At 42.6% G+C, this 42,565-nt stretch carries 36 protein-coding genes, 2 pseudogenes and 1 riboswitch; of the genes and pseudogenes, 27 read left to right on the forward strand and 11 right to left on the reverse strand.

Features of this window, described 5'->3' with window-relative positions; translation table 11 throughout:
• Positions 1 to 205 precede the first annotated feature (205 nt).
• The 5 genes and pseudogenes from BM278_RS19500 to BM278_RS12130 all read left to right on the forward strand — a co-directional run.
• On the forward strand, positions 206 to 382 hold the full coding sequence (locus BM278_RS19500; RefSeq protein WP_167359633.1) for a hypothetical protein: 177 nt from the start codon (positions 206 to 208) through the stop codon (positions 380 to 382).
• Between the two features lie 23 nt (positions 383 to 405).
• Positions 406 to 1,308, forward strand: a complete 903-nt coding sequence (locus BM278_RS12115; protein WP_060788190.1) for a LysR family transcriptional regulator — start codon at positions 406 to 408, stop codon at positions 1,306 to 1,308.
• A gap of 339 nt (positions 1,309 to 1,647) precedes the next feature.
• Positions 1,648 to 2,163, forward strand: coding sequence for an acyl-CoA thioesterase (locus BM278_RS12120; RefSeq protein ID WP_060788188.1), 516 nt, complete (start codon positions 1,648 to 1,650; stop codon positions 2,161 to 2,163).
• A gap of 24 nt (positions 2,164 to 2,187) precedes the next feature.
• Entirely contained in the window at positions 2,188 to 2,559 is a 372-nt protein-coding gene (locus tag BM278_RS12125) for a hypothetical protein (RefSeq protein ID WP_060788187.1), read from the forward strand.
• Positions 2,560 to 2,579: 20 nt separating this feature from the next.
• Positions 2,580 to 3,494: pseudogene (locus BM278_RS12130) on the forward strand (type I restriction-modification enzyme R subunit C-terminal domain-containing protein); the annotation flags it as partial.
• Between the two features lie 626 nt (positions 3,495 to 4,120).
• Here the strand turns inward: BM278_RS12130 and BM278_RS12135 are convergent.
• Together BM278_RS12135 and BM278_RS12140 are read right to left on the reverse strand one after the other, a co-directional pair.
• Entirely contained in the window at positions 4,121 to 5,395 is a 1,275-nt protein-coding gene (locus BM278_RS12135) for an IS110 family RNA-guided transposase (RefSeq protein ID WP_279625766.1), read from the reverse strand.
• Between the two features lie 806 nt (positions 5,396 to 6,201).
• Positions 6,202 to 6,906, reverse strand: coding sequence for a hypothetical protein (locus tag BM278_RS12140; protein WP_090950058.1), 705 nt, complete (start codon positions 6,904 to 6,906; stop codon positions 6,202 to 6,204).
• A gap of 271 nt (positions 6,907 to 7,177) precedes the next feature.
• Here BM278_RS12140 and BM278_RS12145 point away from each other — a divergent pair.
• The 3 genes and pseudogenes from BM278_RS12145 to mutT form a co-directional block, all read left to right on the forward strand.
• A pseudogene (locus BM278_RS12145) lies at positions 7,178 to 8,581 on the forward strand (alkaline phosphatase); the annotation flags it as partial.
• A gap of 27 nt (positions 8,582 to 8,608) precedes the next feature.
• On the forward strand, positions 8,609 to 9,130 hold the full coding sequence (locus BM278_RS19280) for an S-layer homology domain-containing protein (protein ID WP_244151156.1): 522 nt from the start codon (positions 8,609 to 8,611) through the stop codon (positions 9,128 to 9,130).
• A gap of 302 nt (positions 9,131 to 9,432) precedes the next feature.
• Positions 9,433 to 9,843: an 8-oxo-dGTP diphosphatase MutT gene (gene mutT / locus BM278_RS12150; protein WP_013877484.1), complete on the forward strand. Its 411-nt coding sequence runs from the start codon at positions 9,433 to 9,435 to the stop codon at positions 9,841 to 9,843.
• A 33-nt stretch (positions 9,844 to 9,876) separates the two neighbouring features.
• On the opposite strand, the gene BM278_RS12155 is transcribed toward mutT, so the two are convergent.
• A complete protein-coding gene (locus BM278_RS12155) occupies positions 9,877 to 13,041 on the reverse strand; it encodes a DUF3427 domain-containing protein (protein ID WP_090950061.1) in 3,165 nt (1,054 codons plus the stop codon).
• A 621-nt stretch (positions 13,042 to 13,662) separates the two neighbouring features.
• Between BM278_RS12155 and BM278_RS12160 the strand changes: the two genes are divergently transcribed.
• The 16 genes from BM278_RS12160 (at position 13,663) to BM278_RS12235 (ending at position 32,730) form a co-directional block, all read left to right on the forward strand.
• Complete coding sequence (locus BM278_RS12160) at positions 13,663 to 14,757, forward strand: NAD(P)-dependent alcohol dehydrogenase (protein WP_090950063.1); 1,095 nt, start codon at positions 13,663 to 13,665, stop codon at positions 14,755 to 14,757.
• Between the two features lie 640 nt (positions 14,758 to 15,397).
• The gene (locus BM278_RS12165; RefSeq protein ID WP_090950064.1) at positions 15,398 to 15,745 is read left to right on the forward strand and encodes a DUF3147 family protein; all 348 of its coding nucleotides are present in this window, start codon (positions 15,398 to 15,400) and stop codon (positions 15,743 to 15,745) included.
• A gap of 22 nt (positions 15,746 to 15,767) precedes the next feature.
• Positions 15,768 to 16,154, forward strand: a complete 387-nt coding sequence (locus BM278_RS12170; protein ID WP_090950066.1) for a DUF3147 family protein — start codon at positions 15,768 to 15,770, stop codon at positions 16,152 to 16,154.
• Positions 16,155 to 16,323: 169 nt separating this feature from the next.
• Entirely contained in the window at positions 16,324 to 17,994 is a 1,671-nt protein-coding gene (locus tag BM278_RS12175) for a helix-turn-helix domain-containing protein (protein WP_090950067.1), read from the forward strand.
• A gap of 297 nt (positions 17,995 to 18,291) precedes the next feature.
• A complete protein-coding gene (locus tag BM278_RS12180; protein WP_090950069.1) occupies positions 18,292 to 18,693 on the forward strand; it encodes an ATP-binding protein in 402 nt (133 codons plus the stop codon).
• Between the two features lie 21 nt (positions 18,694 to 18,714).
• The gene (locus BM278_RS12185; protein ID WP_090950071.1) at positions 18,715 to 19,047 is read left to right on the forward strand and encodes an STAS domain-containing protein; all 333 of its coding nucleotides are present in this window, start codon (positions 18,715 to 18,717) and stop codon (positions 19,045 to 19,047) included.
• A 2-nt stretch (positions 19,048 to 19,049) separates the two neighbouring features.
• A complete protein-coding gene (locus BM278_RS12190; RefSeq protein WP_090950073.1) occupies positions 19,050 to 20,570 on the forward strand; it encodes a SpoIIE family protein phosphatase in 1,521 nt (506 codons plus the stop codon).
• 161 nt (positions 20,571 to 20,731) lie between these two features.
• Positions 20,732 to 21,139, forward strand: coding sequence for an RDD family protein (locus tag BM278_RS12195; RefSeq protein WP_090950075.1), 408 nt, complete (start codon positions 20,732 to 20,734; stop codon positions 21,137 to 21,139).
• A 301-nt stretch (positions 21,140 to 21,440) separates the two neighbouring features.
• Positions 21,441 to 22,694, forward strand: coding sequence for a methyl-accepting chemotaxis protein (locus BM278_RS12200; protein ID WP_090950077.1), 1,254 nt, complete (start codon positions 21,441 to 21,443; stop codon positions 22,692 to 22,694).
• A 137-nt stretch (positions 22,695 to 22,831) separates the two neighbouring features.
• A riboswitch (TPP riboswitch) is annotated at positions 22,832 to 22,946 on the forward strand.
• Between the two features lie 159 nt (positions 22,947 to 23,105).
• On the forward strand, positions 23,106 to 24,827 hold the full coding sequence (gene thiC / locus BM278_RS12205; protein ID WP_090950079.1) for a phosphomethylpyrimidine synthase ThiC: 1,722 nt from the start codon (positions 23,106 to 23,108) through the stop codon (positions 24,825 to 24,827).
• Positions 24,805 to 24,990, forward strand: coding sequence for a hypothetical protein (locus tag BM278_RS12210; protein ID WP_090950081.1), 186 nt, complete (start codon positions 24,805 to 24,807; stop codon positions 24,988 to 24,990). The genes thiC and BM278_RS12210 overlap by 23 nt, the downstream gene beginning before the upstream one ends.
• Positions 24,991 to 25,378: 388 nt before the next feature.
• On the forward strand, positions 25,379 to 26,836 hold the full coding sequence (locus tag BM278_RS12215; protein WP_090950083.1) for an NAD-dependent succinate-semialdehyde dehydrogenase: 1,458 nt from the start codon (positions 25,379 to 25,381) through the stop codon (positions 26,834 to 26,836).
• Between the two features lie 307 nt (positions 26,837 to 27,143).
• On the forward strand, positions 27,144 to 28,313 hold the full coding sequence (locus tag BM278_RS12220) for an LL-diaminopimelate aminotransferase (protein ID WP_090950085.1): 1,170 nt from the start codon (positions 27,144 to 27,146) through the stop codon (positions 28,311 to 28,313).
• A 5-nt stretch (positions 28,314 to 28,318) separates the two neighbouring features.
• Positions 28,319 to 29,977 (forward strand): thiamine pyrophosphate-binding protein, encoded by a 1,659-nt coding sequence (locus tag BM278_RS12225; RefSeq protein ID WP_090950087.1) that lies wholly within the window; start codon positions 28,319 to 28,321, stop codon positions 29,975 to 29,977.
• A 76-nt stretch (positions 29,978 to 30,053) separates the two neighbouring features.
• Positions 30,054 to 31,535: an aldehyde dehydrogenase family protein gene (locus BM278_RS19285; RefSeq protein WP_090950089.1), complete on the forward strand. Its 1,482-nt coding sequence runs from the start codon at positions 30,054 to 30,056 to the stop codon at positions 31,533 to 31,535.
• Positions 31,456 to 32,730: a saccharopine dehydrogenase family protein gene (locus BM278_RS12235; protein WP_279625765.1), complete on the forward strand. Its 1,275-nt coding sequence runs from the start codon at positions 31,456 to 31,458 to the stop codon at positions 32,728 to 32,730. The genes BM278_RS19285 and BM278_RS12235 overlap by 80 nt, the downstream gene beginning before the upstream one ends.
• Positions 32,731 to 32,775: 45 nt before the next feature.
• Here the strand turns inward: BM278_RS12235 and BM278_RS12240 are convergent, their stop codons facing one another.
• A complete protein-coding gene (locus tag BM278_RS12240; RefSeq protein ID WP_090950092.1) occupies positions 32,776 to 33,933 on the reverse strand; it encodes an MFS transporter in 1,158 nt (385 codons plus the stop codon).
• Between the two features lie 3 nt (positions 33,934 to 33,936).
• Complete coding sequence (locus BM278_RS12245) at positions 33,937 to 34,368, reverse strand: MerR family transcriptional regulator (RefSeq protein ID WP_090950094.1); 432 nt, start codon at positions 34,366 to 34,368, stop codon at positions 33,937 to 33,939.
• A 370-nt stretch (positions 34,369 to 34,738) separates the two neighbouring features.
• Here BM278_RS12245 and BM278_RS12250 point away from each other — a divergent pair, with 370 nt between their 5' ends.
• Complete coding sequence (locus BM278_RS12250) at positions 34,739 to 35,596, forward strand: BMQ_0737 family morphogenetic spore coat protein (protein ID WP_090950095.1); 858 nt, start codon at positions 34,739 to 34,741, stop codon at positions 35,594 to 35,596.
• Between the two features lie 123 nt (positions 35,597 to 35,719).
• On the opposite strand, the gene BM278_RS12255 is transcribed toward BM278_RS12250, so the two are convergent.
• Both BM278_RS12255 and BM278_RS12260 read right to left on the reverse strand, forming a co-directional pair.
• Positions 35,720 to 35,893, reverse strand: coding sequence for a type II toxin-antitoxin system antitoxin (locus BM278_RS12255; protein WP_090950097.1), 174 nt, complete (start codon positions 35,891 to 35,893; stop codon positions 35,720 to 35,722).
• 15 nt (positions 35,894 to 35,908) lie between these two features.
• Positions 35,909 to 36,754: an SPFH domain-containing protein gene (locus BM278_RS12260; RefSeq protein WP_090950099.1), complete on the reverse strand. Its 846-nt coding sequence runs from the start codon at positions 36,752 to 36,754 to the stop codon at positions 35,909 to 35,911.
• 413 nt (positions 36,755 to 37,167) lie between these two features.
• Between BM278_RS12260 and BM278_RS12265 the strand changes: the two genes are divergently transcribed.
• Together BM278_RS12265 and BM278_RS12270 are read left to right on the forward strand one after the other, a co-directional pair.
• Positions 37,168 to 37,854 carry a TerC family protein gene (locus BM278_RS12265; RefSeq protein WP_090950101.1) on the forward strand — a complete coding sequence of 229 codons (687 nt, stop codon included), beginning with the start codon at positions 37,168 to 37,170 and terminating at the stop codon, positions 37,852 to 37,854.
• Between the two features lie 84 nt (positions 37,855 to 37,938).
• Entirely contained in the window at positions 37,939 to 38,871 is a 933-nt protein-coding gene (locus tag BM278_RS12270) for a D-2-hydroxyacid dehydrogenase (RefSeq protein WP_090950103.1), read from the forward strand.
• A gap of 173 nt (positions 38,872 to 39,044) precedes the next feature.
• Here BM278_RS12270 and BM278_RS12275 read toward each other — a convergent pair whose 3' ends face one another.
• From BM278_RS12275 to BM278_RS12290, 4 genes are all read right to left on the reverse strand, one after another.
• The gene (locus BM278_RS12275) at positions 39,045 to 39,323 is read right to left on the reverse strand and encodes a SunI/YnzG family protein (RefSeq protein WP_090950105.1); all 279 of its coding nucleotides are present in this window, start codon (positions 39,321 to 39,323) and stop codon (positions 39,045 to 39,047) included.
• Positions 39,324 to 39,489: 166 nt separating this feature from the next.
• A complete protein-coding gene (locus tag BM278_RS12280; RefSeq protein ID WP_090950113.1) occupies positions 39,490 to 40,212 on the reverse strand; it encodes a LutC/YkgG family protein in 723 nt (240 codons plus the stop codon).
• Positions 40,212 to 41,639, reverse strand: coding sequence for a LutB/LldF family L-lactate oxidation iron-sulfur protein (locus BM278_RS12285; protein WP_090950107.1), 1,428 nt, complete (start codon positions 41,637 to 41,639; stop codon positions 40,212 to 40,214). Before BM278_RS12285 ends, BM278_RS12280 begins: the two co-directional genes overlap by 1 nt.
• Positions 41,640 to 41,655: 16 nt before the next feature.
• Complete coding sequence (locus BM278_RS12290; protein ID WP_090950109.1) at positions 41,656 to 42,372, reverse strand: (Fe-S)-binding protein; 717 nt, start codon at positions 42,370 to 42,372, stop codon at positions 41,656 to 41,658.
• Positions 42,373 to 42,565 lie beyond the last annotated feature (193 nt).

The following is a 42,565-nucleotide window of genomic DNA, read 5'->3' on the forward strand; positions in this document are numbered from 1 at the left end:
AAATGGCGGCAGTGTGAGTAAAATGTTTGTGGGAGAAATTCTTAGAATTCCCCGATGAGGGGGTTGGGAACGTAGGTTCGCAATCCCCCTCATCGGGGCCACCAAGCGAAGCGCGGTAGGATCCCAAGCAGGAAACATGAAAAAAGGACTCTCTCCCTGGTAAGATATTCATTGACCACACTATCAAACAGGAGGAGAGAGTCCCATGAATATTCAACAACATCTTACCACAAATTCGTTGACATGGAAAGAGATCGAACTTGATTTGTTTCGAGCCTTGCAAAACGTCTTCGCCGAACTGTTTACGGCTTTGTTGCGCTTATTTGACAAAACAAATGTGAAGTGCTACAGTCAAAAATATGGTAAACTTTATTATCATTAAAATGTCATAAGGTGTTTGATTTAATGGAAATTAAGCAATTGAAGTGTTTTCTTGAGGTTACACGTACTGGCAATTTTACCACTGCCTCTGAGAATCTGTTCATGACGCAGCCTGCTCTCAGTAGAATTATCAAGTCGTTGGAGGATGAAATTGGGGTACCGCTTTTCATCCGTACTAGAAAGAAGCTGATATTAACGGATGCAGGCCGTATTTTAAAAAAACATGCTTTAAAAATTGAAAATCAGCTGCAGCAATTGGATGCGGAACTCGATAAAATGTTTATGCTAAAAAAACGGCAAATTCGCATCGGTCTTCCTACGATTACCAATTCGATTTTCTTCTCAAAACTGATTGCTTCGTTCCATGAAGAATATCCAGAGGTGATATTCCTATTGGAAGAGGATGGTTCAAAGCCAGTAGAAGAGAAGGTTCTCAATAATTTATTGGATTTTGGGGTAGTGGTTCTTTCCGAAAAAAATGAACATCTCGACAGCTTTAAGTTTGTGAATGAAAAGTTAAAACTAGTCGTCTCCTCCTCTCATCGTCTTGCCGGAAAACAGGAAGTGTCATTGCAGGAATTGAAAGATGAGGACTTTATCATGTTCAACCGCGATTTTGAGTTAAGGAATCTTGTCATCAATTCTTGTAGAGAAGCTGGCTTTCAACCGAAAATTGTTTCGGAAACATCACAATTAGAGTTTATTCAAGAATTGGTTGCTTACAATATAGGTATTACTTTGCTGCCTGAAAGTACATGTTTAGAACTATCAGATGATTTTCAAACGATCACCGTCACCAATCCGGACATTGAATGGAATCTGGCAATGATTTGGAGAAAGGATGCAAATTTATCACAGATTGCGAAAGAATTTATCCGATTTGCAAAAATAAAGCTGTCGACAGCTAATCCCGGCCAGGATTCCTAATCCATATTGAGTCAACAATAAGAAGGCTTCCTCTTGTTAAGGGGAAGCTTTTTATTTTGTGTATATAGGTGCAACCAAAACGTTTAACATATCTTTGACAGAAAAGCCACTTATCGATTTTTCGACTGTCGATCCAATGCTCAGTAAAAGCTACCAATGTGAAAACTTCAAATTGCATCTATATAGGTTAAAGAGCGCTTCCATACTATTTTGTAATGAATTGTATATAGGATTGGCATTGTATCTTTGAAACCAGCTGTATTATAATTCTTTTTGTAAAAATTCTAATGCAGATGAAGCGTACGCTTCAAAAGTATTGTTATATATAAGGTGATCATAATGGAAGCAAAAAAAATGAAAGAGACACGTGTTGTTCAAACCGATCAAGTACTCATTAATGATTTGAACAATTATCATACATTATTTGGCGGAGTTTTAATGAAAAAGATGGATGCATGTGCGACGCTTTCCGCCCGCAGGCATACAAGGGTAAAGGAATGTGTTACGGCATCGGTTGACTCCGTTAATTTCCTTGAACCGATCCGGGTGAGTGATTCGGTTTGTATTGAATCGTTTGTTAGCTATACAGGGAAAAGATCCATGGAGATTTTCTGTAAAGTAATTGCAGAAGATCTGGAAACTGGAAAGCGAAGAATTGCAGCTACAGCATTTTTCACTTTTGTTCCCCTGGATGAAAATAAAAGACCGTTGGAAGTACCGCCAGTTATTCCAGAAACTGAGGAAGAAAAATATCTTTACGAAACAGGAAAAGAACGTGAAAAGATTCGCAAGCTAAAAAGACAAAAAAATAATGAACTCGTGGCCAGACTTTCACTGAATAAACCGTGGGATTAATACGGAACAAAGGAATGATATAGTGTGATAATAGACTCTAGTTACGATGAGTTGAAAAATGCACAAACCGCTATCGAAAACTTAAAGGCAACAACACCATCCATTTATCGGAAATTTTTAAATATCATCCATTTGACCCGTCAATTACAGTATGGATATCAATATATGGGCTCTTTACTAATGGATGAAGACCCAGGTAAATTCCAACCGAAATTCCAAGATGATTATGTATTGTCTATCTATCATCAGGAAATCGAAAAACTGAAAGCAGATAAAAGATTTCCGGAATTAAAACAATTGCTGCATTCATATAAACATATTAGCTATGCAAATATAAGCAAGCTGGCTTTAGGGGAAAAACCAGCAGCATTAATCGGCCCAGCTGTGGTCCATTAATTGCTCGAAGGGAACTGAAAAAATTTAAAAACCGGACTAAATGGGACTCCTTAACGGCGATAGATGTTAATGAAATCAAAGAACATATTTCGCCGCTGATTGTTCCGTTGAATGATGATGAATTTGCGAAACGTTTTGATTTACTCATGTACACGATTGAGTTGGCAAAACTGCAAACGAAAAATGCCACAAAGCCGATTCGGAGTGTGATTCGCACCGCAGAGGCGTTATCTAAGCTCGGTTCAATTCCTCAAGTGATGGAACAAAAATACATCATCGAAAAAGTACAAACGGAAGAATTTTGGAGCGAAGCCGATATTTTCGAATTGGAAGCCGTTCGCGAAGCGTTGCGTGATTTAGTGAAATTCCTTGAAAAAGAAACGCAAAAAATTTACTATACGAACTTTAAAGACCAAGTCTTAGAAGTCAAAGAAAACGGCCCGATGTTTAATGTCAATGATCTGAAAAATTATCGGAAAAAGGTGGAACATTATCTGCACGAACACCGCGACCAGATGGCCATTTACAAGTTGCGAAATAATAAAAAGCTAACCGTCCAAGACTTAAAAACGTTGGAGCATATTCTTTGGAATGAGCTTGGCACACAGGAAGATTATAAAAGAGAATTCGGAGACACACCGATTACAAAGCTCGTCCGCCAAATCGTCGGCCTTGACCCGCAGGCAGCCAACGAAGCGTTTTCCGAATTTTTATCAAGCGAACGGTTGAACATCCAACAAAGCCGTTTTATCAAATTGATCGTCGATTACTTTGTGAAAAACGGAGTCATGGACAAGCGGGTGCTGCAGGAAGAACCGTTTAAAACCGTCGGCAGCATTGTTGAACTCTTTAAAGACAACATGGACGACGCGCGGAGGATCATTAGCATTATCGATGAGATTAACAGAAATTCAGAAGATATTGTGGGGGCGTAGCAAAAGCGTTCCTTGTGGTAATCTAGTTAGCCGTTGGGGTTGTTGCTAATGCTTCAATATATTCTGTTTTTCTTCGGTGTTAAGGCATCTTTGAGGCTGGAAACGTCTTGAAGATGCCTTATATTTCTTATACATATGGAACAAGTACAAAAATTGTCTAGATAGCTTATATTGAGTCAAAATGGTCCGGCAACTATCCAAGAAAAGTTCAATCTTGGGCCAATGAGTTGGGTATCCTCCCTCTAGAAATGTTGATATATCAAGGTTTCTTGGCATCTTAGGGGTGCCAAAAAAATATTTTTCGACAAAACTCATCACATACTTTTGAATTTTTGTTGATATCTAACAGTCCATGGGTGCGCTTCGCGGCCACTGGATATTTTTGTATTTTTCACTCCAGTGGGGGGATGTGTATGCGACGCACCTTGGATCTCTGCACAACTGATGAGGACGAACCCTCCCATGTCTCTGGGCATCCTTGTGCCAACATTCCTTCGTTCGGTCTCTTCACCAGGCAGAGGCCGGCTAAGCTCCTTAAGGGACTCTAGGTCGAATGGATGAAATCGTGCCAGCTTCTCCGTGTCATCTGGTTGTTCAGACAGTTCTTTTTGCGAAAGGAGGCGACTCTAGGCTGCCTGCGCTTGGGATTGGGAAAAGATATCTTGAATCATTCGTTCCCCATCAAATGCTTGCTGTTTCACACAAACCGCGTATAGTACTTTCAATAGCTTGCCACATAACACGACGATCGATTGCTTCTTACGCAACGGGTTGATTGGGCGTGTCGTATAGTACTCGTGCAATTGACGGAAAGCCTCATTATGGCGAATCAATGGCATCATCACCCGAAATAGAAGGGCGCGTAGCCGTTTTCGTCCTCGCTTCGAGATTCGTTTTTGCCCCTTGTATTGCCCTGACGAGTTCTCCTTCAGTGTCAAGCCCGCTAATTTGATGAGTTGCCTCGGATCTTGATACTGGGCAAAGCTTCCGATTTCCGATAACAGTTCAATGATCGTCGCATCTCCTAGCCCTGGGATCGTTTGGAGCCATTCGTATTCGGCGGTTGTTTGAGCGAGTGCCGTCAACTCTTCTGTGAGGGTTGCGATCTCTTGTTCCAATTGGCGATATCGGCGGACAAGCGTGGCGATTTCGATACGGGCCATCTGTTGTCCTTCCGTTATCCCAATCGAATGGCGGGCTACCTCTAACAGCTTTTGCACTTTCGGCTTCTGTGGGCATTTTAGCGTCTCGCTTTGCCGATAACGCTCCATTAGCCCCTCTACCGTCTGATTCGCAATGTCCATCGGAAATGGCGTTTTCTCTAACACCACCAATGCCATTTTGCCAAACGACGGAAACACCTGCACAAACTCAGGAAAATAACGATCGAGCCAACGAATCATTTGATTTTGGACGGCATTCAACTCTTTTGTCAACGACTCTCGAAACGTACTTCCTGCCCGCAATTCCGCCTCCACCTCATGGAGAATACGTGGATAGCTAAAGCGTCCGTCTTTGACCAGTTTCGCAATGACCAGAGCATCTTTGGCATCATGCTTCGTTGGCAAGTTGTCGTCGAGCTCTTTTGACCGTTTGACATGCATCGGGTTGACCATCACCAACGGGATCCCTTTTTCCTCGAGGAAGTAGGCGAGGTTCAACCAGTAATGTCCGGTCGGCTCGATTCCGACGATGACTTCGGTTTTGCCAAATTCCTTCATCGCTTCTTGTATCGACGCATAGAACTGTTCAAATCCGGATCTCGATTGAATCACAGGAAACGGCTTCTTCAGCACCCGACCTCGTGCGTCAACCATTGACGCATAATGTTTTTGTTTGGCAATGTCGGTCAAGTCCAAATTATTGTGTAAAATTCCATTGCCAGTACAGTAGACTTGGATTACGGGAAAATAAAATCGCTTTTTACCGTTTTGTTTTTACACAATTTCGCGGACTTGATCAATATTCCTGAAAATGGCCATGGGGAAATTTGTTAACCAATTTTCGTGAGCTGAAAAAAGAATTTGTAAATAAAAGGGTTGCAGATGCAAATCAATTTATTGATAATGTACTGTACAGTAAGTTAAGGAATAAATATATTTTATGGCAAACACTGCTACATCCATATGTTGTCTGCGATCACCACTCAAGGCATGTTGAAAGTGTTGCAAAACTGGTATTGAAGGTGTAAGGCATAAATAAACTCTTGCGAAAATGAAAATAACGTTTTGCGAGAAACAAGGGGAAAGGGAAATCTTTATTTCTCAAGCCCTTTCTCCTTTTTCATGTCAAAAGTTTATTTTTCGGTTTTGATTCTGTTTAACAACACTTTTTCGAAACTAAAAAATATCACTGTTACAAAGAAAATTATCATAAATGCAAAACGGGCGAAAACTAGAACTATATAAGTAATGAGTTCTGCTGCTCAACAAACATTGATGGATTTTTCGAATGGAGTTATTCGCAATTTAAATGCAAAAAAGACAGAACATTTCATATTCCAATGTCACCGTTTTTTAGAAAAAGCCAGTTGTAGATGATCTATGCAAAAGAGGATGAGTAAGTCGGACAATCGAGAGGGGGAAGAGTCCTCTCTTGTCCGAAGCTGATTCATTCTGACGGAAAGATGACAGATTTTTTTGGCTAAATTACTATAACAAGTTTCAACTTTCAGGCTGATCAATGAACTTCACTGTTCTTTTCAAAGTTAAAATCTTATTTTTATTATTTTTTTGCCGGCAATTTCTTTATGTTCTTTATTTAGCACTTCACTTGTCATTAGTTTAATCCATTCTAAATGATTACTCTTAGCTTTGTCTTCTTGCCCATGAACATGGTTATTTAAAGGAAATCCCATGTTGCCTATCTTCTCTTCGTTGCCGCTATACATGCCGTTTAATTCTTCAAGATAAAAATCATTTTCCCAAGTCATCTTTTCCCCTGAGCTTGTTTCTAATAAAGCGATTGGTGCGAAGTATACTTCTTCATTTGTCGTATTTTTAATCTTCATCTGCACTCTTACAAAATCAAACTCTTCTGCTTCGTGTGTAAATCCATGGAAAAAGTCAATTAAGTTATATGCTGGAAGATAATGGAGTACTTTGATATCTAATATGGTTAACTCCATAGGACCGATGTTATACGTTTTGTTCACCTCTTTTATGTCTTCTAATATCAATTTTCCTTTTTCATCCCAAAATGAATCACCGACTTTTTGTAATGACGAATCGTCTGTAACTTGAGGATTACCGCTATATTCTGTCTTTGAATAATCGGTCTTATTTGCTTCGTTTTCTCTTATTTCGCTTTGATTAGCAGCTTTTGCCTGAGTTATTTCTTCTTTTTTATCTTGATTGGCTGAACATCCAAATAACAGCATAAAACTTAAAATCAATGGAACATATTTCACCATTCGTGTTCCTCCTAAAACGGAATTTTTCAGTAGCATAAGTTTATGATAATGAAGAAATGTGAATTTTCCTTTAATATAAATTAAATGAATGTAAATTAGTGTAAAATTGCATATCCTTTTTGAAACATTGCGTCTAGAATGAATAGTTTTCATACAGCTAGTTAAGTTTAATTTTTATAGGCTAGAACTAACTTAATTGTTTTATATTTATATTTTCATAAATTTTACAAATATTAATAAAGAATTCATAATCAATTAATACAATCGTTGTATGTTTATCATTGATATAAAACATTGTAAGGAGGTTTTGCATTTGGACAAGAAGAAGTTTTTTCGAGGGTTAACGGCGTTCACGTTAGCTTCTAGTTTAGGAGTAAGCAGCTTAGTAACGAATCATGATGTTGTCAAAGCTGAAACAAAACCGAAGCAAGTTAAAAATATCATTTTTATGATAGGGGACGGAATGGGTGTTCCTTACCTAACAGCACATCGTTATATGAAAGATAATCCTAATACATTTGTTGTCGAGAATACAACATTTGATGATTACTTAATTGGTATGCAATCTACATATCCAGAAGATGAACATCAAAATATCACGGATTCTGCTTCTGCGGCAACAGCGATGTCATCCGGTATTAAAACGTATAATGCGGCTATCGCGGTTGATAATGATAAGACGGAAGTAAAAACGGTATTGGAAGCAGCAAAAGAAAAAGGAATGTCGACAGGTCTTGTAGCGACATCAGAAATTACACACGCAACACCAGCTGCCTACGGTGCCCATGATGTAGACCGAAAGAACATGAATGCGATTGCGGATGACTACTATGACGAATTAATTAATGGCCGACATAAGATTGATGTCATGTTAGGCGGAGGGCTTAAGAACTTCATTCGTGAAGATCGGAATTTAGTCGAAGAATTTAAAAAAGATGGATACAGTTTTGTGACAAATAAAGATGAATTGTTAAAAGACAATAACGAACGTATTTTAGGATTGTTCGCTGAAGGCGGTCTTCCTAAACGCATTGACCGTACTGAAGAAACTCCGGATCTAGAAGAAATGACAAGAGAAGCGATTGAACGTTTAAGTAAAAACGAAAATGGTTTCTTCTTAATGGTTGAAGGAAGCCAAATTGACTGGGCTGGACATGATAATGACATTGTAGCGGCAATGTCTGAAATGGAAGATTTCGAACAAGCTTTTAAAGTAGCTCTTGATTTTGCGAAAAAAGACGGTGAAACCTTAGTCGTATTAACAGCAGACCATTCTACAGGGGGATTCTCATTAGGAGCTAATGGTATTTATAACTGGTTCCCAGAGCCAATCAAAGCAGCGAAAAGAACACCTGATTTTATGGCAGAAAAAATCGTCAATGGTGCAAATGTGAGAGAAACATTAAAGAAATATATTGCTCTTGATTTAACGGAAGAAGAAATTAAATCCGTAGAAGACGCTGCGCAAACGAAAGACCTTAGAACAATTGATGATGCGATTGAAGCAATTTTTAATACCCGTTCTGTTACTGGTTGGACAACAGGCGGTCATACTGGAGAAGATGTAGCGGTTTATGGATACGGACCGCAAATTGAACGTTTTGCTGGTAAAATTGACAACACTGATCATGCGAAAATTATTTTTGACATTTTAGAAAATAAAAAAGTGAATAAACCAAAAACAGGACAAACTCCTGCCGATATGAAAGAGGGTCAATTTGCTTATAATGAAATTCAACATTTAATCAGTCAAAATGTCATTTCTCTAGATGATAAAGGAAACTACTATCCAAACAAAGCGATTACACGCGCTGAGGCAGCTGTTATGTTGCAGCGTGCATTAAATCTTGAGATTCCAACTGATTTAAACGCTTTTAAAGATGTGAATGAAAATCATCCATATGCTAAAGAAATTGCTGCAACAAAAGCAAAAGGCATTTTTAAGGGAAAAGCAGATGGAACATTTGGTGTTAATGATGTATTAACCCGTGAACAAATGGCGACTATTTTAGTTCGTGCGTTTTCTTTAAAAGCTCAAAACCATGTTCAAGTAAAATTATCTGATTTAAAATCCGCTTCGCCTGCTCATCAAGAAAATATAAAAATCCTTTATCAAAATGGGGTAACAACTGGTAGAAAAGGTGGAATGTTTGATCCACGTTCTAAAACGACACGAGCTGAATTTGCAGTGTTCTTATATCGTGCGTTAAATTTAAATAATTAAGGTACATGATAGATTATAGAAGAAAGCCTGAAAACCTTAGTTCCACTACACATATAGGGAACTAAGGTTTTTATTTAGGTTATAGGTAAATTGAAAAGTACGGGATTTAGCGATTTTCTATGGTGTACTTGTTCGCAGTGGTGAAAAGCTATCGATGATTGAAAAGATGTGCCATTGATGCTCCTGTCACTGCACGGTTTTTGTTTAAAAGCATCCGGGTGTTGGCAGGCTTTTTTTCATTTTACATCATCCAATTGTTTGCTAAAATAAACTAGAATGCAACGGAAAAGGAGCGGATTGTCGTGAAGAAAACGGTTCGTGTAGTTGGTGCGGTCATTTATAATGAGCGGAATGAAATTTTGTGTGCGCTGCGCTCTCCGGAAATGTCGCTTCCGAATCTATGGGAGTTTCCAGGCGGAAAAATGGAAGAGGGAGAAAATCCGGAAGAGACGTTGGTGAGAGAAATTCAAGAAGAATTAGGATGTACGATTGAAGTGCATGAAAAAATCGAAGAAGTGCATCATGAATATCCGAGTGTGATTGTTAATTTGCTTACATACAAAGCGAAAATCGTTGAAGGGGAGCCGAAAGCAAAAGAGCATGCGGAATTAAAATGGATGCCGCTTCAAAAATTGCGCTCTCTTGAATGGGCGCCCGCCGATATTCCAACTGTAGAGGCGTTATTAAAAGAAATCTGTCCCTCATCGCTTTAATGTTTTAGCGCAAGCGGGGGACAGACCCTATGTTTAGCGGATCAGGTCGATGTATAAGTCTTCTGGTACGGGGTGGTGCAGCCGCCATTTAATGTTCATTGGTTTATCGCCATAACTGGATACATAGTCCACCTCGCCAAGATACATAAATGGCAAGGTCATCCCGTGCATTTGATCAAACTTGCGCACAAATAAATGAATATGGATGCCTCTTTCTTTATGATAAATATAATTTTGACCGACAGAAGACTCGTGGGACGTTTGATTTTGGCTTTGCCAGTGAAAATGGCGTTGATCGATAAAGTAATCTTTATATTGCAAGTGCTTTTCCACTTTTTCTGATTTGTTCAAGTTGACGAACAAGAAGTAATGATTGCCTGCCCGGCTTACCCCTTCTCTCCAAGAGCCTTCTTTTACCCCTGCTTCAAATAAGAAGATTAGGTCATTTCTCGTGTAATTTTGATAAAGAACAAGCTTTTCGCCTTTTGCGAGAAATCGTTCTGGATGATGTGTTCGTCTAAATTCGATAATTCCATAATCAATGCGATCTTTTAAATATTGATAAAACTCGGCGTCTTGCGTTACTTCAAGAATATCATCATTCAACACAAATTGGTCGCCAACGACTTTGCCAAACGACCATTTTTGTTTTTTATAAGGATTTGCTAGGCGGGCCATTGCCTGTCCGATAAGCGTTTTATGTTTTTCTAAATCAATTTTTGTCGCAAATCTCTTTTCTAACTGTTTGATGACATTTGTATACGAAACCTTTTTTTGTAAAAAAGCCAATTCTAAAATAATGAAATCGTAAGGCCACTTGATCGGCAACTGGTTTTCCAGCCGTTCTACTATTTCACTCATTAACGGATGGTCCAAAATTTTCCGATCTAGTTCATTTATATCATTCATTTTTTCTTTTGTTTTCACCCATGATTGATATTTGTGAATGAAAAACGTTAGGCTTGGCGATTGTTCATAATATAAGAAATCCAAGATTTCTGGCGCTCGTCCAAGTTCATTTTTAAATTGTTGATATAGGGACTTCAACATGTCTGTTGAATTCATTTTGATCGAATCGATACGATCTAAAATTTCTTTTTGTGTAATCGGATCTAAATCAACGTAAGAACCGGCCGGCAAATCGGCAAACTCATGTGTTATAGCGACTCGGAGCGAATCCTTGTCAAAAGCTTTATGATTGATTTGTCCTGACAAAGCGAGCGGCACGACGAACGACTTTTGGTAGTTGCCAATGAAATCTAGTATGGTGACAAACTCTTTCCCTTCTACTTTCCGCAATCCTCTTCCAAGCTGCTGAATAAAAACAGTAGAAGATTCCGTTGGTCTAAGGAAAAGAATTAGATTTAACTTTGGAATATCGATGCCTTCGTTAAAGATATTGACGGTAAAAATTAACTCTAGAGGGTCGTTTTCATCTTCTAGCTGTTTAATGACTTTTTCGCGGTAATCGATGCTGTGCTCACCGGTTAAATAAGTTGTATGATATCCGCGCTTGTTGAATTCCTCACTCATATATTTCGCGTGTTCAATGTTCGCGCAGAAGCCCAGTCCAATCATTCGGTCACCGTGGTAGCCGTATGTATTAATCATCTCAATAATAAAATCTGTTCGTTCATTTGTTTTTAATGCTTTTACAAGAGCATCTTCCTCAAAAAAGCCGTTTTTAAGAGGAATCTTGCTGTAGTCGACGGTATGATCTGATACACCGAAATAGTGAAACGGTGCGAGCAAATTAGCCTCTAGTGCTTCTCTTAAGCGAATTTCGTAGACGATGTTATGATCGCAAAGCGCTAAAACATCTCGTCCATCCATTCGTTCCGGTGTAGCGGTCAAGCCTAGTAAAAACTTTGGTTGAAAATAGTCAATCACTTTTCGATACGTCCGTGCTTCGGCATGATGGAATTCATCGACAATGATATAGTCAAATTCGTCCCTCTTAAATCGTTGCAAGATCTCGTCTTTATGCAGGGACTGGATCGTGCTGAAAAGGTAAGGTTTATCAAATTCTTTGACCGTTCCAGTAATTTTTCCGAAAATTTCTTGTTTCGGGATCACTTGCTGGAATGTTTTTATCGCATTATCTAAAAGCTCTTCCCGATGAGCGATAAAGAGAAGCTTTTTCGGATTAAATGCTTTCACATCAAATGCGGACAAATACGTTTTTCCCGTTCCAGTTGCTGCAATGATGACGCCTTTGTTATTGCCGTTTTTTCTTGTGTTTTGAAGGTTTCTTAATGCTTTTTCCTGCATGGCATTCGGTTTAATGTTATTATGTGTAATTTGATAATCTCTTTTTGTTTCGGCCGCTATCATTTCTTTGTTTCTGAAGTTTTCGAGGTTTCGTTTTGCCTCGATAAATTCACTGTAATAATGAACAAATTCGCTATCAAGCGCAACTGTTTCTTCACTGTTCCAGATTTGGTCGAATATCCGTTTTGTTTGTTCATAAATCGGGAGAAAGCTCGTATCAGGAAGTTTAACGTTTAACTCGTGCCCATTCATTAAAGCGGAATGAGAAAGATTGGAAGAGCCGATAATCACTGTATTCAAGCCTGAATTTCTATGAAACATATACGCTTTTGTATGAAACGATTCTTTTTGCGTATCGATGATTTTTACTTGAACGTTGGAAAATTCCATGAGTTTTTGGAGCGCTTTGACCTCTGTGATTCCTAAGTAAGTAGAGGTAATAATGCGAACCGGTATATTTCGCTTTTCCAGCTCTAATAGCGGCCGGATGATGAGTTGTAATCCCGACATGCGAATGAAACTGACCATAAAATCGACAGAATCGGCCGTCAACATTTCATATTTAAGCGCTTTAAAAAAGTTTTTCATCGAGTGTTTGTCATTATGCAGCAAGTTCAATCTTGATAAAAACAAATCTTCCATAACGGGCAATTTCCTATTGGAATAATTATATGTAATCATCGAAAGCGGCAGAGAAAATTTTTGTCGGTGGTCGGATACTAAATTGGAAATGTGTTCTGTCAGCTGGATAATCTCATCAAAACGGTTTTCCTCGGCGAGGCGCTTAAATTTATCACCAAGCTGCTTTGCTGCATGAAGAATAAGAACTTCTATATATTCTTTTGGGGAAAGACGCTGAATGATGTTTGCTTCGGGATATGTTTTATTTGCGAGATATAATTCTTCTAAGAAACCTTTCTTTTCCAATTTGCTCACCTAAACATTATTTTTTCTTAATTTTAACACATTAAATTAGTCATCCAATACTAAAAAATAAAAATAACCCGTGGTGCTAGTTGAGCGTTAGAACTCAACTAGCACCACGGGTTATCTATAATCTTCTTTATTTATGCACTAGGTACATTAATAGCAGGGCCAAATGATCACGTTACTTGGTTTAACACATTATATAGAGGCTTCTTAGGGATAATTTTTGGTGCTATTTTTTAGTAACGTTTAGAAGTAATTCGGACAAGAAAATAAAAATTTTTGGAAAAGTTGTGTGGTTAGGTATCGCCTTAGTGACTTTGTTTTTCTTATTTGTCGTTTTTATCTATCTAGTCTTCGTATTTGGTTAATGAATACAAATAAAAGCCCCTCTCGAAAATCGGGCACCTCTGCTTTCCTATTGCCTTTTTTGGCCATTTTTCGGTATATCCGGCCCGATCAGAGCGTATACCGACTTGGCCGGGGAGTGGGGATTTTCATAGAGGAAGGAAATTTATCCCATTGTTTTTGATTTTTTGTGAATATTTTAACATAGTGGTGGCTACTATAAGTGATGAATTATACAATAATATTGTACCACTTTAATAAGGGGTGATTGCTTTGGAGATTCAAGCAGCCGTTGTTCATGAAAAAGCAGGAAATATTGCGCTTGAAAAAGTCGAGTTAGACGAGCCAAAAGAAAATGAAGTTTTAGTAAAAATAGTTGGAACTGGAATATGCCACACGGATTTGGGAGTTCAACATCAACATATTCAAACCCCTTTGCCAATTGTGCTAGGGCACGAAGGGGCCGGGATCGTGGAAAAAGTCGGGCCGGGCGTTACCGAATTCGAGCCGGGAGACCATGTTGTTATCTCGTTTTCCTATTGCGGCAAATGTAGAAGTTGCCTAGAAGGGCATCCAGCGGCATGTGAAAATTTAGGCAAATTAAATTTTGGAGGCTGTTTGCTCGATGGTACCACCCGGTTAAAAAAGGATGGAAAAGAGGTAGCGACGTTATTCGGTCAGTCATCTTTGGCGACGTATGCAGTATCGCATGTGAATAATTTGGTGAAAGTAGATAAAGATGTGGACTTAACGATCTTAGGCCCATTGGCGTGCGGGATTCAAACAGGGGCAGGAACGGTTTTAAACAAGTTGAAGCCAGCTTTTGGTTCAAGCATCGCTGTTTTTGGATGCGGAGGCGTTGGATTAAGCGCGGTGATGGCTGCAAATTTAACTCCTTGCTTGAATATTATTGCGGTGGATATCAATGACGATCGCCTAGCGCTAGCAAAAGAATTGGGGGCTACCCATACGATTAATAGTAAAAAAACGGATGTCGTTCAAGAAATTTATTCCATTACGGGTGGCGGAGTAGATTATGCGGTTGAATCAACCGGGGTGCCGGAGGTTGTCCTCCAGTCGATTCATTCTTTAAAATCAAGAGGCGTAGTTGCTGTCGTCGGCGTAGGCGGAAAAACGTCGATACATATCCACGATGATTTAATTCCGCCGAATCGGACGGTTGTCGGGGTAGTAGAAGGAGACGCCATTCCAAAATTATTTATTCCTAAACTTATCGATTTTTATAAAAAAGGCAAATTTCCTTTTGATAAAATGATTAAAACTTACTCTTTTAAAAATATTAATGATGCAATTAATGATATGAACGCAGGAAAAACAATTAAACCGGTCATCACATTTAGTGAATAAGGATGATTCAAAAGGTGGTTGGACCATAAACAGATACGACATGTAAGTTCCTGTTATCGTTCGATGTTGTATATACGGTAACACAAAAGGGTGTCCCATTGCTGTTGGGGCACCCTCTTCATCACATTGAGTGAATAACATTTAAGTGATAAATGGTTTTGTTCATCCCCTCATTCTAGTAAAGGCAAACTGGAATGAGGGATTTTTTAGCGTGATTAAGTCCGAAATTTGGTGGAAAAAGCAGTTTGATTTCTTCAAAACGCCCATTTGCTAGGTCAAGTCCAAATTATGGTGTAAAATTCCACTGCCAGTACAGTAAGCTTGGAATTGCGGAAAGATAAAACTGCCTTTGATTATTTTGTTTTTGCGCAATTTTGCGGGCTTGTCATTGCCGAACCAAGTGGTGAAAATTTGCACAATAATCAAGACTTGATCTTTCGTGTTAGAGGGGGGTTCAAATTGTCGGATTGTTGAAAATGTAAGCGCTGCAAAAAAATTAAATAAAAGTTCATAAATGTTTGTTCTATCGTTGTTTACAATATATACGTGAAAACAATCACAAATAAATATATAACAATAATATTTATTGTATTGGATGGTGCATCATAGAAAGGATGAATCTAGCTTGGAGACAATGTCAATGCTCGGAATTGTTATTCGATTTTTATTAGGGGGAGGCGCAGTTGTCGCTTCAACTATTGTTTCAAGAAAAATAGGTACAAAAATTGGAGGGATTTTTGCGGCATTTCCCGCTGTATTTTTAGCGGCATTGTTGACGCTTCGGTTAGATGCAAAAGGCAATGAATTAGTGGAAAAATCGATCGTTTTATCTCAAGGTGCCGTTGTTGGAATGTTCATTAATATTATGTGCGCAATGGCGGTTGTTTATCTTTGTGCTAAACAAGGGTGGAAACGCGGGCTTACACAGTCGCTAGCTGGATGGTTTCTTGTTTCCATGGTTTATGCTTTTATTTCAAAGTATTTCTAATAATAGTTGTTAAGGTGATTTTATGGATGGACGCGATTTATTTTTCCGCTTTTTATTTGGCGGTTCTGCAGTTGTACTAAGTTATGTAACGGCAAAACTGCTGCCATGGGAAGTCATCGGGGGAATTTTTGCGGCATTCCCAGCTGTTATGGTTGTTGCGGTAATGATGGTTGGAATGAAGAAGGGATCGAAAGAAGCGGCGAAAATAGCGCAAGGATCTGTTTATGGAATGATTGGTTGTTTGCTTTGTGCGCTAACGGTGTTGTTTTCTTTACAATTTACACGCAATTGGTGGGGAAGTTTTATTTTCGGCCTAATCTCATGGTTTGCAAGTTCGTTGTTCCTTGTATATATGCGAGATTATAAAAAGAAAAAGAAAGAGTCAAGCATCAAACCGGACCATGGATAAAGCAGCGGCGGAACAAATAACCTGGCATGAGGCGAACATGCCGGGCTTTTTTTGTATATCATCAAAATTTAGTTGAACTCCCCCTCATTTTCCGAAACTTGACTTCTTTATTCTTATCCGTAGATAATAGATAAAGGTAAAAAATAAAAGTAAGTGAGTTGAGGAGGAATTGAATATAAAAGATTTTTTGCAACATGTTCAAGATGCGTACGCAGCACTTACAGATCTAAGCATCGTTATGCTTGATTTACAGTATCAACCTGTTACAAAAGTTTCAAATATCACGGAATTAGCGGAACTTGTGCTTTTTTCTCCAGATAAGCCGTTTCCTCCTTCGGGTTTTCTGGATGACGATATCCAATGGCAACGTCCGATGGTCGTTCAGACAGGGTATTGGGGAATAAAGGCGATTGTCGCTCCTGTGTTAGTCGAACAAAAAGTCGAATATTTGATTTGGGCAGGTGCGTTTATTGAAGAAGAGACAAAGCCGATCATCAAGGAGCAATGTTCTCGGTTTCCTAATTCACAAACATGGCTTCAAGTCATCGAACAAACGAAAGAGCAAACGATATCCACGGTCGAAAAAAAGTTAAGCGATATTGAAAAAATGGCGGTAATCTGTGGAGAATATATTAGCAATGATAGACAAAAACAACATTATAAACACTATTTTCATTTATTGGATACGGCGGTGGATCGCGCGCGACGGCTTTCTTTACATATGAACGATTTTTTACATATGTTTCAGCAGATAGACGATGATATTGATTTTTCTTTGTATATAAAACGGCGAGATCGCGAATGGATTGTTGCGAACGCTGTTGGAGAAAAGGCAGAACAGCTTTGGAATAAACAAGTAAAAACCGCTTTTCCTCCGCTATCAAACTCCCTATTTCATTCGCGCAACGTTGTTTATTTTGAAAATGCCGCGCTTGACCCTCGTTTTGCATTTTTCGTGACACATGGAGTAAAGCCGAGCGCTGTCGTTGCATATCCAGTTTTGCATGATAGTGAAATAGAAGGATGGATCGTCATCGGCAGTCAAACGAAACGTTCACTGTCGAAAGAGGTAGTGCAAATCGGCACTATCCTTGTTAAGTATTGGCAATTATATTCGGAATATGAATTGGCCCATGTCAAAATGGACCGCCATTTTATGAGATTATCGATGTTAATAGAAATTAGTCGCGCGATGAATGTCGTGAAAGACACGGATGAAATTTTACGGATGATGACGGATTTTGTCGCGGAGCTAGCGTACGGCGATTTCGTCTTTACCGTGTTAGCGGATCATAAAAGAAAAGTGAAGGTTCATTGCGGTGCGATTTCGGAACGGCAAGTAACAGAATATTATGAAGATGTTTGCCAACGCTACTTCTTCACTGAAGAAAAACTACTCGAAACGATCCCAAAGCTGCGTGAAACAAAGTTTGGAACTGTAATGGAAATTTCGTTTTCGGTTCATGAACATATGCACGGAGTGATGGCTGTGCATATGAAGCATCTCGAGGCTGCAAAAGAAGCGGAAGTGTACGTCACTGCTTTAATAGGGATCAGCACGATGATTATGAAGCAAAACAATTATCACGGACCAAAGCAGGAATTGAATATGGATATGCTTTCGGAACGTTTAACGAGCCGGGAGATGGATGTATTAAACTTACTAGTTCAAGGATGCAGTAACCGCGAAATCGCTGACCGATTGTTTATTAGTATTCATACAGTGAAAAATCATATTACAAATATTTTTCAAAAAATTGGGGTAAACGATCGTTCACAGCTAATCGCTCTTGTATATCAGTTAAATAACCGCAAAGATATCAATGAGGAACATCATTAGCCGCAGCGATGGTAATGATGTTCCTTTTTTATTTTTTCTGCTTATTCTTGTGGAAATATTTTGTATATAGGAATAGAGAATGGGACGAGTCTATATAGAAAATCAAAATCATAAATAGTACATAAGAACTAGATGTTGAGTTATAATAATATAAAAAAACGAACAATGGTACGCTACTGCTGTGTTGTTCAAACGATGCTCATCCCCTATGAAGAGAAAGTGCTATATATTTCATTTGGTTATTGTACTTACAGAAGTACCGGTTAGCACACGTATAAATAAATAGGGGGAATATCAATGGAGAATGTTATAATCAGGAGAAATATAACAGTAATGGTGGATTCTGATATTATGAAGGCGATGGATATTACGGAACAGATTGCAAGTGAAATGGGATTTTTGCCGCGTGAGTGCCTCTTTCTTCGTTTGGCGACGGAGGAAGCGTGCATGAACGCGTATGAATATTGCCAAAAAACAAACCAATTGCCTTTTGAAGTGTTTTGGAAATGCGGAAAAGAAAAATTGGTTATTGTTGTGAAGCAGCATGGAAAGAAGTTTGACATTACAAGAAGGGATGTGGTCAACAAAGGCTCACGTGGAAGGGGATTGCAGCTGATCATTCATATTGTAGACCATGTTTACCTTGAACAAAAGGGGAATAACGTATTGTTTTATATGTGCAAATATAAAGATCATTGACGATTGTTGGAGGAACGAAATATGGGGACACAGCATGAACTCATTGATGTTTTCGTATGGAATGAAGATATTACTTTGAACAATACCGAGCAGTTTCGAAAAGCGATGGCCAAATTTATCCAAAATCCAGCGGAGTATCTCATATTAAATATGGAACAAGTGAAATATATTAATAGCGCTGGCCTCGGCATCATTGCCGATAGCGTTATGACGGCGCGAAAACAGCGAAAGGAGTTAGTCATCGCCGGGATTCAAGATTCGCTTCAAGAAATTTTTCATATCGTTAAGTTTGCTTCGTTTATTAAACTTTTCGATACGGAAAAAGACGCGATCAATTATTTTTATGGAGAATGAATATGATTCATAAGCTTTTGAAAAAGACGAAGAAAGATACAAACATTCCGTTAAAAGATTTGTTGCAGCTTCTTGACGAATGGAACGCACTCTATAATAAAGCGGATCAAGCCTATTGGCTAGTTAACTTGGCGGAAAGGCGGTTTATTTTTGTTTCGCCGTCTTGCGAAAAAATTTGCGGGGTGCCGCCGGAAGCTTTCTATCAGGATGTAGAGGTATGGAAAAAAATCATTCATCCGGAAGACCGCGAAAAGATACAGAAAAAGCGATCGGTGCTTTGGAAAGGAAATAGTTTTGAACATGAATATCGCATTATTCATCAGCGCGATGGGACCGTTCGCTGGGTTCTTGACCAAACGTTTCCCGCGTTTGATGAAAATGGGAAACCCGCGATATTAAGCGGAGTGGTGACGGATATTACAGAGATAAAGAAAATGAGGGAAAAGCTTTTGCTTGCAGAAAAAGTATATGAACATGTGCAACAGGCTATATTAATCACGGATGAAAATGGGTTCATTCAATTTATTAATCCCGCTTTTACGGAAATTACGGGATATGGATCGGAAGCAATCGGGTTGTCATTAGATTTTCTACATTCCGGTTACTACAATGAAAACTTTTATCAAACGATTCGGAAAACGGTCATAGAAAAAGGTCAATGGAGAGGGAGGCTGCGAGGGCGTCGAAAAAATGGTGAAGTGTATGTTCAGCAAACGACGATTACAGCGATTCATGATCAAGAAGGACACCCGATTTTCTATCTTTTTATATTTTCTGAAAACGAAAAGACCGCAACAAACTTAAAAGATGACTTAAAGTTGGCGCAGGAAGTGCAAAAACGCGTATTAAGCAAACCGCTAAAAACGGAAAGCATTGATATATACGGGATGTACGTTCCTTCGGAAGAATTGGGAGGGGACATGTACGCTTGGTATCAGATTGATAATGACCGATATGGAATTTTTTTGATGGATGTGATGGGGCATGGAGTGGCCGCTTCACTTATTTGCATGTCGGTCCGCTCATTATTAAACGGGGTCATTCGAAAATGCATTTATCCAAAAGAAGTGTTTCATGAGTTAAATAAACATATGCGGCTATTATACCATGAAGATGGACGAATGAATACGTATTATTTCACCGCCGTTTACGTGATGGTAAACACAAAAAAAAGGTTTATCGAATATGCTTCTGCCGGCCATCCACCTGGTTTTTTGTTCCATCAAAACGGTTTAGTGGAGGAGCTCGATCAAGGGTGTGCCCCGATCGGGTTATTATCGCATCTTCATGTTGAAACAGGAAAATTAAATTATGCTCCTGGGGCGACGTTAGTGTTATACTCGGATGGAGTGATCGAAGGACCTAATAGTTCTGTTAGAACGAACATCGAGATGTTTCGGGAAAAGCTGAAATCGTTTATCCATTTAGAGAACAAAAGCATGATAACACGTATGCATAAAATGTTTAAAGAAGAGTATCAATTCACCGATGATATTTCCTTAGTCGTGGCGAAGCTGCATTAACCGCGGCAAGGGGTATAGCGGTTTTTTACAAGTTTGGCAATTTACGTGTTGTCAATAAAGAGATGAACCGGTATGATGAAAGTAGGGCATCTTCCATGAATCAGATGTAATGGAAATGAATATTTATTGCAGTAACGAACGAAAAAGAAAGGGGAATGTGGATGGTGAGGAACCCGGCGGGATTTTGGAAGCGATTGGCGGCTAATTTATTAGATGGCATCATTGTCGGTCTTCCCATTGCGCTGATCGGATATTTGGTGACGAACAGCTGGGAGGAAAACTGGTTTACTACGGCGGCGAATGTTATTTACGCCATAGTAGTGCCGGCGCTTTGGTCTGGATATACGGTGGGGAAAAGGCTTCTAGGCATCCGTATCGCCAAAGTCAATGGCGGGAAAGTCGGAATCGGGACGATGTTTTTGCGGTCCGTTGTTGGCGGGCTCGTTTATTTCATCACCTTTGGCATTGCGCTGATTATTAGTGCTATCATGGTGGCGGCGCGCGAAGATAAACGTTCGATTCACGATTTTATCGCCGGGACGTATGTGACGACAGAGAAGTTAGCGTAAGTGACTAGAAGTTTGATCCTCAATGGGTGTCTAAAAAGAGACGCCCGTTTTTTATGGTCAAATTTATATTCTATATGATCTGTGATAGTAAAAGAAATTATTCAACAAGCAAACAGGAATGAGAAAATGATTTTCTATCGTTTTGATTTGCATCTTCAATTATTATGTTAAGAAAATAAATAAGGAACTGATATATCTTTTGTAACAAGTTTTTTATCAGAAAATTTGATAAAAAATTTATTTTAATAGAATGAAAGGAAGTGATATAATTTAGTAGTACAGAAAAAAGGAGGGAAAGAGATTGTCGCTACATAGCTATATTTTGCGCACGATGTTTATCGCTATTCCCGGAACCGCTTTCATCAACATTGTTGTATGCTTGGCGAACGGCATCCGCGGCGCGGCATTTTGGTGGACGTTTGTAGCCACCATATTATTGGGGGCTATGGTCGGTATTATTTCAGCTATGTTGAATTATCGGCGTTTTATCGCGCCTATTGCCGTCATTAATCATCATTTAGGAAAAATGACAAATGGGGATTTGTCCACACGCGTTCCTGTTAACGAAGTGAGACAATTAAAAGCGATTGCGACTTCGCTCAATAAGATGACGGAGACTTGGCAGGAAGTCGTTTCCAGTATTCAGCGCCATTCTGATGAGATGACACAATTTTCCGGACAGTTAACAACCATTGCCGAACAGACGACGAAAGCAACCGAACAAATTGCATCGACAATGGAAACGATTGTGTCTAATTCCGAGCAACAAGCGAAAACGGCGCAAGAAACCTCGCGGGCCATGAATGAAATTTCCGATACTCTCACACAAGTAGCTGACAATACAAGACACGTTTCTACAAACGCAAGTGAAACATCAGCGAAAGCGGAATCCGGAAAGCAATCGATTTCACAAATGGAAGAGCAAATGCGGTTTATTTATGAACATGTCCAGTCGCTTGGACAAGTCGTAAAAGGGCTTGGCGAACGTTCAAACGAAATTGGGCAAATTACGCAGGTGATTACCGGCATTGCTTCGCAAACGAACTTGCTTGCATTAAACGCGGCAATTGAGGCAGCAAGAGCCGGGGAACAAGGAAAAGGTTTCGCCGTTGTGGCGGATGAAGTTCGCAAATTGGCGGAGCAGTCCGCACAGTCGGCGCAACAAATTTCTCAACTAATTGCGTATATTCAGGAAGAAACGGAAAAAGCGATCGAATCGATGGAAACGGTCGTCAACGAAGTGTCGCAAGGGCTTCATTTTGTGCAAACGGCAGAGCAGTCTTTTGAACAAATTCGCGAATCGATCAGCGAAGTCAACGTTCAAATTGAACAAGTATCGGTGACGATCGAACAAATGACGGAAAACGCGAAGCGGGTAGCTGCTTCCATTGGCGATATGGCGGAGATGGTGGAACAATCTTCTTCCGGATCGGCGAATATTTCGGCGGCGACGCAGGAACAAATGGCGGCGGTCGAAGAAATTGCTTCATCGGCGTCATCGTTAAGCAAAATGGCGGAAAATATGCAAACGATGTTAAAACGATTTACCGTGTAAAAAGGCGAAGTTCTGATTATCGTGTAAAAATTCGCTCTCCATTCAGTGAAAATATCTCGGATTTAATCGTGTAAAAAGAGTATTTACATTGTTGTATTAATGTGTTAATATTAAGAAAAATTAAATACGTATCATCGCTTATCTACTAGGGGAGTCCAATAGCTTGGACTGAGAAAAGAACGCGCTTAAGTTCTTTGACCCTTTGAACCTGATCTGGGTTATGCCAGCGTAGGGAAGTAGATAGCGGGAGTGTATGTGTTTGTTGCGTACGTTTCGGCTATTTGCGTTCCATCGGGTTCCCTAGGGAGCCCGTTTTTATTTTCTTCGCATATCATATCTCCCGCCCATCACCCCCTCGTTTTGGTGCAACTTCAGGTCTCCAAACTATCATTTAAGGAGGAGAGAAGCAACATGCAAAACATCGCATCTTTCATGCAATTCCCCGCCAGCAAAAAGGTGTACATCGAAGGTTCCCGGCCGGATATTCGCGTTCCGATGAGGGAAATTACGTTAAGTCCGACGAAAACGGAAACAGGAATCATTGAAAATGAACCTGTTCGCGTTTATGACACAAGTGGGCCGTACACTGATCCTGATTTTCAGCCGGATATTCAAAAAGGATTGCCGCCATTAAGAAAACGCTGGATTTTGGAAAGAGGAGATGTGGAAGAATACGAAGGACGCCCAGTGAAACCGGAAGATAACGGCTTACGCAATGGAAAACAATCAGAGATTGTTCTGCCTTTCAAGAGAAAACCGCTGCGCGCTAAAAAAGGGAAAACCGTTACGCAAATGCATTACGCAAAACGAGGAATTATTACGCCGGAGATGGAGTTTGTCGCGATTCGCGAAAATATAGACCCGGAAATCGTGCGCCAAGAAGTTGCCGCGGGCAGAGCGATTATTCCTTCGAACATTAACCATCCAGAAAGCGAACCGATGATCATCGGAAGCCGCTTTCATGTGAAGATTAACGCGAATATTGGCAACTCCGCAGTCACGTCGTCGATTGAAGAAGAAGTCGAAAAAATGCTGTGGGCGGTGCGCTGGGGCGCCGATACGATTATGGACTTGTCGACAGGAAAACATATTCATGCGACAAGGGAATACATTATTCGCAACTCGCCTGTGCCTGTCGGGACGGTTCCGATTTATCAGGCGCTCGAAAAAGTGAATGGCGTCGTTGAGGATTTAACGTGGGAAATTTACCGCGATACGCTGATCGAACAAGCGGAGCAAGGTGTCGACTATTTTACGATTCACGCTGGGGTACTGCTTCGCTACATACCGATGACGGTAAATCGAACGACCGGCATCGTTTCGCGCGGCGGTTCGATTATGGCGCAATGGTGTTTAGCGCACCATGAAGAAAACTTCTTGTACACGCATTTTGAAGAAATATGCGAGATTTTGAAAACGTACGATATTGCCGTATCGCTTGGAGACGGGCTGCGGCCGGGATCGATTGCCGACGCGAATGACGAAGCGCAGTTTGCCGAATTGGAGACGCTCGGAGAATTGACGGAAATCGCTTGGAAGCATGATGTGCAAGTGATGATCGAAGGTCCGGGGCATGTGCCGATGCATAAAATTAAAGAAAACGTCGAAAAACAAGTCGAAATTTGCAAAGGTGCGCCGTTTTACACGTTAGGTCCGCTTACGACCGATATCGCGCCGGGATATGACCATATTACATCTGCAATCGGGGCGGCGCTTATCGGCGCGTATGGAACGGCGATGCTTTGTTACGTGACGCCGAAAGAGCATTTAGGACTGCCAAACAAAGAAGATGTGCGCGAAGGAGTAATCGCTTATAAAATCGCCGCCCATGCCGCCGATTTGGCAAAAGGGCATCCTGGAGCGCAACAGCGCGATGACGCGCTCTCGAAAGCACGCTTTGAGTTTCGCTGGAACGACCAATTCAATCTTTCGCTTGACCCGGATCGGGCGCGGGAGTATCATGATGAAACATTGCCGGCTGAGGCAGCGAAAGTCGCGCATTTTTGCTCGATGTGCGGACCGAAGTTTTGTTCGATGAAAATTTCTCATGATTTGCAACGAGCGGTCAAAGAAGAAGGGATGAAACAAAAAGCGAAGGAGTTTGTCGAAAATGGTTCGTCCCTCTATCGTTGACGTTCAAGAGTTGCAAAAGGAAATTGCTGAACTGAAAGAGAAAATTTTTAAATTGGAACAGCAAATCGCCCATATTCAAAAAAATTGCCGGCATTCGTTTTTTGAGACGCCGTTTATGCGCAAATGCGTCAAATGTCACTACGTAGAAATTTTATATTATTGAATAACATCGTTGGATAAAGATGATATATGGCTAATTCATCTCCCATTGGAATGGGAATGGGGATGAATTAGCTTTTTATTTTGGTTTTTAGTGATTTTTTCGCGTTTTTTTAACATATATTTTATGGAAATGCAATGATCGCTGATGAAGTCCAGGAATTTGTGTAAAAAGAAGCGGACACAAAGATGTTTTATTTTTCGGAGACATAAGTTTGCTCGACTGAGAGTCGAATTTTACACAAACACTAGGACTTGGCCATGATCGCTTGTGGAGAGGCGTTTGCGCATGATGAATGACAAGGTGCGGGATATGGAATCATTATTTACATACTATTCAGAATTCATTAAATTGAATGTAGAAACGATTTTCTGTTTGGAGGGAATGAAACATGAGTAAATTTTCCGATTATACAAAAACGATTTTTATTGACGGAAAATGGCTAGAAGCGCATAACGGCAACACGCTTCCAGTACAAAATCCAGCTACGTTAGAGACGATTACGGAAGTTTCATACGGCGATGAAACGGAGGCGGAACAAGCGGTACGCGCAGCAAGCCGGGCGTTTCCGCAATGGTCAGGGAAAACGGCAAGAGAACGGTCGCAACTGTTATATGCCGCATATGAAAAAATGCTGGAATATAAGGAGGAACTAGCTGTCATTTTAACAACAGAACAAGGGAAACCGCTAAAAGAAGCAAGAGCGGAAATGGACGCGGCGGCAAGCTACTTTCTTTGGTATGCTGAGGAAGCGAACCGCCTGTATGGAGAAATTATCCCTTCTTCAAACAAAAATAAACGTCTGATGGTCATTCCGCAACCGATTGGCGTTGTCGCCGCGATCACTCCATGGAACTTCCCGGCTTCTATGATTACGCGAAAGCTTGCGCCGGCCCTTGCCGCTGGATGCACGGTCGTGTTAAAGCCAGCTCCGGAGACGCCGCTGACCGCATATCGAATCGTGAAGATTCTCGAAGAAGTAGGGCTTCCTCCTGGTGTGGTCAACCTTGTCACTGGCGATGCCGTTTCGATCGGAAAGTGTTGGATGAGCCATCCGGATGTGCGCTTGATTACGTTTACTGGTTCGACCGAAGTCGGTCGCCTGTTGATGAAAGGAAGCGCTGATCAAGTGAAAAAACTGTCGCTGGAGCTGGGCGGCCACGCGCCGGTTATCGTATTTGAGGACGCCGATTTGGACTTGGCGGCGGAGTTGACGCTGGCGAGCAAGTTCCGCAACTGCGGGCAAACGTGCATTTGCGCCAATCGCGTCTATGTGCAGCAAACGGTTTGGGATGCGTTTGTGGAAAAATTGACAGCGAAAGTGCACCAGCTTTCGATTGGCAGCGGGTTGGATGAAACGACCGATATCGGGCCGTTGATTAATGAAGAAGCGGTAAGAAAAGTGCAAGACCATTTAGACGATGCCGTGCAAAAAGGAGCTTCCGTTCTTTATGGGGGAAAACGATGGAAGGGGGCGTACCCAGGATATTTCTTTGAACCAACGGTGTTGGCAAACGTCACGAAAGAGATGAAAGTGATGAACGAGGAAACGTTTGGCCCGCTTTTGCCACTGCAGCCGTTTGCTGATGAGATGGAAGCGGTTCGCCAAGCGAATGATACGCAATATGGGTTAGCTGCCTATATTTTTACGGATTCGATTCACCGCGCGTATCGTGTGATGGAGAAGCTGGAATACGGCATTGTCGGCATTAATGATGTTTTCCCGGCCACGGCTGAAGCGCCATTTGGCGGCGTGAAGCAATCAGGATTAGGAAAGGAAGGCGGCAAAGAAGGAATTTTCGAGTTCGTCGAATTGAAGTACGTATCGATGGGAATCCGTTCCTTGTAACTGAACGTTTCTGCATTCATCCGCGGCAAGGGCACATGAACACATCCCTTGCCGCATAAAGTGTATAAGTATGAATGATGAAACACCACGCAGCCTATTGCAGCTTTATCGGCGATCTGCATGCGTAGACAGCGGCCAGTTCCACCAACATATTTTGATAATACTGGCTGTTTGTTTTTATTTGTAGGAAAAGATTAGCCGCCTGCCCCGTTTGCCGTTATATTTGCCAACGTTGACGCCATGAATGAAATAAGCGAGCAAAAGCATAGATTAAGAGGGAAGAGATTTTTTATGCGAGAGGATAGGGATGAATATGTTTTCCGATATCGTCCAAACGATGCCTCCTTATTTATTTTCGCAGTTTCAAAAGAAGAAAGAAGAGTTGATCAAGAAGGGGATCGATGTCATTGATTTAGGAATCGGCGCTCCTGATTTACCGCCGCCGTCTTTTGTGGTGGAAAAGTTAAAAGAAGAGTTAAACGAGCCAACCAATTATACGTATTCGCCGTATGCGGGGTGCAAGGAATATCGGGAAGCAGTAGCACATTTTTACGAGCGGGAATATGGAGTGCAGTTGGATCCCGATACCGAGGTGTTAGCGTTAATCGGGTCAAAAGAAGGAATTGTTCATTTGCTGCAGGCTGTGCTCAATCCAGGCGAGATTGTATTGGTTCCTGACCCAGGTTATCCTGTTTACCGCACCGCAGTGCATTTCGCACGGGGGAAAAGCGTTTATTTGCCGCTCGATGCAGAAAATGATTATGTTCCTCTTTTTTCCAAGCTCCCTTCGACCATTTATGAGGATGCCAAAATCATGTTTTTAAATTATCCGAGTAATCCAACGACGGCCACTGTCGGCATGGATACATTCGCCGAAGCGGTTTCGCTGGCAAGAAAGCACCGTATCTTCATCGTCCACGACTCCGCTTATTCGTTTGTTACGTTCCAACAATTTAAAGCGCCAAGCATTTTACAAGTAAACGGGGCAAAGGAAGTAGCGGTCGAATTCGGCTCCTTGTCGAAAAGCTACAACATGGCGGGCTGCCGCATTGGTTATATCGTCGGAAACAAAGATATGATTAAAGCGCTTTCGATTATAAAAAGCAACACGGACACTTGCCAGTTTCTTCCGATTCAAAAAGCGGCTGCGGCAGCACTGATGAGCGACCACAAGTCTGTGCAAGCAAATAACCGAATCTATGAGCAGCGAATGAATATGATGGTCGAAGCGCTGCAAGCATTGGGAATGAAAGTGCAGCGTCCGAAAGCGACATTTTTTCTATGGATTCCTATTTTCAAAGCATATTCATCCGCGCAATTTGCCGCGAAGCTGCTCGAAGAAGCGGGCGTGATTGTCACTCCAGGAACAGCGTTTGGGCCGTCGGGGGAAGGATATGTCCGATTATCCTTATCTGCGCCGATAGAGCGGCTGCGGCAGGCGGTTGAGCGGTTGAAACAAGTCAATTGGGAGGCGTAGAAACGATGAAACAGACGATCCGCAACATCACAGTGGCCAAAGCGATCGTTCATTGCCTGAAGCAAGAGGGCATCTCTCACCTATTTTGCGTGCCGGGAGAAAGCTATTTGCCGCTGATGGATGCCATTTTTGATGAACCTTCACTTCAACTGATTTCGGCCCGCCATGAAGGCGGCGCTTCCTTTATGGCGGAAGGCTATGCAAAAGCGTCGGGAAAACCGGGTGTTGTGCTGGCGACGCGGGGAGTCGGAGGCGCTAACTTGGCAATCGGTGTCCATACAGCAAAACAGGATTCCACGCCGATGGTCATATTGTTAGGACAGGTGCACCGCCATTTCCGCGGCAGGGAAGGATTTCAGGAAGTCGATTTAGACCGGTTTTTCCAGCCGATTGCGAAATGGACCGTGGAAATTCGCGAGGCGGAACGAATACCGGAGCTGGTGCAGCGGGCGTTTCGCGCTGCGAAAACTGGCAGGCCAGGACCTGTCGTCATCTCGCTTCCGGAAGATATATTTCTTCAAGATATTGGCGAAGCGGTAATTTCGGATATAGATATACCGAGACCTGCACCAAGCGCAGAGGATGTGTGGAGCGTGCAGGAAATATTGCAAAGGGCGAAGCGGCCAGTTGTCATTGCCGGTGGAGGAGTCAAGCTAGCGAAGGCAGAACAGCTATTGCGGTTATTTGCTGAAAAATACTCCATTCCTGTGATGGCTGCTTTCCGGCGGCATGACGTGTTTCCAAACGACCATCCGCTTTATGTCGGCCATCTTGGATTAGGAACGCCCAAATCGATCATCGAAACGGTACAACAGGCCGATGTCGTGATCGCCCTTGGGACGCGATTATCGGAAGTGACGACGCAAGATTATCGTTTGCTGTCTCCGGATCAGACGCTGATTCATATCGATATCGACAGCGATGTGTTAGGAAAAGTATACCCGCCGGCTGCAGCGATTGTAGCGGATTGCAAAGAGGCGCTTGCCAAACTGCTGGAAACTGCTGTAGAGCCATCTTGGGGCGATTGGGCGGCAGCGAGACGGAAACAATATGAGCAAGCATCGGCGCTTCCGGCGGAAAAACGGAACTTTAATGAAGCGATCATCGCCAGCTTGCAACAACATTTGCCAAATGATGCGATCATTACAAATGATGCTGGCAATTTCGCCGGCTGGTTGCATACCTTTTTCCAATTTACTGAAAAACAGATGTATATCGGTCCTACTTCCGGCGCGATGGGATACGGCATGCCAGCGGCGATTGGCGCAAAATTGGCACATCCGGAGCGCGTTGTCGTTTCTCTATCAGGAGACGGCGGTTTTATGATGACGATGCAAGAGTTAGAGACCGCTTCTAGATATCATATTCCCATTATTAGCATCGTTTTTAACAATCGCATGTATGGAACGATCCGCATGCATCAAGAGCTTCACTTTCCAAAACGGGTCATCGGGACGGACTTAGGGCATGTGTCGTTTGCCGAATTGGCGAAATGTTTAAACGCCAACGGCATTCGCGCAGAAACAGAAGAGGCATTTGCTAGAGCGCTCATTCAGTCTTTTAAGGAAACAAAACCGACGGTGATCGAAGTCATGACAGATCCAAACCAAATTTCCGTGACCGCGACGATCGACGAGCTGCGAAAGCGGTCGAATTCTCGGTAAATATTTGCATAATAGCCATGATCGTCGATGCATAGATTTTTTAATAGAAAATGAATGATAAGGAGGGAGCTGGCTTGTGAAAGTATTGAATTTTATTAATGGGGAATGGAAAGCGTCGATGAGCAGGCAATTTGCTCCGGTGATCAATCCGGCAAACGGCGAAACGATCGGAGAAGTGACGGTTTCGAGTGAAGCGGATGTCGATGCGGCGGTAAAAGCGGCGAAGGCCGCGCAAAAAGAGTGGGCGCTCGTACCGGCGCCAAAACGGGCGGAAGTGTTATATAAAGTCGGCTATTTATTAAAAGAGAGAAAAGAACAGCTCGCTAGACTGTTAACGATGGAAATGGGAAAAGTGCTCGAGGAAGCGCGCGGGGAAGTGCAAGAAGGGATTGACATGGCGTTTTATATGGCTGGCGAAGGGAGGCGGTTATTCGGCGACACGACTCCTTCGGAATTAAAAGATAAATTTGCGATGAGCGTTCGTGTGCCAGTTGGAGTTGTCGGCATCATCACTCCATGGAATTTTCCGATTGCGATCGCCACATGGAAATCGTTCCCGGCCATTGTTGCCGGCAATGCGGTCGTATGGAAGCCGGCGCTGGAAACACCATTGATGGCCCAGGAGCTGGCGAAAATATTCGAAGAAGCAGGATTGCCAAAAGGGGTGTTCAACGTTGTTCACGGCGACGGTCCAACGGCAGGAAATGCGTTGGTAGAGCATCCGGACGTGCAAGTGATTTCCTTTACCGGGTCAAACGAAGTCGGGCGGATGATTGCCGAAAAGTGCGGACGCCGCTTGAAAAAAGTGTCGCTGGAAATGGGCGGAAAAAATGCTGTCATTGTCATGGATGACGCCGATTTATCGTTAGCGGTAGAAGGCATTTTGTGGAGCGCATTTGGCACGTCAGGACAAAGATGTACGGCATGTAGCCGCGTCATTGTTCATGAAAAGGTGAAAGAAGAATTAGAAAATAGATTGTTAGAAGCAATGAAGACATTAACGATTGGAAACGGATTGGACGAAAACGTCAAAGTCGGCCCGGTCATTAGCGAAGAAGCGCTGCAAAAAATTGACCGTTATGTGCGAATCGGCAAGGAAGAAGGGGCAAAGCTATTAACCGGGGGATATATTTTGCGGGATGGAGAGTATCAAAAAGGCTATTATTATGCTCCTACTCTCTTTACGGATGTTCAACCAACGATGCGCATTGCGCGCGAAGAAATTTTCGGACCGGTTGTCTCGATTATTTCGGTAAGCAGTTTAGAAGAAGCGATTGCTGTGAACAACAGTGTCGATTACGGATTGTCTAGTTCCATTTTTACACGGGATGTCAATAAAGTGTTTCAAGCAATGCGCGATTTAGATACAGGCATTGTCTATGTCAATGCCGGCACGACCGGGGCGGAAATTCATCTGCCGTTTGGCGGCACGAAAGGAACGGGAAACGGCCATCGCGACTCTGGCGTCGCGGCGCTTGATGTGTTTACCGAATGGAAAAGCGTGTATATTGATTTCAGCGGCAAATTGCAGCGGGCGCAAATCGATATTGACGAATAATCGAATTCATCAGCGAAAGAATAAGGAGGCGCATGCCATGAAAGCGTTAGTGCTTGGAGCCGGCTTGATGGGAAAAGAGGCGGCGCGCGATTTAGGGCAAAGCGAGAGCGTTTCCGCCGTCACTTTAGCCGATGTCGATATACGAAAGGCGGAGACCGTTTGCCGGCAGCTGCATTCTAACAAATTGAAAGCAAAGCAAGTTGATGCGGCGAATGAAAAAGAGTTGGCGGCGCTAATGCGTGAGCACGATGTTGTCATTAACGCGTTATTTTATCGTTTTAATGAAATCGTAGCGAAAACGGCGATCGAAGTCGGAGTGCATTCCGTTGATTTGGGTGGGCATATCGGCCATATCACCGATAGGGTGCTGCAATTGAATGAAAATGCCAAACAAGCTGGTGTTACGATCATTCCGGATTTAGGAGTCGCGCCGGGAATGATCAATATTTTGTCAGGGTACGGTGCGGGCAAATTAGACGAGTTAAAATCGATTAAGCTATATGTCGGCGGAATTCCTGTACGCCCGGAGCCGCCGCTCGAATACAACCATGTATTTTCACTAGAAGGGCTGCTTGATCATTATACTGATCCATCCCTCATTATTCGCGATGGAAAAAAGCAAGAAATTCCGTCGTTATCGGAAATCGAAACCATTTATTTTGATCAGTTTGGCCCATTGGAAGCGTTTCATACATCAGGGGGAACGTCCACCTTGTCTCACTCTTATCCGCAATTGGAATGCTTGGAATATAAAACGATCCGCTATCCTGGCCACGCGGAAAAATTTAAACTGCTCATCGATTTGCATTTGACGAGAAGCGATTACGAAGTGGAAGCAAACGGACAAAAAGTGAAGCCGCGCGATGTGCTGCTGGCGGTTTTGTCGCCGCTTTTGGATTTAAAAGATAAAGAAGATGTCGTGCTATTGCGGGTCATTGTCGGCGGAGTCAAAAACGGCAAGGAAACGGTGTTGGAATATGAAACGATAACGTTTAAAGACCGCAAAAACAACGTGACAGCGATGGCGCGGACTACCGCCAATACGATTTCGGTCGTTGCGCAAATGATCGGAAGCGGAGTCATTCAAAAGCGGGGAGTTTATCCGCCGGAGCAAATCGTCCCGGGTGACATTTACATCAAGGAAATGGAAAAACGAGGAGTTATGATTAAAGAAAAACAATATGTCAAAGAATGAACAGAAGGCTGGTGTTAGGTAGAAAGCATCCACCTAATACCAGCCTTAATTTGTTTGGGGAACGGACGGTTGTTGTTTGCGCAAGCTGAGAAAGGCAAAGGCAATTAACGCCAGTACCATCGCCACCATAAATGGCGCTTTGGCGGAAACAGAGTGGCCGATTATCCCCGATAGCACAGGGGCAATCGCAGCTCCCATCCAGCGGACGAAGTTGTACATTCCAGACGTCATTCCGCGTTCATACGGAGATACGTCCATGACATAGCTGGTGAACAAAGCGTTATTTAAACCAGAAACAAGGCCAGACAAAATAATAAGAACGATCATCAACCATGTGCTTTGCGTTATAAATAGCAGAAGCAAAAATACAGCAAACAGCAATAAACTATAAGGCAAAATTTGCTTTGGTGTATACTTTTCTTCTAAACGGTGTGCAAGAATCGCCGAACCATATGCAAGGCAAAGTCCCCAGCCGAAAAAGACAAGGCCGATTTGAATCGCTGAAAGCCCGATGATTAACGGCGAATAAGCAAGCACGACGAAAAAGCCGTAATAATATAGCATCGCGCCGATCGCGCCTTTCAAAAAAGACGGGAATGTTAATAAATGTTGCATTTCTTTCATGCCGGGTACTTTTCTCGGTTTTCCTTTATTCGGATCATAGACAAAAAAGACGACAAGAAGAAGTGCGATAAAAATGAAAATGCTTGTTCCAATAAATGGATATCGCCATGAGTGCTGACCGAGAAGGCCGCCGACAAGCGGACCGCCCGCCATTCCAAGGCCGATGGCTGCTTCGTACAGGCCTACGGCAGTGTTTGCTTCTGGCGTTAACGCGATTAACAACGTCATCGCGGTAGCAAAAAACATCGAGTTGCCAAGCCCCCAGCCAGCCCGGAAAATCGATAATTGTGAGATTGTGTTGGATAAGCCGCATAATAAGGAAACAACGGTAACGATACTAAGCCCGATGGCCATCATCCGTTTGTCTCCTACGCGGCTCACCATCATTCCGGATGGAATCATCATGATCGCCATCGTGAAAATATATGCGGTAAACAACATTTCCACTTGCCAATGCGTCGCGCCAATGTTTTCCGCAATAACCGGCAAAATCGGATCGACAATGCCGATTCCCATGAACGCTAAAAACGTTGCAAACACGGTAATCCAGCGGGCGCGAGTTTGTCTTCCTTCCTCCATCGTTTATCCTCTCCTTTCTTCTTCCTGCAAAATCGTTTGAATCCGCTGTTCGAGTTGCTCTAACTCATTTTTTAGTTCAAGCATTTTTTTCCTCTTTTGCTCGAGCATGTCAATTTGTTGCCGAAGGTTGGAAGCAATATTTTGCAGTTCTTGTTTTTTGTCGTCTTGATTGACAGCGTTGCGATACTCGAAGCGATGGGATTCGATCGTCTCTTTCAACGTTAAAAAATGATGCAATTCTTGTAGCGAAAATCCTAGCACCTCGCGAGCAACAATCACTTTTTTTAGCTGTTCGATATTTTCTTCCGTATAAAGGCGAGTCCCTTTTTCGCTACGTTCAGGTGGCTTGATGAGTCCGATTTCTTCATAGTAGCGAATCGTTCGTTTCGTTAATCCTGTTTCTTTGGCGACGTCGTCAATTTTGAAACGCTTCATGTTGTTCCTCTCGCTTTTTTATTATCGTAATAGTTATTATCGTAGATAATATAACATTAACGTTAACGTTAAATTTTGTAAATAGCGAATAGTATTTATTTGGAAAAAGATGATGATAATGTGATGACTCGTGGATTATCGTATATCGCTCTAAAATCGTATTTGCTAGCTGCTTACGCGCAATGCATTTTTTTGAGTGTCAAAAGCTACTTTCGGCAGATCATCGCTCTCAGTTCATATAAACAAAAAAATTAGGTGGAAAAAGCGATTTTCCGGCATCTGCATGCACAGACAGTTACACAGACGAGCTATCGTATCGACACATAGTATGTACTAATCAAAAATGAAAAGGAGCGAATATTAATGGAATATGGAAGAAAGATTTGATGATGTGCTGTGCTGTGATTTTAAAGTGCCCTGCAACTCAACGGTTCCTTCCACAATTTGGAGCGGGTTAGGTGTTGAAAATATATCAGGAACACTAAATATCGCTTTTCATTGTGGATGCGGTGGCGTAATGGATGTCATTGTAAATGGAAAAAAATTAATTTCTTTGCTGGAAGGGGCATCGTTTGGCGCGACCATTTCTGATTTGCGCTCGATAGAAGTTCTTTGTCACGGTCCATCTGGTCAGTCAAGTTTTTGCGAAGGGGAATTAAAAATTGTCCTTCATTTCAATCCGTTTCAAAATGAAAGTCATTGTATTGATTTAAAAAAAACGAATTGCTTTCTATCCGATCGATGCGGGAATCCGCTTGATCCTACCGCGCCGCGTTCCATCATTTGCGAAGAACTTCGACAACAAAATGATAGAAAAAATATAAACGTCACATTGCCAGATGGCAAGTCCGTCCTTCTCCAAAAAGTTAACGTGTTGAAGCGGGGATTTGTAACAGTGGAGCTTTTTAACCAAAAAGGACGAGCATGCAAGAAATGCACATTCCCATTTTCGGAAATCGAGACGTTTCGTCTCTGTGCACCGGCGGGAACAACGGTGGAATGCAAAATAATTAATTTTGATTGCGAGGCGTATATTATTCCGCCATTGGATCCAAACGAGGAATGCTTGGAAATTATTGTTCTCATCAATATATATCAACATATCAAAATATTAGGGGAAGTCGTAATGGAAATAGTGGGAAATGTTTGTCAACCGCGGCGAAATATAGAAGGCAAAACCGGCCCGGCGCCCATGCCTTTGCCTCCATGCCCCTTCACTTTTACTTGAAAGTACCTCGGTGAATAAACGATCGATGCAAACACGGGCTTTTTGTGCTTAAGACATGCTAGTTTGTTCACTTCCGGTCTTGCCTTAAAAAAGCTTGCTCATTGTTGCTATGTGCGAGGGATATTAATCGTTCTCTTTCTTTTTTTCTTTTTTCAGCCGCCCTGCTTGCCGAGCGGCTTCACGCAGCAAAAATTCGATATGGGCGTTGACGCTGCGAAATTCTTCTTGCGCCCAGCGTTCGATAATTTCGTATAAAGCAGGATCGATTCTTAGAGGAAAGCTTTTCTTTTTTGCCATAGTGCTCCACAACCGTTAATATAGACTGCCCGTATTGATGACAGGCTGGGTCGCCCGTTCCGAAACAATGGCGACCATTAAGTTGTTAACCATATTGGCTTTTCGTTCATCATCTAACTCCAAAATTCCCTCTTTGTCAAGCTGCTCGATCGCCATTTGCGCCATGGAGACAGCGCCTTCGACAATTTTCTTTCTTGCCGCTAAAATCGCAATCGCTTGCTGACGCTGCAACATCGCGCTGGCAATTTCCGGGGAGTAGGCAAGATGCGTAAGGCGCGCTTCGATCACTTCCACTCCGGCTACTTTAAGGCGTTCTTGCAACTCAGCTGCAAGCACGTCGGAAATAACGTCCGCGTTGCCTCGTAACGTAATTTCATCATCATTGGAGAATGTGTCGTAAGGATATTTCGTGGCGACGTGGCGAATGGCTGCTTCACTTTGAATCCCCACAAACTGTTCGTAATCGTCCACATCGAAAATCGCCTTCGCGGAGTCGATGACGCGAAATACGATGACAGCGGCGATTTCAATCGGGTTTCCTTGCACATCATTGACTTTCAACTTGCTGCTTGTAAAGTTGCGGACGCGCAAAGAAACTTTTTGCCGAATCGTAAGCGGAACGGTGAGAAATAGACCGCTTTCGCGGATCGTCCCTAAATAACGGCCAAAGAAAATTAGCACTTTCGCTTGGTTTGGTTGCACAATGGTAATGCCGCTCGCTAACGCGACAGCAATAACGGCAAATAGAACAGTAATAACGATTTGTTGCTGAAGCAAACTAACAAGCGCTCCCGCCACCAATATGGCAATGCAAATAATCCCGACAAAACCGTTCATATGCCATGCCTTTGTTTCCTTCATAAGCATCCTTCTCCTTAATATCGATTTTATATTAAAGTGATATCACATTTTGAAATAAATGTAAAATGATTTTTTCGTTGATTTATTACCGCAAAATGTACTTGACAAACAATTGATTTCATGTAATACATCTTGTTATCCATTTTACTTTTATTACCATTTGATCGAAGCAATTCTCTAGCACATTTCTAAATCAAGTACATCTTTTGGTGAAGAGTCTTTTCGTTTTCTAGCTTGTTAACTATTGGGAACGTAACAATAAAGTCGCGATGACGCATAAGATCAGCAACTTTTTGTGATATTAGAGGAGATCAGGAGATAGTTTTGCGAAGTTGCTGATAAAATGCATTTGCGGTAAGATGAAAGAAAAAGGAGAAAAAATAGTTTCAGAAAAGGAGAAGAGGTGCGTTTATTTGACAATATCTTCGGAAGCGTTGTTGGCATTATTGAAAATCATTGCGATTGATATCATTTTATCCGGCGACAACGCGGTTGTCATTGCGATGGCGACGCGGAAGCTACCGAAGCACCAGCAAAATCAAGCGATTTTTTGGGGAACGGGAGGTGCGGTGCTTTTACGCATCGTATTTGCGACGGTCATCGTGTTTTTGCTAAAAATTCCGTTCGTTCATTTAGCGGGTGGATTGCTGTTGCTTTGGATCGCCTATAAAGTTCTCATTGAACACGAAGAAGAAAAGAGCATTCAGTCGTCTGACCGTCTTATTAAAGCGATTGCCACCATTATTGCGGCTGACGCGGTGATGAGCTTGGATAATGTCGTTGCCATTGCTGGAGCGTCGGAAGGACATATCGGCATGATTGCATTTGGGGTGGCGATCAGCATTCCGATTATGATTTTCGGATCCAAAGCGATCATGAAAATCATGGAGAAATATCGCTGGATTGCTTACGTCGGTTCAGGTATTTTAGCATGGACAGGCGCAAAAATGATGATGGAAGACGAAGGATTTATGCGGTTTCTCCATTTTCGGGAAGGTCCGCTGACGTATGCCGTTAGCGCCGGATTAACGATTTTCGTGCTAGCAGCTGGATATATAACAAATAAAAGAGCGGAAAGCAAAGAAGGAACGATTGTGTAAACGGAGGGATTTCTCCATGTGGAGATATCCCTTTTTCTTTCATACAGTGTAAGTACGGTTTAAGGAAAAAGGGGGAGAAGGGTAATGCAGCTTCAAAATATTTTAGTAACAGGGCGGCTATATTTAGCAATGGCGCAGCTGTTAAAAGAAAAGAAAATAAATAAAAATTTCCGTTTTGTTGCTGAAAACGAGGTTTGCCGCGACGATTTTTTTTGGGCGGACGCGTATGTAGGGTTTCGTCCAGTACCTTGCTTTGAATTTGGCAACATTCGTTGGGTGCATTCTCTCGGGGCGGGAGTAGACGCGTTTTTATGGAATAGAGAGTGGAAAGAGGACGTGTTGCTGACAAGGACGGTCGGCTCGTTTGGCGAGCAAATTAGCGAATATTGTCTGAGCTACATCCTTCGAGATTTGCAATGCCATGACGTTTATGGATGGTATCAATCGCAGCGGCAGTGGAAGCAGGTCGCGCCGCAGCGGTTGCGGAATCAATGCATCGTCATTTGCGGAACTGGGGAGATCGGGCAGCAGATCGCCCGCTATTTGCGGGCTTTTGATGTTCAGCCGATTGGCATTTCGCGAAGCGGGCAGATGAAACCGCATTTCGCCGCGGTGTTTCCGATGCATCAGGCAAGCGAAGTGCTGCCAAAAGCGAATTGGGTCATTGCGGCACTTCCTTTGACAAAACAAACGTATCATGTATTGGATGAGAAGTTTTTTGCCCTTTTAAATAACGCTAGTTTTATTAATGTAGGCAGAGGGGCGACTGTTGATGAGGTCGCGTTGTGGAGCGCATTGGAAAGACGCCATGTTCGCCTTGCCATTTTGGATGTCGTCGAAAATGAGCCGCTGCCTTCGGAGTCCCCGCTATGGCAGCATCCAAATGTCATCATCACTCCGCATATTGCCGCATTGACATCTCCAGAGGAAGCGGTAGATTGCTTTTTACAAACATTGCAGCGAATTGAAGCGGGTGAACCGCTTTGCAACAAAGTGGATGTACAGAGAGGATATTGAAAGCGGGCGCGTCCGAAACGGATGCGCCCGTTGGCGATAAGATAGGTATCAAAAGGGATTACGGTTTTTGAAATTTTGGGTATTCGAATCTTGTGGTGGAAAGTTGTTTTGTCGTTTTATTTTAAACAAAAGTTTGCTTTTGTTTGCTTTTACACTTGGCATGAAATAGAATTTCATTTCTGTTTGAGTTCATCGTTTATAAACGAGCAGATTTTATTTTTAATGGAGACTGCATTAGTCGTAAATAAAATATAGGTGTTAGAACATGTTTGAATGACAACTCTATCCGTTTCACCATATGGTGTACCAATTCTGATAGCTGTTTTCTCCTCCCCACCATAAGTATCGTCAAGTGTTACTTCTACAATATCAGAAAAGGGTATTTCTATTTTCGATAGCAGCCAACTAATCACTAAGTTATCATTTAATTTTTCTACTTTTATCCCTAACATGCATTTCCTCCAGTCTTCTGTTACTGTTACAAATATAATACTACTTATTGAACGAATCCCTCATTGCCGGGATAAACTTTTGTCCCAATACAATTATCAATATGTTTCCACCACATAATCCGATGAGCCGAAAATTTTTTTCAAAACGAAACGAAAGTGGAAAAGCTCATCGGTCCACAACAACAATGTAAGTTGCTTTCATCGGACCGTGCACTCCAACGACTAGGTTCATTTCAATATCAGCCGAGTTGCTTGGGCCGGTGATAAAATTGACGCATGAAGGGACGAGATTTCCTTTTTCGATCTGTTCATGAATGTAAGCGGCTGCCTGCGTCATGCGCGGCACGATCGTGCTTTTGGCGACGATGGCGATATACGTTTTTGGCAAGAAGCTGACGGTTCGCCCTTTTCCGTTTCCGCTAAATAACACAACCGTTCCTGACTCGGCAAGCGTGATGTCGCTAAATGTAATGCCGACGTTTGCTTTTTCAGCAAAGTCGATGTTTTTTCTGCCGGCGGAAGCGTCCCAGACGTGGACATCGATATGTTCTTTCGGCCATTCGTCGCGTAGTAAATGCGTCAATCCGTATTCGTCAAAGCGTGGATCGTCCCATGTCACGACAGGGCCGCCCCCGTGCATGGTGACCACTTCTTTTAGCGTTTCTTTTAGCTTAACGGATGTTGTTTCAACGCATTCGGTGTGAATGCGCGGACATTGCGCTTTCAACGCTTCCAATAATTCATCTTGGCTATAGCCTTGAAATACGGTCCATTGCGGCTGGTGGCGCCAATTTGGCCGGGACACCCCTGCGGTGCGCTGCTTGCGCCCGAGCCGATTGGCGATAGTTTGCAAAAACTTGTCGCGGTTATGAATCGTCCCAGTCTGCATCATTTTCCGCCTCCTTTTTGATGTTCGCGAAACCAATCGCGGAACCGTTCTTTGTTTGGCGCCGGAAACTCGCGAATTTCCGTCCACGCTTTCAGCGGTCCGGGACCTTTGGAAATGCGGTCATCATTTGTAAACGGCGTCAGCGCGCTCGGAGCGACTTTGGAACCGAGCTTGTAAAAGAAAGAAGAAGCTGCGCCTAAGCCAAACGCTTTCATCGCCAGTTTTTCCGAAATCGGCGCTTTTCCTTCGCGTTCAACGATTACTTGGCGGTGTTTCAGCAGCAATTCGTGAAGCGGAATTTTGACAGGGCAAGCTTCCGTACAAGCCGCGCAAAGCGAGGAGGCGTACGGCAGTTCTTTATAGTCGTCATATCCGCCCAATAATGGCGAAAGCACGGCGCCAATCGGCCCGGAATAAATCGAGCCGTATGAATGTCCCCCGATATGACGATACACCGGGCATACATTGACACAGGCGGCGCAGCGAATGCATTGCAATATTGGCTGAAACTCCGTGCCGAGAATGTTGGAGCGGCCGTTATCGACGATCACTAAATGAAACTCTTCCGGACCATCCACATCCCCTTCGTCACGAGGGCCTGTCAGCACCGTAATGTAGCTCGTCAATTTTTGCCCGACAGCACTCCGCGTTAGCAAGCTTACAAGCACTTCCATTTCTTCAAACGTCGGGACGATGCGCTCCATTCCCATGACGGTGATTTGCGTTTTTGGAAGGGCGGTAACTAAATCGGCGTTTCCTTCATTGGTTACGAGCGTAATCGAACCGGATTCAGCAATCGCGAAGTTGCAGCCGGTGATGCCGATATCGGCGGTTAAGTATTCGCGGCGTAGCGTTTTGCGGGCATGAAGCGCCAATTCTTCCGGTTTCTCCGTTTGCTTGTAGCCGAGTTTTTCGCGAAAAACGTCGCGAATTTGCTCTTTATTTTTATGAAGCGCCGGAGCGACGATGTGGGAAGGGGGATCGTGGTCGTCGATTTGCAAAATGTATTCGCCAAGGTCTGTTTCAATGACCTCACATCCTGCCGCTTCCAATACGGCGTTTAAGTTGATTTCTTCCGTTACCATCGATTTTGATTTAACGATTTTTTTCGCCTTTTTGCGGATGACGACATCGCGGATATAATTGTTCGCTTCTTCCGCGGTTTGCGCGAAAAAGACGTGGCCGCCGCGTTTAGCAACGTTTTCACTTAATTGCATTAAATAATAATCTAAGTTTTCTAGCGTGTGTTGGCGAATTTCTTCCCCGAGTGCACGCCACTCTTCCCAGTTTCCGAGCTCCTCGGCCGCCTCGAGCCGTCTTGTGTGCAGCCGTTCTTGCGCTCCAGCGACAGCGCCGCGCATAAACGTGTTATGAAGATTTGTTTCGACTCGTTCGCGGAAATTTGCGTTCCCAATTTTCATCGGCATGTCCGATCCCTCCCTTTTATCGGCTGTTTAGCACTTCAGCGATGTGCATCACTTTGATCGGCTTTCCTTGCCGCTCGATGCGCCCGCCAATGTTCATCAAGCAGCCGCAATCTGCTCCGATTAGATAATCTGCATTGATCTCTTCAATATGTTCGATTTTTTCATCGACCATTTGCTCGGAAATCGGCCCCATTTTGACGGAAAACGTTCCGCCGAACCCGCAGCATTGATGGGCATTTGGCAATGGAACGATTTCTAGTCCTTTGACATGTTTCAAAAGTTTGAAAGGAGCTTCTTTGACGCCGAGCAAACGCGTCATATGACAAGATGTATGGTATGTCGCGCGTCCTTGCAATGAGGCGCCAACGTCTTCTACTTTCAATACGTCGACGATGAATTGAGTAAGTTCATACGTTTTATCAGCAAGCGCTTTCGCTTTTGGCTCCCACTCCCGATCTCCCTGAAAAATGCGGGGATATTCTTTGAACATCGTTGCACACGAGCCGGACGGCGTGACAACATAGTCAGCATGCTCAAACGTGCGGATCATATGTTTCATCGCTTCCTTCGCTTCTTTCACATAACCGCTGTTGTAAGCCGGCTGTCCGCAGCACGTTTGCGCTTCTGGAAAATCAATCTCGCAACCTAACCGCTCGAGCAGTTCTACCGTTGCTTTTCCAACGTTTGTATGGAATAAGTCAACAAGACAGGTGACAAACAAGGAAACTTTCATTGTCAATCCCCTTCCAAGTAGTATCAACCATGGTAGTGAAAAGATTAGGTGAACTGGTCATCTGATGACTTTGTATAACATTAATTATATACTATTTCAGAGTTAAGTCCATATAATTGTGTAAAAAGGGAAATAGAAAAAGAGCCATGTTGCTTCCCCTTTGGTAGAATAAACAGTGGACAAACAAACACCA

It is taken from the genome of Parageobacillus thermantarcticus (assembly GCF_900111865.1).
Classification (GTDB): Bacteria; Bacillota; Bacilli; order Bacillales; family Anoxybacillaceae; genus Parageobacillus; species Parageobacillus thermantarcticus.

Excerpts from the sequence above, each read along its gene's own strand:
- BM278_RS12275 (WP_090950105.1), bottom strand. The coding sequence starts at position 39,323 with ATGTTAGGGATAAAAGTAGAAAAATTAAATGATAACTTAGTGATTAGT.
- BM278_RS12210 (WP_090950081.1), top strand. The coding sequence starts at position 24,805 with ATGGTTCGTCCCTCTATCGTTGACGTTCAAGAGTTGCAAAAGGAAATT.
- BM278_RS12170 (WP_090950066.1), top strand. The coding sequence starts at position 15,768 with ATGGATGGACGCGATTTATTTTTCCGCTTTTTATTTGGCGGTTCTGCA.
- BM278_RS19500 (WP_167359633.1), top strand. The coding sequence starts at position 206 with ATGAATATTCAACAACATCTTACCACAAATTCGTTGACATGGAAAGAG.
- BM278_RS12185 (WP_090950071.1), top strand. The coding sequence starts at position 18,715 with ATGGGGACACAGCATGAACTCATTGATGTTTTCGTATGGAATGAAGAT.
- BM278_RS12285 (WP_090950107.1), bottom strand. The coding sequence starts at position 41,639 with ATGCCGATGAAAATTGGGAACGCAAATTTCCGCGAACGAGTCGAAACA.
- thiC (WP_090950079.1), top strand. The coding sequence starts at position 23,106 with ATGCAAAACATCGCATCTTTCATGCAATTCCCCGCCAGCAAAAAGGTG.
- BM278_RS12255 (WP_090950097.1), bottom strand. The coding sequence starts at position 35,893 with ATGGCAAAAAAGAAAAGCTTTCCTCTAAGAATCGATCCTGCTTTATAC.
- BM278_RS12190 (WP_090950073.1), top strand. The coding sequence starts at position 19,050 with ATGATTCATAAGCTTTTGAAAAAGACGAAGAAAGATACAAACATTCCG.
- BM278_RS12220 (WP_090950085.1), top strand. The coding sequence starts at position 27,144 with ATGAATATGTTTTCCGATATCGTCCAAACGATGCCTCCTTATTTATTT.
- BM278_RS12280 (WP_090950113.1), bottom strand. The coding sequence starts at position 40,212 with ATGCAGACTGGGACGATTCATAACCGCGACAAGTTTTTGCAAACTATC.
- BM278_RS12290 (WP_090950109.1), bottom strand. The coding sequence starts at position 42,372 with ATGAAAGTTTCCTTGTTTGTCACCTGTCTTGTTGACTTATTCCATACA.
- BM278_RS12235 (WP_279625765.1), top strand. The coding sequence starts at position 31,456 with ATGTGTTTACCGAATGGAAAAGCGTGTATATTGATTTCAGCGGCAAAT.
- BM278_RS12250 (WP_090950095.1), top strand. The coding sequence starts at position 34,739 with ATGGAAGAAAGATTTGATGATGTGCTGTGCTGTGATTTTAAAGTGCCC.
- BM278_RS12240 (WP_090950092.1), bottom strand. The coding sequence starts at position 33,933 with ATGGAGGAAGGAAGACAAACTCGCGCCCGCTGGATTACCGTGTTTGCA.
- BM278_RS12260 (WP_090950099.1), bottom strand. The coding sequence starts at position 36,754 with ATGAAGGAAACAAAGGCATGGCATATGAACGGTTTTGTCGGGATTATT.
- BM278_RS12245 (WP_090950094.1), bottom strand. The coding sequence starts at position 34,368 with ATGAAGCGTTTCAAAATTGACGACGTCGCCAAAGAAACAGGATTAACG.
- BM278_RS12120 (WP_060788188.1), top strand. The coding sequence starts at position 1,648 with ATGGAAGCAAAAAAAATGAAAGAGACACGTGTTGTTCAAACCGATCAA.
- BM278_RS12115 (WP_060788190.1), top strand. The coding sequence starts at position 406 with ATGGAAATTAAGCAATTGAAGTGTTTTCTTGAGGTTACACGTACTGGC.
- BM278_RS12225 (WP_090950087.1), top strand. The coding sequence starts at position 28,319 with ATGAAACAGACGATCCGCAACATCACAGTGGCCAAAGCGATCGTTCAT.
- BM278_RS12165 (WP_090950064.1), top strand. The coding sequence starts at position 15,398 with ATGCTCGGAATTGTTATTCGATTTTTATTAGGGGGAGGCGCAGTTGTC.
- BM278_RS12270 (WP_090950103.1), top strand. The coding sequence starts at position 37,939 with ATGCAGCTTCAAAATATTTTAGTAACAGGGCGGCTATATTTAGCAATG.
- BM278_RS12140 (WP_090950058.1), bottom strand. The coding sequence starts at position 6,906 with ATGGTGAAATATGTTCCATTGATTTTAAGTTTTATGCTGTTATTTGGA.
- BM278_RS12215 (WP_090950083.1), top strand. The coding sequence starts at position 25,379 with ATGAGTAAATTTTCCGATTATACAAAAACGATTTTTATTGACGGAAAA.
- BM278_RS12195 (WP_090950075.1), top strand. The coding sequence starts at position 20,732 with ATGGTGAGGAACCCGGCGGGATTTTGGAAGCGATTGGCGGCTAATTTA.
- BM278_RS12180 (WP_090950069.1), top strand. The coding sequence starts at position 18,292 with ATGGAGAATGTTATAATCAGGAGAAATATAACAGTAATGGTGGATTCT.
- BM278_RS19280 (WP_244151156.1), top strand. The coding sequence starts at position 8,609 with ATGAAAGAGGGTCAATTTGCTTATAATGAAATTCAACATTTAATCAGT.